Source organism: Vibrio sp. 10N.286.48.B8, assembly GCF_003050085.1.
GTDB classification, from domain to species: Bacteria; Pseudomonadota; Gammaproteobacteria; order Enterobacterales; family Vibrionaceae; genus Vibrio; species Vibrio crassostreae.
Window position 1 is genome coordinate 115,344 of record NZ_PIGD01000010.1, and the last position, 57,671, is coordinate 173,014.

At 44.8% G+C, this 57,671-nt stretch carries 50 protein-coding genes, 4 tRNA genes and 1 other annotated feature (2 of these 55 cut by a window edge); of the genes, 28 read left to right on the forward strand and 26 right to left on the reverse strand.

The features are described from left to right. A protein-coding gene (locus CWO08_RS13320; RefSeq protein ID WP_108020614.1) for a DUF1566 domain-containing protein crosses the window boundary here: on the forward strand, positions 1–614 show its end. 1,027 nt of this gene lie to the left of the window's left edge; the window shows 614 of its 1,641 coding nt (coding positions 1,028–1,641); its start codon lies beyond the left edge, outside the window; the stop codon is at positions 612–614. Then, positions 614–1,156, forward strand: a complete 543-nt coding sequence (locus CWO08_RS13325; RefSeq protein ID WP_102432891.1) for a DUF1566 domain-containing protein — start codon at positions 614–616, stop codon at positions 1,154–1,156. The genes CWO08_RS13320 and CWO08_RS13325 overlap by 1 nt, the downstream gene beginning before the upstream one ends. Positions 1,157–1,227: 71 nt before the next feature. On the opposite strand, the gene nspC is transcribed toward CWO08_RS13325, so the two are convergent. The 10 genes from nspC to uvrY all read right to left on the reverse strand — a co-directional run bounded on the left by nspC (position 1,228) and on the right by uvrY (position 11,440). Further along, positions 1,228–2,361 carry a carboxynorspermidine decarboxylase gene (gene nspC / locus CWO08_RS13330; protein ID WP_108020615.1) on the reverse strand — a complete coding sequence of 378 codons (1,134 nt, stop codon included), beginning with the start codon at positions 2,359–2,361 and terminating at the stop codon, positions 1,228–1,230. Between the two features lie 171 nt (positions 2,362–2,532). Then, on the reverse strand, positions 2,533–3,783 hold the full coding sequence (locus CWO08_RS13335; RefSeq protein ID WP_019820628.1) for a carboxynorspermidine synthase: 1,251 nt from the start codon (positions 3,781–3,783) through the stop codon (positions 2,533–2,535). Positions 3,784–3,791: 8 nt separating this feature from the next. Beyond that, positions 3,792–6,731: a pyridoxal phosphate-dependent class III aminotransferase gene (locus CWO08_RS13340; RefSeq protein ID WP_181360051.1), complete on the reverse strand. Its 2,940-nt coding sequence runs from the start codon at positions 6,729–6,731 to the stop codon at positions 3,792–3,794. A gap of 876 nt (positions 6,732–7,607) precedes the next feature. Beyond that, positions 7,608–7,683 (reverse strand) — tRNA-Gly (locus tag CWO08_RS13345). Positions 7,684–7,715: 32 nt separating this feature from the next. Beyond that, positions 7,716–7,802: transfer RNA gene (locus CWO08_RS13350), tRNA-Leu, on the reverse strand. A gap of 80 nt (positions 7,803–7,882) precedes the next feature. Next, positions 7,883–7,958, reverse strand: a tRNA-Gly gene (locus tag CWO08_RS13355). Between the two features lie 45 nt (positions 7,959–8,003). Further along, a tRNA-Cys gene (locus tag CWO08_RS13360) sits at positions 8,004–8,077 on the reverse strand. Between the two features lie 266 nt (positions 8,078–8,343). After that, on the reverse strand, positions 8,344–8,901 hold the full coding sequence (pgsA, locus tag CWO08_RS13365) for a CDP-diacylglycerol--glycerol-3-phosphate 3-phosphatidyltransferase (protein WP_048659595.1): 558 nt from the start codon (positions 8,899–8,901) through the stop codon (positions 8,344–8,346). Between the two features lie 46 nt (positions 8,902–8,947). Next, on the reverse strand, positions 8,948–10,780 hold the full coding sequence (uvrC, locus tag CWO08_RS13370) for an excinuclease ABC subunit UvrC (RefSeq protein ID WP_102432892.1): 1,833 nt from the start codon (positions 10,778–10,780) through the stop codon (positions 8,948–8,950). A 15-nt stretch (positions 10,781–10,795) separates the two neighbouring features. Then, complete coding sequence (uvrY, locus tag CWO08_RS13375; protein WP_004729778.1) at positions 10,796–11,440, reverse strand: UvrY/SirA/GacA family response regulator transcription factor; 645 nt, start codon at positions 11,438–11,440, stop codon at positions 10,796–10,798. A gap of 426 nt (positions 11,441–11,866) precedes the next feature. On the opposite strand from uvrY, the gene CWO08_RS13380 reads away from it, so the two are divergent. After that, a complete protein-coding gene (locus tag CWO08_RS13380; protein ID WP_108020616.1) occupies positions 11,867–14,230 on the forward strand; it encodes a DNA polymerase II in 2,364 nt (787 codons plus the stop codon). Between the two features lie 85 nt (positions 14,231–14,315). Here CWO08_RS13380 and CWO08_RS13385 read toward each other — a convergent pair whose 3' ends face one another. Then, a complete protein-coding gene (locus tag CWO08_RS13385) occupies positions 14,316–15,083 on the reverse strand; it encodes a nucleotidyltransferase (protein ID WP_048659598.1) in 768 nt (255 codons plus the stop codon). A 137-nt stretch (positions 15,084–15,220) separates the two neighbouring features. Here CWO08_RS13385 and yeiP point away from each other — a divergent pair, with 137 nt between their 5' ends. From yeiP to CWO08_RS13400, 3 genes are all read left to right on the forward strand, one after another. Next, a complete protein-coding gene (yeiP, locus tag CWO08_RS13390; protein WP_017055115.1) occupies positions 15,221–15,790 on the forward strand; it encodes an elongation factor P-like protein YeiP in 570 nt (189 codons plus the stop codon). A gap of 10 nt (positions 15,791–15,800) precedes the next feature. Beyond that, positions 15,801–16,130 (forward strand): HI1450 family dsDNA-mimic protein, encoded by a 330-nt coding sequence (locus CWO08_RS13395; protein ID WP_004741258.1) that lies wholly within the window; start codon positions 15,801–15,803, stop codon positions 16,128–16,130. A gap of 147 nt (positions 16,131–16,277) precedes the next feature. Next, complete coding sequence (locus tag CWO08_RS13400; protein WP_017629620.1) at positions 16,278–16,760, forward strand: RNA methyltransferase; 483 nt, start codon at positions 16,278–16,280, stop codon at positions 16,758–16,760. A gap of 210 nt (positions 16,761–16,970) precedes the next feature. On the opposite strand, the gene rluB is transcribed toward CWO08_RS13400, so the two are convergent. The 3 genes from rluB to CWO08_RS13415 form a co-directional block, all read right to left on the reverse strand. Then, a complete protein-coding gene (rluB, locus tag CWO08_RS13405) occupies positions 16,971–18,005 on the reverse strand; it encodes a 23S rRNA pseudouridine(2605) synthase RluB (RefSeq protein ID WP_017055112.1) in 1,035 nt (344 codons plus the stop codon). A gap of 159 nt (positions 18,006–18,164) precedes the next feature. Next, positions 18,165–18,785, reverse strand: coding sequence for an L-threonylcarbamoyladenylate synthase (locus tag CWO08_RS13410; protein WP_009848751.1), 621 nt, complete (start codon positions 18,783–18,785; stop codon positions 18,165–18,167). Between the two features lie 62 nt (positions 18,786–18,847). Next, positions 18,848–19,702, reverse strand: coding sequence for a PHP domain-containing protein (locus tag CWO08_RS13415; RefSeq protein WP_017061496.1), 855 nt, complete (start codon positions 19,700–19,702; stop codon positions 18,848–18,850). Positions 19,703–19,822: 120 nt separating this feature from the next. On the opposite strand from CWO08_RS13415, the gene CWO08_RS13420 reads away from it, so the two are divergent. From CWO08_RS13420 to trpA, 7 genes are all read left to right on the forward strand, one after another. Continuing rightward, on the forward strand, positions 19,823–19,948 hold the full coding sequence (locus CWO08_RS13420; protein ID WP_009848753.1) for a trp operon leader peptide: 126 nt from the start codon (positions 19,823–19,825) through the stop codon (positions 19,946–19,948). Beyond that, positions 19,895–20,009, forward strand: a sequence feature (Trp leader region). (Overlaps the previous gene by 54 nt.) Positions 20,010–20,134: 125 nt before the next feature. After that, entirely contained in the window at positions 20,135–21,724 is a 1,590-nt protein-coding gene (locus tag CWO08_RS13425) for an anthranilate synthase component 1 (RefSeq protein ID WP_048659602.1), read from the forward strand. A gap of 2 nt (positions 21,725–21,726) precedes the next feature. Then, positions 21,727–22,335 carry an aminodeoxychorismate/anthranilate synthase component II gene (locus tag CWO08_RS13430; RefSeq protein ID WP_048659603.1) on the forward strand — a complete coding sequence of 203 codons (609 nt, stop codon included), beginning with the start codon at positions 21,727–21,729 and terminating at the stop codon, positions 22,333–22,335. Between the two features lie 9 nt (positions 22,336–22,344). Continuing rightward, positions 22,345–23,340 carry an anthranilate phosphoribosyltransferase gene (gene trpD / locus CWO08_RS13435; protein WP_102480540.1) on the forward strand — a complete coding sequence of 332 codons (996 nt, stop codon included), beginning with the start codon at positions 22,345–22,347 and terminating at the stop codon, positions 23,338–23,340. A gap of 25 nt (positions 23,341–23,365) precedes the next feature. Further along, positions 23,366–24,805 (forward strand): bifunctional indole-3-glycerol-phosphate synthase TrpC/phosphoribosylanthranilate isomerase TrpF, encoded by a 1,440-nt coding sequence (trpCF, locus tag CWO08_RS13440; RefSeq protein WP_108020617.1) that lies wholly within the window; start codon positions 23,366–23,368, stop codon positions 24,803–24,805. A 115-nt stretch (positions 24,806–24,920) separates the two neighbouring features. Further along, complete coding sequence (gene trpB, locus CWO08_RS13445) at positions 24,921–26,111, forward strand: tryptophan synthase subunit beta (RefSeq protein WP_060982409.1); 1,191 nt, start codon at positions 24,921–24,923, stop codon at positions 26,109–26,111. Next, positions 26,111–26,917 carry a tryptophan synthase subunit alpha gene (gene trpA / locus CWO08_RS13450; RefSeq protein WP_108020618.1) on the forward strand — a complete coding sequence of 269 codons (807 nt, stop codon included), beginning with the start codon at positions 26,111–26,113 and terminating at the stop codon, positions 26,915–26,917. Before trpB ends, trpA begins: the two co-directional genes overlap by 1 nt. Before the next feature lie 84 nt (positions 26,918–27,001). Here trpA and CWO08_RS13455 read toward each other — a convergent pair whose 3' ends face one another. After that, complete coding sequence (locus CWO08_RS13455) at positions 27,002–27,799, reverse strand: slipin family protein (protein WP_048664711.1); 798 nt, start codon at positions 27,797–27,799, stop codon at positions 27,002–27,004. 82 nt (positions 27,800–27,881) lie between these two features. Continuing rightward, complete coding sequence (locus CWO08_RS13460) at positions 27,882–29,288, reverse strand: nodulation protein NfeD (RefSeq protein ID WP_107899576.1); 1,407 nt, start codon at positions 29,286–29,288, stop codon at positions 27,882–27,884. A 410-nt stretch (positions 29,289–29,698) separates the two neighbouring features. Here CWO08_RS13460 and CWO08_RS13465 point away from each other — a divergent pair, with 410 nt between their 5' ends. Continuing rightward, entirely contained in the window at positions 29,699–31,018 is a 1,320-nt protein-coding gene (locus CWO08_RS13465) for a dicarboxylate/amino acid:cation symporter (RefSeq protein WP_307862841.1), read from the forward strand. Positions 31,019–31,139: 121 nt separating this feature from the next. On the opposite strand, the gene CWO08_RS13470 is transcribed toward CWO08_RS13465, so the two are convergent. Together CWO08_RS13470 and hisC are read right to left on the reverse strand one after the other, a co-directional pair. After that, a complete protein-coding gene (locus tag CWO08_RS13470; RefSeq protein WP_048659769.1) occupies positions 31,140–31,913 on the reverse strand; it encodes an ABC transporter substrate-binding protein in 774 nt (257 codons plus the stop codon). A gap of 10 nt (positions 31,914–31,923) precedes the next feature. Further along, positions 31,924–33,066 (reverse strand): histidinol-phosphate transaminase, encoded by a 1,143-nt coding sequence (gene hisC, locus CWO08_RS13475; RefSeq protein WP_048659611.1) that lies wholly within the window; start codon positions 33,064–33,066, stop codon positions 31,924–31,926. A gap of 181 nt (positions 33,067–33,247) precedes the next feature. Here hisC and CWO08_RS13480 point away from each other — a divergent pair, with 181 nt between their 5' ends. The 6 genes from CWO08_RS13480 (at position 33,248) to CWO08_RS13505 (ending at position 36,943) form a co-directional block, all read left to right on the forward strand. Continuing rightward, on the forward strand, positions 33,248–34,135 hold the full coding sequence (locus tag CWO08_RS13480) for a LysR substrate-binding domain-containing protein (protein WP_108020619.1): 888 nt from the start codon (positions 33,248–33,250) through the stop codon (positions 34,133–34,135). Between the two features lie 287 nt (positions 34,136–34,422). Further along, a complete protein-coding gene (locus CWO08_RS13485; protein WP_017069991.1) occupies positions 34,423–34,671 on the forward strand; it encodes a hypothetical protein in 249 nt (82 codons plus the stop codon). A 133-nt stretch (positions 34,672–34,804) separates the two neighbouring features. Continuing rightward, positions 34,805–35,389 (forward strand): septation protein A, encoded by a 585-nt coding sequence (locus CWO08_RS13490; protein WP_048659613.1) that lies wholly within the window; start codon positions 34,805–34,807, stop codon positions 35,387–35,389. A 267-nt stretch (positions 35,390–35,656) separates the two neighbouring features. After that, a complete protein-coding gene (yciA, locus tag CWO08_RS13495) occupies positions 35,657–36,055 on the forward strand; it encodes an acyl-CoA thioester hydrolase YciA (RefSeq protein ID WP_009846426.1) in 399 nt (132 codons plus the stop codon). 194 nt (positions 36,056–36,249) lie between these two features. Continuing rightward, positions 36,250–36,546: a YciI family protein gene (locus tag CWO08_RS13500; RefSeq protein ID WP_017063533.1), complete on the forward strand. Its 297-nt coding sequence runs from the start codon at positions 36,250–36,252 to the stop codon at positions 36,544–36,546. A gap of 1 nt (position 36,547) precedes the next feature. Then, positions 36,548–36,943, forward strand: a complete 396-nt coding sequence (locus CWO08_RS13505; RefSeq protein ID WP_048659614.1) for a GspS/AspS pilotin family protein — start codon at positions 36,548–36,550, stop codon at positions 36,941–36,943. A 101-nt stretch (positions 36,944–37,044) separates the two neighbouring features. Here CWO08_RS13505 and metE read toward each other — a convergent pair whose 3' ends face one another. Further along, complete coding sequence (gene metE, locus CWO08_RS13510; protein ID WP_102432902.1) at positions 37,045–39,408, reverse strand: 5-methyltetrahydropteroyltriglutamate--homocysteine S-methyltransferase; 2,364 nt, start codon at positions 39,406–39,408, stop codon at positions 37,045–37,047. A 281-nt stretch (positions 39,409–39,689) separates the two neighbouring features. Between metE and CWO08_RS13515 the strand changes: the two genes are divergently transcribed. Continuing rightward, complete coding sequence (locus CWO08_RS13515) at positions 39,690–40,601, forward strand: LysR substrate-binding domain-containing protein (RefSeq protein ID WP_048664705.1); 912 nt, start codon at positions 39,690–39,692, stop codon at positions 40,599–40,601. Between the two features lie 139 nt (positions 40,602–40,740). Here the strand turns inward: CWO08_RS13515 and CWO08_RS13520 are convergent, their stop codons facing one another. After that, positions 40,741–40,941 (reverse strand): DUF4250 domain-containing protein, encoded by a 201-nt coding sequence (locus CWO08_RS13520; RefSeq protein WP_004741624.1) that lies wholly within the window; start codon positions 40,939–40,941, stop codon positions 40,741–40,743. Positions 40,942–41,054: 113 nt separating this feature from the next. Beyond that, the gene (locus tag CWO08_RS13525; RefSeq protein ID WP_048659617.1) at positions 41,055–41,735 is read right to left on the reverse strand and encodes a hypothetical protein; all 681 of its coding nucleotides are present in this window, start codon (positions 41,733–41,735) and stop codon (positions 41,055–41,057) included. 330 nt (positions 41,736–42,065) lie between these two features. Between CWO08_RS13525 and CWO08_RS13530 the strand changes: the two genes are divergently transcribed. Beyond that, the gene (locus tag CWO08_RS13530) at positions 42,066–44,375 is read left to right on the forward strand and encodes a YgiQ family radical SAM protein (protein WP_055319766.1); all 2,310 of its coding nucleotides are present in this window, start codon (positions 42,066–42,068) and stop codon (positions 44,373–44,375) included. A 102-nt stretch (positions 44,376–44,477) separates the two neighbouring features. Here CWO08_RS13530 and CWO08_RS13535 read toward each other — a convergent pair whose 3' ends face one another. Genes CWO08_RS13535 through CWO08_RS13545 form a run of 3 tightly spaced genes read right to left on the reverse strand, consistent with a single transcriptional unit; the run spans position 44,478 to position 47,444 of the window. Further along, positions 44,478–44,942: a GtrA family protein gene (locus CWO08_RS13535; protein WP_102432903.1), complete on the reverse strand. Its 465-nt coding sequence runs from the start codon at positions 44,940–44,942 to the stop codon at positions 44,478–44,480. Continuing rightward, positions 44,929–46,416 carry a glycosyltransferase family 39 protein gene (locus tag CWO08_RS13540; protein WP_108020632.1) on the reverse strand — a complete coding sequence of 496 codons (1,488 nt, stop codon included), beginning with the start codon at positions 46,414–46,416 and terminating at the stop codon, positions 44,929–44,931. Before CWO08_RS13540 ends, CWO08_RS13535 begins: the two co-directional genes overlap by 14 nt. A gap of 8 nt (positions 46,417–46,424) precedes the next feature. Continuing rightward, positions 46,425–47,444, reverse strand: coding sequence for a glycosyltransferase family 2 protein (locus CWO08_RS13545; RefSeq protein ID WP_108020620.1), 1,020 nt, complete (start codon positions 47,442–47,444; stop codon positions 46,425–46,427). 125 nt (positions 47,445–47,569) lie between these two features. Here CWO08_RS13545 and CWO08_RS13550 point away from each other — a divergent pair, with 125 nt between their 5' ends. The 5 genes from CWO08_RS13550 (at position 47,570) to CWO08_RS13570 (ending at position 52,601) form a co-directional block, all read left to right on the forward strand. After that, the gene (locus tag CWO08_RS13550) at positions 47,570–48,247 is read left to right on the forward strand and encodes a response regulator transcription factor (RefSeq protein ID WP_108020621.1); all 678 of its coding nucleotides are present in this window, start codon (positions 47,570–47,572) and stop codon (positions 48,245–48,247) included. Then, positions 48,244–49,542, forward strand: a complete 1,299-nt coding sequence (locus CWO08_RS13555; RefSeq protein WP_102530469.1) for a HAMP domain-containing sensor histidine kinase — start codon at positions 48,244–48,246, stop codon at positions 49,540–49,542. The genes CWO08_RS13550 and CWO08_RS13555 overlap by 4 nt, the downstream gene beginning before the upstream one ends. Positions 49,543–49,634: 92 nt before the next feature. Next, positions 49,635–50,564 carry a pyridoxal-phosphate dependent enzyme gene (locus CWO08_RS13560; protein WP_108020622.1) on the forward strand — a complete coding sequence of 310 codons (930 nt, stop codon included), beginning with the start codon at positions 49,635–49,637 and terminating at the stop codon, positions 50,562–50,564. Between the two features lie 217 nt (positions 50,565–50,781). Beyond that, on the forward strand, positions 50,782–51,519 hold the full coding sequence (locus tag CWO08_RS13565; protein ID WP_102432908.1) for a dienelactone hydrolase family protein: 738 nt from the start codon (positions 50,782–50,784) through the stop codon (positions 51,517–51,519). Positions 51,520–51,695: 176 nt separating this feature from the next. Next, positions 51,696–52,601, forward strand: a complete 906-nt coding sequence (locus CWO08_RS13570; protein ID WP_102432909.1) for a MalM family protein — start codon at positions 51,696–51,698, stop codon at positions 52,599–52,601. 88 nt (positions 52,602–52,689) lie between these two features. On the opposite strand, the gene CWO08_RS13575 is transcribed toward CWO08_RS13570, so the two are convergent. Then, complete coding sequence (locus CWO08_RS13575) at positions 52,690–55,503, reverse strand: glycoside hydrolase family 3 C-terminal domain-containing protein (protein WP_108020623.1); 2,814 nt, start codon at positions 55,501–55,503, stop codon at positions 52,690–52,692. 141 nt (positions 55,504–55,644) lie between these two features. On the opposite strand from CWO08_RS13575, the gene CWO08_RS13580 reads away from it, so the two are divergent. Beyond that, positions 55,645–56,538 (forward strand): helix-turn-helix domain-containing protein, encoded by an 894-nt coding sequence (locus CWO08_RS13580; protein ID WP_108020624.1) that lies wholly within the window; start codon positions 55,645–55,647, stop codon positions 56,536–56,538. Positions 56,539–56,802: 264 nt separating this feature from the next. On the opposite strand, the gene CWO08_RS13585 is transcribed toward CWO08_RS13580, so the two are convergent. Continuing rightward, on the reverse strand, positions 56,803–57,671 hold the 3' portion of the coding sequence (locus CWO08_RS13585; protein WP_102432912.1) for a carbohydrate porin. The gene runs 463 nt beyond the window's last position; the window shows 869 of its 1,332 coding nt (coding positions 464–1,332); its start codon lies off the right edge, out of view; the stop codon is at positions 56,803–56,805.

The window sequence follows — 57,671 nt, forward strand, 5'->3', positions numbered from 1 at the left end:
CTACTGATTGGCGCTGTGTTAAAGATGAGCATACCGGATTATATATTGAAGCAAAACAAGATCCGGTAGCACTGCCGAGTCAGTCCGCGGTCGATACCTGGGTTAAGAACCATAAAGACAACCCTGATGCCCACCCTTATCCATGGGACAGTCAATCAAGCTCATGGCGAAGCGCTTCGTACACATATACTTGGCACGACTCTGATAATACAACCAATGGTGGCTATGCCGGAGCACGCAATGATCTATTGTACAGCGTCGGCCCGATCTCTTCTCAATGTGCATACATTAACGATGGTTCAGGAAGTAACTACTGTAATACAAGTAGTTATATTAGTAGTCTAAACAGTCGCTCTATTTGCGGTATTACAGATTGGCGCTTACCTTCACCTGTTGAAGCTCGTTCATTTATCAACTTCAATGTCGGCACTGCACCAGTAGGAGCCATTGATTTCTTTCCTAATCTTGGAGACCGACTCTTCACGCACTCTAGCTCTGTTAAACAAGATGGTAGTGCTAGATGTATCGACTCTCAAAATGGAGAGCTTGAGCTTTGTAATAAAAACATCGCAGGCTCAACAGGAATTGTGGCTGTAAGTGGAGGTATTGAGTAATGAAACTAAAACTATGCTTAGGTGTAATTGCCTCTCTGTTAAGTGCAAATGCCATCGCGCAAACCTGCGTGCAAACTCAAACTCCCTCTCACCAAGACGGGCAATTTATTGACCGTAAAGATGGGACATTACTCGACGTAACGACTAATTTGCTTTGGTCAAAATGCAACCTAGGCGAAATCTACAATCAATCCAATGACACATGTGATGGTACCGCGATTAAATATCAAAATTGGCAGGATGCACTTATCGCAACTGAAGATTCGAATCTGACCACTATCGCAGGTCAGGTTGGTTTTAGGTTGCCTAATATCAAAGAGTTAAGTTCAATCGTTGACTATAGCTGTACTAGACCAGCAATCAACCTGACACACTTCCCGACTACAACCAACGAACCATATTGGACTAATACTCCTGACGCTCATAAAATCAACAGTGACTATGATGGTTTAATTATTGATTTTGAAGAAGCTTTAGAAGTCATTACAGACCCAGATGATATTCCACATCCTCTTGTTCGCTTAGTGAAAACATTTAATTAGGTTTATCACTGTACAGAACAAAAGAGCAGCTCATCGGCTGCTCTTTTTATTGCTCTGAATTTATGATTCAGTTACTTAACTGACCATTGTGATAATGAGCGTTTGAAGTCTTCATAGCCGAATTCATTTAGCTTCTGAACTTCACCACTGCTGCGTTCGCAGTAGATTGATGGCATTTTCAGACCATTGAACCAGTTCAGTTTCACCATGGTGTAACCTGCACTATCCAATAGGTGAAGCTTTTGACCTATTTTCAGCGGCTCGTCAAAGCTTGTTTCACAAAACTGATCGCCCGCCAGACATGAACACGAACCAATCACGTAGTCATGACTTCCGTTTTCAGACGCTTCCAATACCGATGCAGGCTCGTTGTAGATAAGCGTGTCAAGGCGGTGCGCCTCGGTAGCTGAATCCACAATCGCCGTTTTCTTCACGTTCTCAACAATATCAACCACTGTCACAACTAAATCTGTCGTTTTAGTGATGATAGCTTCACCCGGCTCAAGGTACATCTGCACGTCGTGTCTTTCAGAGAAGGCTTTTAACGCAAGACCAAGTTTCTCGATGTCGTAGCCCGGCCATGTGAAGAACACGCCGCCGCCCATGCTCACCCAATCTAACTTATCTAGGTGATCCCCAAACTGTTCTGAGATTGAATCAAGCAAACCAATAAAGGCATCGACGTCTTTGTTCTCACAGTTCATGTGGAACATCACGCCATTAATCTCATCAAAGATTTCAGGCTTGATATGGTCAGCTTGTACGCCCAAACGCGAGAATTGACGCGCAGGGTTTGCTAAGTCTTGTCCTGCGTAGCTTACGCCCGGATTTAGACGTAAACCCAGCGAGGCTTTACCTTCAACAATATGACGGTAAGCTTCGAATTGGCTTTGCGAGTTGAAGATCATCTTGTCGCAAATATCCGCAACTTCTCTCACGTCATCTTCGCTGTAACCCACACTGTAAGCGTGCGTTTCACCGCCAAAGGTTTCATGACCAAGTTTTACTTCGTACGGGCCAGAGCTTGTCGTGCCATCGAGGTAAGGCTTGATGATGTCAAACACACCCCATGTAGAGAAACACTTCAGTGCCAATACTAGCTTCACACCTGAAATCTCTTTCAGCTGCTTCGCTTTCTCTAGATTCGCAATCAACTTGTCTTCGTTGATCATGAAATAAGGCGTTTTTAGTTCGTTGTTTTGCATGTTAATACCTTGCGGCCCTCGAGTTCACGAAGGCACATGATAATCGAACAAAGCCGACGCTAATGCATCGGCTTGTAGTTATACGTTCTCGTCATTCATATGACTTTGAATTGAATTCGCAGAGCTTTGACCTTGTCGCTAGGGCAACGCAACGAGGGCAAAGAGCCAAAATTACTTCAAAGTATGGATTAGAGGTAGACCTTGCCCAGGTTCTAGCTCTTGAACGTGCCAGTCTAGACCGATTTCAGGCATGGTTGCTAGGAACGGGTCTGGGTTTAGCTGTTCCATGTTGAACACGCCTTTATCAGCCCATTCACCACGGAAGAACTGAAGTGCAGCAGTAATTGCTGGAACACCGGTTGTGTAAGAGATCGCTTGGTGTTCTACGTCTTCGTAAGCCACTTCGTGGTCTGCGTTATTGTAGATGAATACGCTGCGCTCTTTGCCATCTTTCTTACCTTGAACCCAAGTACCGATACACGTTAAACCTGTGTAACCCGGAGCCAAAGACGTTGGGTCTGGCAATAGAGCTTTAAGAACATGTAGAGGTTGAACAACAGTGCCATCGTGCAGTGTTAGCGGATCTGGGCTCAGAAGACCGATATCACGCATGCAGTTGAAGTAGTTCAGGTAAGCATCACCAAAGCCCATCCAGAATTCGATACGCTTAGCTGGGATGAATTCCTTCATTGAACGAACTTCATCGTGCGCCATTGAGTAAACTTTGTGAGAACCACAGTTAGGGAAATCAAACTCAAGCATACGAGAGTGGCAAGGTACTTGTTTCCACTCTTCATTTTCCCAGTAGAAAGAATCACCTTGGATCTCAAGCATGTTCGTTTCTGGGTCAAAGTTTGTCGCAAACTTCTTACCATGATCGCCTGCGTTTACGTCCATTACGTCGATCGTATCGATTTCATCGAACAAGTGCTTAACCGCGTGCGCTGCAAATACTGAAACCACACCTGGATCGAAACCCGCACCAAGAATACCTGTGATGCCTGCTTCAGCAAACTTCTCACGGTAACCCCACTGCCAATCGTAAGCTTGTGGTACTTGTTGGCCTTCAGAACATAGGTCAACCGCTACCGATGTATCTAGGTAAGATACTTTTGCTTGGTAACACGCTTCCATGATCGCCATGTTTACCCAAGGAGGACCAGCGTTGATTACTAGGTCTGGTTTCACTTCGTTAATCAGAGTAACAAGTGCATCAACATCGTCAGCGTTTACTGCGCGAGCTTCTAGTTTTTTAGTTGAATCTTTAAGGTTGTTTTTACCTTTAATCGATTCGATGATTTTTTCACACTTCGCGATTGTGCGAGAAGCGATTGTGATATCACCCAGTACTTCGTTATTTTGTGCTGCTTTGTGTGCAACAACCCAACCAACGCCGCCTGCACCAATTTGTAGAATAGCCATAGTATTAATTACCCTTGTTGTTCTGCTAGCTCAGTGGCTAGAGTTTGAATTTTGTTAATTAGAGATTTGAAATCTGATGTCTTTAGGCACGGATTCAAGATAGTGAATTTAAGCGCACTCTTACCATCCACGACCGTTTCACCCAATACTGCAACGCCACGAGTCAGCGCTTCCAGTCTTAGCGTTTGATTCAGTTTGTCTAAATCTAGCTCGCCGTTTGCTGACGGCTTAGATCGGAACAACACTGTTGATAGTGAAGGCTCCGCGAGTAGCTCTAAGTCAGCTTGGTTTTGAATCAGGTCTGCCACTTCTAGCGTTTGCTCAAGAAGATGGTCGTACATATCGCCCAACTGCTTTGGACCAACACTTTGCATAGTCATGAAGACTTTCAATGCATCAAAACGCTTGGTAGTCGCGATAGACTTATCGACTAAGTTCGGCAACTCATCGTGTTCGCGGTTTAGGTAATCTGCGTGATGCAGAAGGTACTTAAAGTTCGCTTTGTCTTTCAACAACACCGCACCACAGCTGACTGTTTGATAAAAAAGCTTATGGAAATCGACACTTACAGAGTCCGCTTTCTCGATGCCTTGTAAACGAGCTTTATGGCTGCTTAAGATAAGCGCGCCACCGTAAGCACTGTCGACATGGAACCAAAGACCTTGTTGGCTTGCGATGTCTGCAATCACATCAAGGTCGTCGATAGCACCGTGATCGGTTGTACCTGCTGTACCGACTACAGCAAAAGGAATCAGGCCTTGAGCTTTAAGTGCTTTGATTTCTGCGTCTAATAAATCCGGTTTGATAGTTCCGTTTGCGTATGTTTCAACGCAGCACACCGCGCTCTCGCCTAAACCAAGTAGTGAAGCGGACTTTTGAACCGTGAAGTGAGATTTGTTTGAGCACAAGATACGAAGCTTGCTCGCGTAATCTGGTAAACCCAGCTTTTGGATTGAGTGACCATCGTGTTTATCAGCAATCCAGTCTCTCGCTAGCAATAAGCCCATTAGGTTACTTTGCGTGCCGCCACTAGTGAAAACACCGTCCGCTTGGTCGCCAAGTTGGTACTTGTCACACATCCAATCCACCACTCGCTGCTCAACATAAGTCGCAGCAGACGCTTGGTCCCATGAATCCATTGATTGATTCAACGCCGCGATGATTGATTCCGCCGCTACCGAAGCCATAAGAGGAGGAGTGTGGAGGTGTGCAATACAGTCTGGGTGTTGCACGAAGATGGAGTTTGCAGCGACAAGGTCTGCAGTGCTATCTACAACATCAACCAAAGCGTGTTGATTGTTATCGAGGTCGACAGCTTTGATAGCGGCCTCTAGTACTTTAGGTTCTAGACCTGAGTATGGCGTTTCAACTTGCTCAAAAACCGCTTTCATCGCTTGAGTGGTTTGGTTCATCACGTTAGCGAATTCGTCGCTACCGCCTAAACCTGTCTGGATGAAATGCTTGTTCCATTCTTGGTTTGCTTGTTCGCTTGAAGCTGGGTCTTTTTGTAAACCACCACCTGCTGCGATGATCGCTTCTTCCATGACGCGCAATGCAAAGTCAATCTGCTCAAAAGAGATAATCATCGGTGGTAGGAAGCGAATCACAGAACCATCACGACCGCCCTTCTCGACCATCAAACCACGCTCTAGTGCTGCGCGTTGAATCGCTAGGGTGAGTTCACCGTCTGATTTCGGTTCACCAAATTTGTTAAGTTCGCCGCTTGGTTGCTTGATCTCAGTGCCAAGCATTAGACCTTTACCACGAACTTCAGCAATACAGTTAACGCGAGATTGAATCTTCTCAAGCCCATGACGTAAGTATTGGCCTGCGATGTTCGCGTGCTCAACCAACCCATCACGTTCGATGATTTCCAACGCCTTAGCGCCAGACACCATTGCTAATTGGTTACCACGGAAAGTACCAGTGTGCTCACCCGCTTTCCAAGTATCGATGCTCTTATCGAATACAAGCAGCGACATTGGTAGTCCACCGCCAATCGCTTTAGACAAACATAAGATATCAGGGTTAACGCCTGACTCTTCAAACGCGAATCGATGACCTGTTTTGCCGACACCACACTGGATTTCATCAAAAATCAGTAGGATTCCGTGTTCATCACAGATGCGTCGTAAACCTTGTAGCCAAGACGCCGGAGCCGGAATCACACCGCCCTCTCCTTGCACAGGCTCAACGATCATCGCAGCCGGCTTCATGATGCCAGACTCGTCGTCGTTCAACATACGTTCGATATAACGAATGCTCGCGTTAGCCCCCGCTTCACCACCAATGCCAAACGGGCAACGAAGGTTGTATGGGAAAGGCATGAAATGTACGTCAGACATCAAACCGCTACGACGTTCTTTAGTACCTAGGTTACCCATCATACCCATGGTGCCGTTAGTCATGCCATGGTAAGCACCACGGAACGCAAACATGGTGTTACGACCTGTGGTTTGCTTAGCGAGCTTGATCGCCGCTTCCACAGCATCAGCACCAGATGGGCCACAGAATTGAAGAACTGAGTTATTTGAAAAGTCTTGAGGGAGAAAAGCTTTAACTCGCTTGATAAACGTCTCTTTTGCTTGAGTCGTGATATCAAGTGTTTGGTATGGCAAACAAGAATCGAGCTGGTCTTTAAGTGCTTGGTTAATCTCAGGGTGGTTGTAACCCAAAGAAAGTGTACCTGCACCGGCTAAGCAATCGAGAAACAGTTGGCCACGAGTATCTTCAACTAAAGCGCCACATGCTCGTTTAATAGCAATCGGCAGGCGTCTTGGGTAAGAGCGAACATCCGACTCATGCTGTTCTTGCTCTAGCAAAATAGCGTCAGGTGTTAGGTCGTACGTTCCCTCTAAGATAGGAACCATAGTTGAAAATGAATTTGCGATAGTATTGATATCGACTTCAAAGGCGGTAGTCATAAAAGTCCCCTTGAATGTGTTCATACTCACCTCCATCAGACGCAATTACCCACCAACTCTCGTTAAATTTGGAGATAGTTCATAGTGAAGCACGCGTATTGTCTAGAAATGAGATATAGCTGTACGCTCGCATAAGTCAAATGACGAATACGAAATTAAGCCGTCTTAAGACAGCGATAAATTGTTAGCGTGAGCTCAAGGTTCAGTAATGCTACTGTTTTGAAGAATTGGACATTTTTGCAGGATCGGGCAGCTATGAGGAGCTGAGCCCTTTGGAAATGCAGAGCTGATTAGCAATGTTGTAATTAGTGTGTTCAATGTTGGGTTTCCCATTAACATGGCGAACTGCGCCATAAGTATCCCGTCTATCAGCTAAAGGACTAGCCAATACCTACCCTACGTAATGTCCCAATCAGCAAGAATGGTCACTACGCGTATCCCCCAGAAGCAATCGTTGCTCTTCTTGAACATTGTTCATTCCGAGATTGCGCAGGAAAGTAACATAAAGTGAAATGAACGATCAATAGTTTTTAATAATAGCCTGATAAATAGCAGTGGTGGCTAAGCAATTGCTGAAAATATCGTCAGCAATATCGTTTAAGAAAGAGATCTCCGGTTCATTCGTTCCTCATGCCCGAGGGTGACGACACAGGTATATAGGCGGTGTTAGTGATGGCTTGAGGCTGTGCCGCCTTTACATCATTCCCTGGTACGAGGAACGAGTTCATAGGGGATCTCGCTTTTAAAAACTAACTGTTCTAAACGAACTTAATTGCGAAATTTTGAAATAAAAATAGAAGTGAATTTTGAGTATGGATTCAAACAACAAAAGTACAGATATGGAAACGCTGAACGCCAGAAACCAAAAAGCCCGAACATTTCTGTTCGGGCTTTTTAATTTGGAGCGATACATCGGGTTCGAACCGATGACCTCAACCTTGGCAAGGTTGCGCTCTACCAACTGAGCTAGTATCGCATTTGCTTTATCAAGATAAAGACTTTAATAGATGGTGCCCCGGGCCGGACTTGAACCGGCACAACGCGAACGTCGAGGGATTTTAAATCCCTTGTGTCTACCAATTCCACCACCAGGGCACGCAATTCTTTATTGCGATGCCGATTACTGAAAAGTAAAACACCATCTTAATGTCAAAATGAATCAACATTACAAAATTTGGAGCGATACATCGGGTTCGAACCGATGACCTCAACCTTGGCAAGGTTGCGCTCTACCAACTGAGCTAGTATCGCATTTCATTCTTAATATCTCTTAACTTATCAAACTAAGAGAAAGAATGGAGGCGCCTCCCGGAGTCGAACCGAGGTCCACGGATTTGCAATCCGCTGCATAGCCACTCTGCCAAGGCGCCTTAGTAACTCCAATCGAATCGCTTATTGCCATCCTCTTGGGTACGGGATGCATTCTACGGATTCAGACGATTGAGTCAATATTATTTTTGTATTTTTAATTCGTTTGAATAGATTTCATACGAAACAGGCCAAATAGCTGACTTTATGTTCAAAACACACTGTGAGCGGGTTATTCAAAGGAGATCTATATCACATTAGATATCCGCTATTGATGGCTTAACCTTAGGTTAAAGATCAAAAAAGCGAGCCTCAGCTCGCTTCTTCATCAATGATGTTTTTCGTCTAACAAATCGTCTTTAGCGGCCATCAAGTATTGCGCCATTGACCAGTAAGTAAGAACGGTTGCGACATAGAGTGCAATGTATCCTACCCAAACCATCCAGTCGTCATAGCGCCAGATAAGCACCCAAAGGGCGAACATCTGAGAAACGGTTTTGACTTTACCAACCCAAGATACCGCAACACTTGCACGTTTACCGATTTCAGCCATCCATTCACGAAGTGCTGAAATGATGATCTCACGAGCAATCATGGTCACCGCTGGAATCGTCACCCAGATTGAGTGATAATGCTCAGTAATCAGGATAAGTGCCGTAGCAACCAACACTTTGTCAGCCACTGGGTCAATGAATGCGCCAAAACGAGACGTTTGCCCTAACTTGCGAGCCAGCATACCATCTAGCCAATCAGTAAAGCCTGCCACCCAAAACACCATCGCAGCAGCAAAAGGAGCCCATTGATAAGGTAGATAAAAAACGACAACGAATACTGGGATCAAAAATAGTCTCAGTAAGGACAAAATGTTAGGTATATTCAAACGCATATTATTGGGCTCTTATTAATTGCGCTTTAATGGTGCGGGATTTTTACTATTGTTTCAATGCTTGATAAATGTTTTCTGCCAAAGAATGACTAATGCCCGGCACTTTGGCTATTTCTTCGACAGTTGCACGCTTAAGTTCTTGTAAGCCACCCATATATTTCAGCAACGCTTGACGACGTTTAGGCCCTACCCCTTCAATTCCTTCCAAAGCACTGGTTCTACGTGTTTTGCCACGTTTAGCTCTATGCCCTGCAATCGCATGATTATGGCTTTCATCACGGATGTGCTGGATAAGGTGTAGTGCTGGCGCATCACTGGGTAAATTGAACTCTTCCCCTTCTAGGGTCACTAGAGTCTCTAAACCAGGTTTACGAGTCACGCCTTTCGCAATACCCATCATTCTTGGTCTAAACGGCCAATCCCCCCAATATTGAGAAATGATCTCATGAGCGCGGTTTAGTTGACCTTTGCCACCATCGATAAAGATAATGTCTGGGATCTTGTCGACATCGAGTTGCTTCGAATAACGCCTCTCAAGCGCCTGAGCCATCGCAGCGTAGTCATCACCACCGGTAATGCCGGTGATGTTGTAACGACGGTACTCCGGTTTAACCGGGCCTTCTTGATTAAATACCACACAAGAAGCTATCGTACTTTCACCCATGGTATGACTGATATCGAAACATTCCATTCGCTTGATAGCATCCATCGACAGCACTTCTTGAAGCTCTTTGAAGCGCTGATTAATCGTCATCTTGTGATTAATCTTGGTAGTAATAGCCGTCAATGCATTGGTGTTCGACAACTTAAGGTAACGACCTCGAGTCCCTGAAGGGTTGGTATTGAAGTGGATCTTACGACCCGCAACTTCACACAAAGCTTCTTGAATCGGTGTCACATCTTCCATCAAATCGGCATTGAGAATCAGACGAGTTGGGATGGTTCTCGCTTCATTATGCGCAAGATAGTATTGGCTTAGAAAACTCGAAAAGACCTCTTCTCGCACCGTATTGTTTGGAATTTTAGGGAAATGGCTTCTACTGCCTAAAACCTTGCCTTGGCGAATCATCAAGATATGAATACACGCTACGCCATTCTCTTGAGCAAAGCCCAACACGTCCATATCTTCCATTGAATCGTCAGATACATACTGTTGTTCTTGCACGCGTCGAATCGCTTGGATTTGATCACGGAAAGCGGCAGCTTGCTCAAAGCGAAGCTCTCGGCTTGCTGTGTCCATCTTTTCGATGAGCGTCTCAAGGACTAATTTATCCTTTCCTTGCAGGAACAGACGAACATAGTCGATAAGCTCGCTGTACTCTTCGTCAGAGATAATCGAGCTGACACATGGCGCAGCACAACGGCCAATCTGATACATCAAACATGGACGTGTTCTGTTGGCATAAACCGTATCTTCACACTGGCGGGCAGGAAAGATTTTTTGTATTAGGTGCAGCGTCTCACGCACAGCGCCGGAATCAGGATAAGGACCAAAATATTCACCCTTTTTCTTTTTAGCACCACGGTGCATCGACAAACGAGGATGCTTGTGACCGCTAATAAAAATATAAGGGTACGACTTATCATCACGCAGAAGTACGTTGTATTTAGGTAGGTACTGCTTGATGTAGTTATGCTCAAGAATAAGAGCTTCGGTTTCCGTGTGCGTTACAGTGACATCGATCTTGTCAATATTGCTGACTAGAGCGCGTGTTTTTTCACTGTCGACTTTTTTACGAAAATAACTAGAAAGGCGTTTTTTGAGGTTCTTAGCTTTACCGACGTAGATAACGACAGCCTCAGCGTTATACATTCGATAAACGCCGGGCTGCTCTGTTACTGTCTTGAGGAATGAGACTGAGTCAAACAAGTTGGTCACTATACGATCTCAGTGTTAAAGGGTCTCAGTGTCTAACATTCCATGTCTAATCGCTAAATGCGTCAGCTCTACATCGCCACTGATATCCAGCTTGCTGAACAAACGGTAGCGGTAACTGTTGACTGTTTTAGGACTTAGATTGAGTTGTTCTGAAATATCCGTCACTTTCTGACCTTTGGTAATCATCATCATGATTTGAAGTTCACGTTCAGATAAGTCTGCGAATGGATTTTCAGACGCAGGAGAGAATTGGCTCAAAGCCATCTGCTGCGCAATTTCTGGTGAAATGTATCGTTGGCCACTGTTAACCACTCGAATTGCATTTACCATTTCATCCGGACCTGCCCCTTTAGTAAGGTAACCAGCAGCTCCAGCTTGCATCACTTTAGTTGGAAACGGATTTTCCGTATGAACAGTTAAAACGATGATTTTAACATCAGGGTTGAAACGCAAGATTTTCTTGGTTGCCTCTAAGCCACCAATACCAGGCATATTCATATCCATCAAAATAACGTCAGTATTGTTAGTACGACACCATTTTGCAGCATCTTCACCGCTTTCAGCTTCCCCTGCTACGTTCATTCCACGGACGTCTTCAATAATACGTCGTATCCCTGTGCGAACCAGCTCGTGATCATCTACAAGGAAAACATTTATCAAACTTGTATCTCCACACTATTAATTGGCTCTGCAACCACTGTGTCGTTTCATCTGTTTGAAACAATTGAACAAAGGAACAGTGGATCGCAGCATTGAGTACATCTTAACTTAATTACTAAAAAAAAGCTCTGTTGAATATGTGCTGAAACACGAACTTTAGCAAGTACTTATTAACAAATAAGCTAACTAAAACAACAAGCTTTTTCTAAAAATCAACCAGTTAAAACAACACCCAATAAAATTACACAAGATAAAGATATTTTCAATACCATTGAATAACCATTCGCGACAATTTCACTTATTTGCTTATAGAGTCCCGTTATTTGCCTCTGTTAACTAGAATTTAGTTAGTATTTTTGCTGCCTGTTGTGCGCTAAGGGTCGCTAAGTGGTAGTATTCGATTCCCAATTTCAATAGGTTACTACATTGGATATTCAGCAAGGCTTTGTACTTACAAGACAAGCGAGAGATTTTTCAGGGCGCACGCAAATCGACTTGTGGTTAAGCACCCCTCAAGGCCCTACTCTGCTGACCATTCCAAATGAAAAACCTGTATTTTTTGTCGCTCAATCTGATTTAGAAGCATGTCAGACAATCGCAGCGAAAGAGTCGATTGATTGCCAATTTAAGCCTCTAGAACTAGCCACATTCGAGCAAACACCTCTCGCCGCGTGTTACACCTCGCTGTCGAGAAGTAGCTTTGGTTTAGCGCAAGCCTTTCACAGCGAAGACATCCAAACCTTTGAAAGCGATATTCGACTCGCCGATCGATTCTTAATGGAACGCTTTATCAAAGGAAGTATTGAGTTCACGGGTACCGCGGTACAAAAGAACCAGCATCGCAAAGTATCAAATGCGAAATGCCGAGCGGGCGACTACTTACCTAATCTATCTGTCGTCTCGCTTGATATTGAATGTTCAGAAAAAGGCGTGCTTTATTCGATTGGTCTAGACAGCCCAATGGATAGCCGAGTGATCATGGTCGGCGCCCCTCAAGAAGCCGGCACTAATATCCAGTGGGTTGCCAACGAAAAAGCTCTTCTTGAAGCCATGATTATGTGGTTCTCTGAATTTGACCCTGACATCATCATTGGTTGGAATGTTATCGACTTCGACTTTAGGCTGCTGCACAAACGTTCAGAATGGAACGAAGTAAAGCTAAATATCGGTAGAGACAATCAACCAAGCTTTTTCCGTAGCTCTGCACAGAATCAGCAGGGGTTTATCACTATCCCAGGGCGCGTTGTCTTGGATGGTATCGATATGCTTAAAACGGCAACCTACCACTTCCGGTCTTGGTCACTAGAGTCGGTATCGCAAGAGTTACTTGGTGAAGGCAAAGACATCCACAACGTTCATGACCGCATGGATGAGATTAACCGGATGTTTAAATTCGATAAGCCTTCACTCGCTAAGTACAACCTTCAAGACTGTGTGTTGGTAAACCGAATCTTCGAACATACCCACCTACTCGATTTTGCGATTGAGCGTTCGCGACTGACTGGTGTCGAGCTTGATCGTGTTGGCGGTTCTGTTGCTGCTTTTACTAATTTGTACCTACCACAGATACACAGAGCGGGTTATGTCGCACCTAACTTAGAGCCTGAGAACTGGATTGCTAGCCCCGGTGGTTATGTGATGGATTCAATTCCCAACCTGTACGACTCTGTATTGGTGCTCGACTTCAAGAGCCTATACCCATCAATCATCCGCTCGTTCCTGATTGACCCTATGGGGTTAATCGAAGGATTGAAGCTGGAACTAGGCCCTGAAGAAAACCAAGCGGTCGAGGGTTTTAGAGGCGGTCAATTCCACCGTTCAAAGCACTTTCTGCCAGAGATGATCGAAAACCTATGGGCTGCACGTGATGTGGCAAAGAAGAACAACGAGAAAGCGTTCTCTCAGGCGATTAAGATCATCATGAACTCATTCTATGGTGTGTTAGGTTCGTCCGGTTGTCGTTTCTTCGATACCCGGTTAGCGTCTTCGATTACCATGCGTGGACATGAGATCATGAAGCAAACTAAGGTTCTGATCGAAGACAAAGGCTATCAAGTAATTTACGGCGATACCGACTCAACCTTCGTGTCTCTGAACGGCAGTTATGACCAGCAAAAAGCAGACGAGATAGGGAATGAACTGGTCGCTTACATCAACGATTGGTGGACGAATCACTTAAAAGAGACCCACAACTTAACCTCAATACTTGAACTGGAATACGAAACTCACTATCGCAAGTTTCTAATGCCGACCATTAGAGGTTCAGAAACCGGCTCAAAGAAACGTTATGCCGGCCTAATCACTCAAGGCGACAAAGAGAAGATCATCTTTAAAGGCCTTGAAAGTGCTCGAACCGATTGGACACCTCTAGCACAGCAGTTTCAACAAACCCTATATGAGATGGTGTTTCATGACCAAGACCCTACCGACTATGTCAGACAGTTTGTAGATGAGACTTCAGCGGGTAAACATGACGATTTACTGGTTTACCAGAAGCGTCTGCGTCGTAAGCTACATGAATACCAAAAGAACATTCCGCCGCAGGTTCGTGCAGCTCGTATGGCCGATGAAATCAATGCTCAGTTAGGGCGCCCTCTTCAATACCAAAACAAAGGACGTATTGAATATTTGATTACTCTGAGCGGCCCTGAGCCTAAAGAGTATTTAAAGAGTGGTATTGATTATCAGCATTACATCGACAAACAGATTAAACCCGTCGCTGAAGCTATCTTACCCTTCATCGGGTTAGATTTTGAGAGAGTCAGTGGACAGCAATTAGGTTTATTCTAAGATTATTGTCGAGGTTTCATCAAAACAAAAAAGCAGAGGAATGTTCAATTCGCTCTGCTTTTTTATATCGATAGATTAAGAAGCTCTATCCGATTCTAAACTCGGTTTTCTGATATTGCTTAACTAACCACTCACCAAAGCCATCAAGAATACCGATCACCGAACGTTTCGGGATCGGTCTACCTGAGAGTAAAATGCCCAGCCTTTGAATTTCGACTTCTCTATCTGGGTGATACTTCAAGAACTGTTGACCACACTCTACAGGATCATCGAACCAATACTTATCGCGATACATCACCAAAGAGTAGCTTGCTCTTAGCAACTTCTTGGCAATGATCACTTGCGCGGCCACTTGTTGTTCTGGCGTTGTAGCTCGGGCAATCTTGTTGCGATACACCGCTAACCAGTTTTCCGCATCCATATTCCAATGCTTGGCAATTTCCCAACTCGTCTCAAAATCACCATAGCAATCTGACAAGTCTTCACCATGCACACACACGGCCAAATGCTTAAGCATAAAGCCCCAGGTGAAGATGTTGTCGAAATCGACTATCTCGCTCACCAAGGTGGTTTTAATCGCCACTTGAGTCACCTGTGGGAAGCTTTTTTGGAAGCGCCATTTAATGGTATTCAACAGCGTGGTTCGCTGGTCAGGAAACGGGCGGTGTGTCACCACAACCACATCAAGATTTGAGCGACCGACGACGGCTTGCTTGCGAGCAACACTGCCATAAATATAGACACTGTGTAGATTAGAACCTAATCCACCTTTTAAGAAGGTAATCAGATCGTTAACCACAGGTTGGAATTCAGGTTGAAAAGGCTGTGTTGGGTCAATAACAGGTAGCTGCATAGGTCGTTTCGGTAAATAAAATCATGATTTAACAGTAACTCTATGATCGCCTAGGTGACTTTATGATTCAAGCTATTCCTATTTATAGCATCTCCGAGATATAATCAGCGGATAGACCCACTAAGGACAAACACAAAATGCCTAGAGCAAGTGAAATTAAAAAAGGTTTTGCTATCACAGTAGAAAGCAAAACAGTGATCGTTAAAGATATCGAAGTAACAACACCAGGCGGCCGTGGCGGCCAAAAGATTTACCGCTTCCGTGGTAACGATGTAGCAACTGGCGTTAAAACTGAAGTTCGCCACAAGGCTGACGAAATTGTTGAAACTATTGACGTAACTAAGCGTGCAGTAATGTTCTCTTACGTTGATGGCAACGAGTATATCTTCATGGACAACGAAGATTACACACAATTCATCTTCAACGGTGAAACAATCGAAGACGAACTGCTGTTCATCAACGAAGAAACTCAAGGCATGTACGCGATTCTTATCGATGGCAACGCTGCAACGCTTGAGCTTCCAACATCTGTTGAGCTAGTTATCGAAGAGACTGATCCTTCAATCAAAGGTGCATCAGCGTCTGCTCGTACTAAGCCTGCTCGTCTTTCTACAGGTCTTACTATTCAAGTACCTGAATACATCGCGACTGGCGACAAAGTAGTAGTAAACACTGCTGAACGTAAATACATGAACCGCGCAAGCTAAGATACTTATTATGACCGAAGCTAACGACCTAATGTCTTATGACGACGCAATTGACACTGCATACGACATCTTCCTAGAGATGGCACCTGACAACCTAGAACCTGCAGACGTGATTCTTTTCACAGCTCAGTTTGAAGATCGTGGCGCAGCAGAGCTTGTTGAAACTGGCGATGATTGGGTTGAACATGTTGGCTTTGAAGTCGACAAAGAGATCTACGCTGAAGTGCGCATTGGTCTTGTGAATGAAGCTGATGACGTTCTAGACGACGTATTTGCTCGCATGCTAATCAGCCGTGATCCAGAGCATAAGTTCTGTCACATGCTGTGGAAGCGCGACTAGTACCGCTATTGACACTCATCTGCATGAGTAAACAAGTATTCATGTACGCGAGTTAAAAGTTAGCCGAGCCCATTGCTCGGCTATTTTTATCACGCTGTTTCTCATCATGACTACCTACTTTCATCATCAACGTTAGATTCACTGATTATGACCAAAGCAAAAACGGACACACAATCGAAAGGCTATGCCTGCATTGGCCTAGTTAACCCAAAGACGCCGGAAAACGTAGGCTCTGTAATGCGAGCAGCTGGCTGCTATGGCGCCAACTCTGTGTTTTACACGGGCACACGCTACGACCACGCGCGAAAATTCCATACCGACACCAAAGAGAAGCACCTAGCGTTGCCTCTAATTGGTGTTGAAGATCTGAAAGACATTATTCCTGTAGGCTGCGTACCTGTAGCTGTTGATCTGATTGAAGGTGCTAAGCCGCTACCTGATTACAAGCACCCACCACGCGCGTTTTACATTTTTGGCCCTGAAGACGGCACGCTAAAGAAAGAGATCACAGACTTCTGTCGTGAGACGATTTACGTTCCGACCAACGGCTGTATGAATCTAGCAGCATCAGTGAATGTTGTGCTTTACGACCGACTGGCGAAAGGCGATAACTTCTCGAATCATAAGTAAAAGATTCGAAAAAATTTGTAGATGTGCGTAAACGAGATAAGAGATGCGAGAGCACACTTACTGTCGATTATAGCAGTATGTTTTCGCCACTCAATTACTCACATCCCTCATCTTCTATTGCTTCAGACGTAAAAAAACCTGCTCAATGAGCAGGTTTTTTAGTATTCAGTGCTTTCAGCTAATGAAGCTTACGCGTAAGAACTTACGTAATTACTGACGTGTTCTTGGCTTAGCTGGTTTAGCCGGACGACCGTTGTTCAGTTTAGGCTTACTTTTGTTAGCCTGAGGTTTGCCTTTGTTTGCAGCTGGAGCGCTACGACCTGAATCAGGTGTTGTTGTACCGCGAGTTGCAGGCTTCTTGCGTTTAGTTTGGTTACTGCGGCCTTTTGGTGCGTTAGCACGCTCTTCGTGACGCTTAACAGCACGACGAATTTTTTGGCTACGAGAACGCTCACGCTTACGAGAAGTGTTTGAAGGATCAAGATCCAACAAAGTCTCTTTCTCTGGCTTAAGCTCAACAAGTTCACGCAAGTAGTTAACTTCTTGAAGATCTAGCTCTTTCCAACCACCACGAGGCAGTTTCTTATCAAGGTAGATATCACCGTAACGTACACGTTTCAGGCGGCTTACTGTTGTTTCTTGAGATTCCCAAAGACGACGAACCTCACGGTTACGACCTTCGTTAATCGCTACGTAGAAAGTATGGTTCATACCTTCACCACCAGCGTAAACCACATCTTCAAAACGAGCCATGCCGTCTTCTAGTTGTACGCCACGAGTAACGTTTTTAACTTTTTGCTCAGTCACTTCACCGAATACACGTACTAGGTACTCACGCTCAACCTGACGGCTTGGGTGCATTAGACGGTTTGCAAGCTCACCATCAGTAGTGAAAAGCAAAAGACCCGATGTGTTTGCATCAAGACGACCAACTGAAATCCAACGAGAACCACGGATCTTAGGTAGACGATCGAAAACAGTGCGGCGGCCTTCAGGATCGTGACGAGTACAAAGCTCACCTTCAGGTTTGTAGTAAGCAAGTACACGACAAACCACTTCTTCAGAAGCCTTGCCTGAAACAGTATGGCCATCGATACGGATCACTGAGTTCTCGTCTTCAAGACGCTCACCCAGTTTCGCAACTTGACCGTTAACACTTACACGACCAGATTTGATTAAACCTTCTAGTTCACGACGAGAACCGTGACCAGCTCGCGCTAAAACCTTCTGTAATTTTTCGCTCATTTACTCTTTTCTACCTAATTGTCGTCTTCACAGACGTCGAATGAATTTTTCGCGACCAAATCGCGGTCGCGTATTATCGCAAATAACCTGCCAAAAAGCACTTGTTATTTACTGTGGCAGGTTTACTGTATCGTTACAGACTGTTAATCAGTAAAGCGATTATTCAAACGGCGCAGGATCGCCCGCACCACGACGCAGAACTACGGCATCATCGTCACTGAAGTCAATAACCGTCGTCGGTTGCTCACCTAAGTAACCGCCATTCAAAATGACGTCAACTGCATGCTCTAGGCTGTCACGAATTTCTTCTGGATCCGACTCAGTCGTCTCGTTACCCGGAAGAATCAGAGACGTCGACATCAGTGGTTCGCCCATCGCTTCCAACAGGTCGAGTGCAATCTTGTTGTCTGGGACACGAATACCAATCGTTTTACGCTTGGCGTTCATCAAACGCTTTGGCACTTCTTTGGTTGCTTTAAAGATAAACGTGTAAGCACCTGGCGTGTGTGCTTTCAGCAGACGGAAAGCCACGTTATCAACGCGTGCATACAGTGATAATTCAGAAAGATCACGGCATAACAACGTGAAATTATGCTTGTCATCGATGCGACGAATTTTACAGATACGTTCAAGTGCTTGTTTGTTTTCAAGCTGACAGCCCAGCGCATAACCGGAATCTGTTGGATAAACCACAACACCGCCATTGCGAATAATCGCAACCGCTTGAGTAATTAAGCGTGCTTGTGGGTTATCTGGGTGTACATAAAAAAACTGGCTCATTATTGATCCTCGTTATCGAATCTCTCGACTCTATCATCAGAAGGAGCTGGTTCACCTAAAGACTATTCAGATGGTGAAACCGTTTGAAACTCCCAATCTTTCCATACTTCTTCGACCCCAGAAGGTAGCCAGAGATTACGTCCAAGTTCCATCCACGGAGATGGGTAATGGAAATCACTGCCTTGGGAGGCTAATAGTTTGTATTGTATAGCATAATCCGCGAGTGTGCGTCTTTCTTGTTGCGCTTGCTGAGGTTGAGCGACTTCCATCGCATCCCCTTTCGCTTCAACAAATGCAGCTAGCAGGCGCTTAACCCACTTGGCTGTAAGGCCATATCGCCCGGGGTGAGCAAGTACAGCTTGACCACCAGCGGCATGAATAGCCGTGACAGCATCACTCATTGAACACCAAGTTGGCGGCACATAACCTGGGTTATTACGAGTAAGAAACTTTTTAAACACCTGCTGCATAGTTTTCGCATAGCCATTGTCGACTAGCCACTTAGCAAAGTGAGCGCGAGTGATTGGTGCATCGCCAGCAATCAATTTAACTTCTTCTAACACCCCTTCACGAGTCGCTTTCTCAAGACGGTGAGCGATCATCTCAGCACGCCCAATACGGTGTTGCTTCTGTTGTTCAATGAGCGCTTTGAGTTCTGGTGACTCAGGATCAACGTTTAACCCAACAATATGGATATCTTTGTTTTGCCAAACAGTCGAAATCTCAATGCCGTTGATCAACTGAATCGGAAGGTTGTTATCAGCAATATAGCTGCGTGCTTCAGCAAGCCCATCAGTCGTATCATGATCTGTAATCGCTAGCGCTTCGATGTTAAAGCCAAGCGCTCGGTCAATTAGCTCAGGTGGAGTAAGTCGGCCATCTGAGGCTGTTGTATGACTATGTAGATCAATTCTCATATATTCTTTTTCATTGTTTTCAATTTTTATCGTTATATTTGTGTCAACACACTTGACCCGCAAGCGGAAAACTAGTTAACTAGTACACAAATACGAAGTATCACATTTGATAGGTTCACCATGTTACAAGAATTTAACCAAAACCATAAAGATAAAGTTTTAGAACTTTCTTCAGTAGAAGCAAGTTCAGAGCTTAATTGGTGGCGCACTTGGACAAGTTCTTGGTGGGCTAACGTGTACTTCTAGTTAAACAGTTTGTTTATAAAAAAGTTATCACTAAGCCCGCTTTCATAGCGGGCTTTTTAATTTGTCGAACATCTCACATTCAACTGACTAACAAATCATCGAATTGACCATATTCTAGATTGGGTGAAAGGTATCTTTATGCGACTATGTACGGCAGGAAATTTAAAGAATCATAAAGGAGGTCTTGTGAACAAGGCCATTGAAATCAAAAAGCTGGGAACCATTGAGGTCATCAATTCATCAGTTCCTTACTCGCAAGATCCAACCAGCGTTTTCCATACTCTGTGTGAAAACAAAACAGACAGTTTGCTGTTGGAATCGGCTGAGATTGAATCTAAACAGAACCTGACAAGCCTACTCCTTATCGACTCTGCTGTTCGCATCGTATGTCGCGGACATGAAGTAACCTTTCAAGCATTGACTGAAAACGGTCAAGCGCTAATTGAACACCTTACTCAAAACGTTAAAGCAGAAATTAAATCTGACCTGACTGATAACGTTTTGACGCTGACTTTTGTCGAGCCAAGCAATGAATTAGATGAAGACTCACGTTTAAGAGAAGCCTCTTCATTCGACGCACTGCGTTTAGTTCAGCACAGCTTTGAGCAAGACGCGGATAATAAACACGCGTTATTCATGGCGGGCTTATTCGCTTACGACATCGTGGCAAACTTTGAACCACTCGGTGATGCTGAAGCAACCAACAATTGTCCTGACTTTGTATTCTACGTTGCGGAAACACTGTTGCGTTTCGACCACCAAGAGAACGAAGGCCTACTTCATGCGAGCTTGTTCGCTCAAGATGAAAGCATCAAAGCGCAATTAACTGAGCGCTTAGCCGATATTCAAACTCAGTGTCAGTCACTAAAAGCCATCACAGAAGTAACGCCGCTAGACAATGTTGAAGCGGTACCAAGCGTTTCAGATGAAGACTTCTGCCAAACGGTTCGTGATTTAAAAGAATACGTAGTTAAAGGCGATGTGTTCCAAGTGGTACCTTCACGCCGCTTTACTCTACCTTGCCCTGCTCCATTGGCAGCTTATAAAGAACTGAAACAAAGTAACCCAAGCCCTTACATGTTCTACATGCAAGACGAGCTATTTACTCTGTTTGGTGCATCTCCAGAAAGTGCGCTTAAGTACGAGACCGAAACCAACCAAATCGAGATCTACCCAATTGCTGGTACTCGCCGTCGTGGTAAGCGCCCAAATGGCCAAATCGATTTCGACCTAGACAGCCGTATCGAACTTGAATTGCGTACCGACAAGAAAGAAAACGCCGAGCACATGATGCTAGTAGACCTAGCGCGTAACGATGTTGCACGTATTGCAGAAGCAGGCACACGCCACGTGGCAGACTTGCTGAAGGTTGATCGCTACAGCCATGTGATGCACTTAGTTTCTCGTGTGGTTGGTCAACTACGTGAAGACTTAGACGCACTGCACGCTTACCAAGCTTGTATGAACATGGGCACACTAACGGGCGCACCAAAAATCCGCGCAATGCAGCTTATTCGTGACGTAGAAAAAACACGTCGTGGTAGCTATGGCGGTGCAGTCGGTTATCTAACCGGTGAAGGAACTCTGGATACTTGTATCGTAATTCGCTCTGCTTACGTTGAAGATGGCGTGGCACAAGTACAAGCTGGCGCTGGTGTGGTGTTCGACTCAGACCCACAAGCAGAAGCCGATGAAACTCGCGGCAAAGCACAAGCAGTCATCTCAGCGATTCAAGCTGCACATACTAAAACCATTTCTAACAAGAAGGAGTCGTAATCATGGCTGATATTGTATTCATCGATAACTTCGACTCGTTCACTTACAACCTGGTAGACCAGTTTCGTTCATTAGGTCACAACGTAAAGATTTACCGTAACAACATTCCGGCAAAGGTTGTTGAAGCGGCGATCAACGAACTAGACAACCCGGTTGCACTGCTTTCACCAGGCCCCGGCGCTCCAGCTGATGCGGGCTGCATGCCAGAGCTGATTCAGCTGCTAAAAGGTAAAGTACCAATGATTGGTATTTGCTTAGGCCACCAAGCGATTGTTGAAGCCTACGGCGGCACCGTTGCAGGCGCTGGCGAAATCATTCATGGTAAGGTGTCGCTGATGGAACACCAAAATCATGCGACTTACCAAGGCTTACCTTCTCCACTGGCTATCGCTCGCTACCACTCTTTGGTAGCAACGCATGTATCTGACAGCCTAACCGTGACAGCTGAAGTTGATGACTTGGTGATGTCTGTGGTTCAAGAACAAGACAAGGTTTGTGGATTCCAATTCCACCCTGAATCAATCATGACGACCTACGGTGCAACGCTTCTTGCGAACGCTATCGAATGGGCTCTTGAGAAACCTCTTCGTCTCGAAAAGACTGGAAAATAGGAAACGATCATGGAACAGATTAATAAACTTTACGAACAGCAGTCTCTTACTCAAGAAGAAAGCCAACAATTGTTTGATGTGATCATCAAGGGTGAACTTGACCCAATCTTGATGGCTTCTGCGCTGACTGCACTAAAAATCAAAGGCGAAACGCCCGATGAGATCGCTGGTGCGGCGAAAGCACTGCTTGCGAATGCAAACCCGTTCCCTCGCCCTGATTACGATTTCGCAGACATCGTAGGTACAGGTGGCGACGGTCACAACACCATTAATATCTCAACGACTTCTGCGTTCGTTGCCGCAGCGTGTGGCTTAAAAGTCGCGAAACACGGTAACCGCAGTGTATCGAGCAAATCGGGTTCTTCTGACCTACTGGATTCATTCGGTATCAACCTAGCGATGACAGCAGAGGACACACGTACGGCTGTTGATGAACTTGGCGTAGCATTCCTATTTGCTCCGCAGTATCACGTCGGTGTACGTCACGCGATGCCTGTTCGTCAAACAATGAAAACACGCACTATCTTCAACATCCTTGGTCCACTGATTAACCCTGCTCGCCCTAACATCGAGCTAATGGGTGTTTACAGTAAAGAGCTGGTGCGCCCTATCGCTGAAACCATGCTGCAAATGGGCATGAAGCGTGCAGCGGTTGTTCACGGTAGCGGCCTAGATGAAGTGGCGATTCATGGCGAGACCATCGTTGTTGAAATTAAAGATGGCGAGATTCACGAGTACACAGTGACTCCAGCTGACTTTGGTTTGAACACTCACCCTCTTGAAGCTATCAAGGGCGGCGAGCCAGAAGAGAACAAAGCCATCACAACCGATATCCTGACGGGTAAAGGCACTGAAGCCCAAGTTGGCGCAGTAGCGGTGAACGTTGCTCTATTGATGCGTCTATTTGGTCACGAAGACCTAAAAGCCAACGCGCAACAAGCCATTGATGCGATGAACTCTGGCAAAGCATACGAGCTTGTACAAAAGCTTGCTGCGCACGCCTAACGAACGACGAGTTGAGACAAAGAACATGACACAGACTACCGATAAACTGTCGACCCACGTTTCAGTCAAAGAAGCTGAAATGGCGGAAGTACTAGCAAAAATCGTTCGTGATAAATACCAATGGGTTGAAGCGCGTAAGCAAACTCAACCATTGGACGAGTTTAAAGCAGCGTTAACCGCAACAGACCGCAGCTTTTATGATGCACTGAGCGGCGAACAGACGGTTTTCATTACTGAATGTAAGAAAGCCTCTCCGTCAAAAGGTTTGATCCGTGACGAGTTTGACCTGGACTACATTGCATCGGTTTACAACAACCACGCTAATGCGATTTCAGTTCTGACCGACGAGAAATACTTCCAAGGTGACTTTGAGTTTTTACCTAAGGTTCGCAGCATTGCTAAGCAACCAATCCTGTGTAAAGACTTCATGGTTGATACCTACCAAGTTTACTTAGCTCGTCACTATTCAGCTGATGCTATCTTGTTGATGCTATCGGTATTAGATGATGAAGAGTACAAAGCACTTGCTGAGGTTGCTCACTCACTCAGCATGGGTGTGCTTACTGAAGTCAGCAATGAAGAAGAGCTTCACCGCGCTGTGGCTCTAAACGCTAAGGTGATCGGCATTAACAACCGTAACCTACGTGACCTGTCGACGGATTTGAACCGTACCAAAGAGTTGGCTCCACTGATTCGCGAGCTGGCTCCAAACGCCATCGTGATTTCAGAGTCTGGTATCTACACCCACCAACAAGTGCGTGACCTTTCAACATTTGCAGATGGCTTCCTAATCGGCAGCTCTCTTATGGCTGAAAAGAACCTTGAACTTGCCGTTCGTAAAGTAACGCTGGGCGAAAACAAGGTGTGTGGTTTAACTCACTCTGACGATGCTGCCAAAGCGTATCAAGCGGGTGCGGTATTCGGTGGTCTGATTTTCGTTGAAGCGTCTAAGCGTCATTTGGATATCGAAGCGGCTCGTTTGACTATGAGCGGTGCACCGCTGAACTACGTGGGTGTGTTCCAAAACCACAGCGTGGCAGATGTGACTAACACGGTTTCTGAGCTCGGTTTGTTTGCTGTACAACTGCACGGTGATGAGTCTCAAGCGTATGTCGATGAGCTAAAACAATCACTGCCTGAAGGCGTTGAGATTTGGAAAGCTTACGGTGTGGCTTCGGGCGCTGAGAGCGCGTTACCAGAATTACTGGAAAGCAACGTGACTCGTCACCTGCTAGATACTAAAGTGGGTTCGCAAACGGGTGGTACAGGCCAAGCGTTCGATTGGAGCCTGATCAACAACCAAAGCGCAATCATGTTGGCTGGTGGTCTAAACCCAAAAAATGCTAACCAAGCCGCTAAGTTGGGCTGCTTAGGATTAGACCTAAACTCTGGTGTTGAATCCGCTCCTGGTAAAAAAGACGCAGACAAACTGCAACGTGCTTTTGCAGCGATTCGTAATTACTAGTCTGGCTTTAAACGCAGAAACTAAAACATATTTGTGAGCTTTGCCTGAGCGAGGCTCAAACAAGACTAAACGACTTGGTGTGAAGACACGCCAATAGAATTGAAGGAATAAGATAATGGCTAAACTCGATGCCTACTTCGGTGAATACGGTGGTCAATACGTACCGCAGATCCTAGTGCCAGCACTAGACCAACTTGAACAAGCATTTATCGATGCACAAGCCGATCCTGAGTTCCGCAGTGAATTCATGACGCTTCTTCAAGAGTACGCGGGTCGTCCTACGGCACTAACGCTGACTCGCAACCTAACGAAAGGTACAAAAACTAAACTGTACCTTAAGCGTGAAGACCTACTTCACGGTGGCGCACACAAGACCAACCAAGTACTGGGTCAAGCGCTTCTTGCTAAACGTATGGGTAAACAAGAAATCATCGCTGAAACTGGCGCTGGTCAACACGGTGTTGCGACGGCTCTAGCATGTGCTCTATTAGGTCTTAAGTGTCGTGTTTACATGGGTGCGAAAGACGTTGAACGTCAAAGCCCGAACGTGTTCCGTATGAAGCTAATGGGCGCAGAGGTTATCCCTGTTCATTCTGGCTCTTCAACGCTAAAAGATGCATGTAACGAAGCGCTACGTGACTGGTCTGCAACTTATGAAGACGCGCACTACCTACTAGGTACGGCTGCGGGTCCTCACCCATTCCCGACGATTGTTCGTGATTTCCAGCGCATGATTGGTGAAGAAACGAAGAACCAAATTCTAGCTCGTGAAGGTCGCCTTCCTGATGCAGTTATTGCTTGTGTCGGCGGTGGTTCTAACGCTATCGGTATGTTCGCGGATTTCATTGAAGAAGAATCTGTACGCCTAATCGGTGTAGAGCCTGCTGGTAAAGGTATTGATACCGACCAACACGGCGCGCCGCTTAAACACGGTAAAACCGGTATCTTCTTCGGTATGAAAGCACCACTGATGCAAGATGAGAACGGTCAAGTAGAAGAGTCTTACTCTGTGTCTGCCGGTCTAGATTTCCCATCAGTTGGTCCTCAACACGCCCACCTAAACGCAATTGGCCGTGCTGAATACGACAACGTGACCGATGACGAAGCACTAGAAGCGTTCCAAGCTATCGCACGTAACGAAGGTATTATCGCAGCGCTAGAGTCATCTCATGCTTTAGCTCATGCAATCAAAATGGCTCACGACGACCCAGAGAAAGAACAGCTATTAGTCGTTAACTTATCTGGCCGTGGTGACAAAGACATTTTCTCTGTACACGACATCCTTAAAGAGAAAGGAGCATTATAATGGATCGCTATCAATCACTATTCACTCGCTTAGCTGAAAAAAATCAGGGTGCATTTGTACCATTCGTAACAGTTGGCGATCCTAACCCTGAACAGTCTCTTAAGATCATGGAAACTTTGGTTGAAGCAGGTGCTGATGCGCTTGAACTTGGTATTCCGTTCTCAGATCCGCTTGCAGATGGCCCAACAATCCAAGGTGCAAACATTCGCGCGTTAGATTCCAAAGTAACGCCAGATGTGTGCTTCGATCTTATCGGTCAAATTCGTGCTAAGTACCCAGAGCTACCAATTGGCCTACTGATGTACGCGAATTTGGTTTACGCACGTGGTATCGATAACTTTTACGAGCGTTGTGCTAATGCGGGTATCGACTCGGTACTGATTGCCGACGTACCAACCAACGAAAGTGGTGAGTTTGTTGCGGCAGCGAAGAAGTTTGGCGTTCATCCAATCTTTATTGCTCCACCAACAGCGAGCGATGAAACACTTCAGTCAGTATCTGAACTTGGTGGTGGTTACACTTACCTACTTTCTCGTGCTGGCGTAACGGGTGCAGAAACAAAAGCAAACATGCCAGTAGCCGCACTGCTTGATCGTTTGAACAAGTTCGATGCGCCACCAGCACTGCTTGGTTTCGGTATCTCTGCTCCTGAGCAAGTAAAAGAAGCGATTCAAGCTGGCGCTGCCGGTGCTATCTCAGGCTCAGCGGTTGTAAAAATCATTGAGAACAACGTTGAACAGCCAGAAGCAATGCTTAAAGCATTAGCTGAATTTGTAACGCCAATGAAAGCTGCAACACAGAAGTAATCTTTAGCATTCGCTAAACACGACTGTAGATTCTAAAAGGCACCACAGATGTGGTGCCTTTTTTATTGTTGTCAGAAAAAGTCGCTAATCATCAACTTTCATCGCCTTCTTGATTGCAGCCTCATTGAGTGTCGCTTTAATGGGATCAGTGATTTTATCCACTAAATCGACAGGCATTGGGAATACGATGGTCGTAGTGCGTTCATTCGCGACCTCGGTTAATGTCTGCATATAACGTAACTGAATGGCGTTAGGCGCTTTGTTCAGTACTTCTGCGGCTTCTCTTAGCTTAGTGGATGCCTCTAGCTCACCTGTTGCATGTATCACCTTAGCTCGACGAGAACGCTCTGCCTCTGCTTGTTTCGCAAGAGCTCGCACCATACTGTCATCAAGATCAACATGCTTAATCTCGACATTGGCAATCTTAATCCCCCAGTTATCGGTGTGCTGATCAAGAATTGATTGTAAATCTCTGTTGAGCTCTTCTCGCTCAGACAACAGCTCATCCAATTCATGCTGACCTAGAACAGACCGCAACGTGGTTTGTGAGAGTTGGCTAGTGGCTTCGAGATAGTTCTCCACGTTGTTGATTGCCATCTTAGGATCAAGCACTCGGAAATAGACCACAGCGTTAACCTTAACCGACACATTATCTCTGGTGATCAAATCTTGTGTTGGTACATCTAAAACGATGGTTCGCAAGTCGACTCGCACGATTTGTTGAATGAAGGGAATGATGATAATTAACCCTGGCCCTTTCACACCGTAAAAGCGCCCTAAGAAGAACACTACTGCACGCTCGTACTCGCGCAGAACTCTGAACATACTAGCTATCAACAAGATAACAAGCACGATAACAATACCTATAGTGTGTATAAACATAACCGCCCCCTAATGGTAACGATGGTTAAGCAATAAATAATTCAATCAAGTTTGTCCTAGCATTCCGCGCTAACAGCCCGTGCTAACCAGAGTTCGATGGTGTCTCATCGGGCAGCGCTTCAACATCCAAAGAAAGCCCGGTGAGCTTGGTGACTCTGATACTCTGTCCTGCTTTCAGTTCATTGACGCATTTAGCTTGCCAGATTTCACCTTCAACCAGCACTCGACCCGCGCCAGGAAAACCGCTTACAACTTTACCCGTCTCGCCAACCACCGCTTCCATCCCAGTCGTCACTGGCTTATTTCTGACTCGGACTAGCATTGATATTGTTACGACAATAAACGCTACAGAGAGCAAACTGATTCCGATAATTAACGGCAATGCGATTTGGTAACCCGGTACTTCAGTGTCCATCAGCATGATTGAGCCCAATGTAAATGCAGCAACGCCACCCAAACCGAAAATACCAAAGCTCGGACTAAAGGCTTCCGCAACCATTAAAGCTATACCCAACAAGATCAAAGCAAGACCCGCGTAACTCACAGGCAGCATTTGTAACGAGTACATCGCCAATAACAGACAGATACCGCCCAATACACCTGGTAAGCCGACCCCTGGGTTATAAAACTCCAGCAACAAACCATAGATACCGATGAGCATGAGGATGTAAGCGACATTTGGATTCGTAATCACCGAAAGCAAACTAAAGCGCCAGTCTTGTTCTCGCTCGACAAAAGCAACATCACTAAGTTGGACTTCCTGACTGACCCCGTTGATGGTGATGATGCGTCCGTTGATCAGTTCAACCAATTGCTGAAGGTCGCTGGCAATAAAATCAATCACGTTAAGCGAAAGTGCATTCTCTGAGTCCAAACTCGCCGCTTCTCTTACCGCTTTTTCTGCCCATTCTTCGTTACGTTTGTGCAGCTTAGCCAAACTGACAATGTAAGCCGCTGCATCATTGATGACTTTCTTTTCCATCGCAGTGGTGGCTTTTACCTGATCTGAGTTCTCTTGTTTCGTTGCGTCTTGTTCACTCGCAGAAGTGTTGTCGTCTTTATTGGTATCGTCTTGAGGCGACAAGGGATTAGTCGGCGCTTTGCCACCACCAAGAGACACTGGCGTGGCTGCGCCTAAATTGGTTCCGGGCGCCATGGAAGCAACGTGGCTGGCAAGTAAAATATAGGTACCGGCGCTCGCTGCTCGTGAACCCGCAGGCCCAACCCAAGTAGCGACTGGAATCGGTGAGGTGGTGATGGATCGAATAATGTCACGCATCGATGAGTCTAACCCGCCAGGCGTGTTCATTTTCAAAATAATGAGCTTTGCTTGCTCATCGTGAGCTTGTTCTATTTCTCTAGTGAGGTAATCACTGGTCGCCGGACCTATCCCTCCGTTCACCTCAATCACCCAGACATCATCGGCCTGAGCAAACACTGAGCTGAGCAACAGAAGAAACGCAAACAAGTACTTTAATATAAAAGTCATAGCCCCTCTCCTTACAACTGAGATGCTAGATAGACGTTTTATTTAAAGCGCAGAGGTAACATCTTGGTAATAAATAGATACCTTAAGCATAGTTCAGGCTAAATTTCACACAACACGTACTTGTGGATTTACCCCAACACAAACGCTCAAAAAACACTCGCGAATGAAATCAAAATGTTAATGGGACGTTTTCAACACCAACGATTGTAAATCATTCACAAAACCTCCAGCGAAAAAGCTTTTATAAATTCAACAAATAACATCGCTATAAAAAACCAAGGCAAACGATTGCATTGTTGTGCAAAATCAACAAATGACATTAGACCACTTGTTTTTCAGAGACTTTCACCTCTGCTCATATTGATAAATGTAAAGGATACGTGTAAAACTCGTCGCGAAATATTAATCCAATGGTACATCGTACATTGGTGAGTAGTTCTGGGATTTTTATATTTAGTAGCACAGAGGTTATGGAAGTGTTAAAAGAAAAGAGTTTACTAAGCAACATCGGCGTTCAAGTCGTTATTGCAATGATCGTCGGTACTGTAGTTGGTGCGATGATGGGTGACAGCGCAACTATGTTCGCTCCACTGGGTGCTATCTTCATCAACTTGATCAAGATGTTGGTTATCCCTCTAGTCGCAGTTGCACTGATTTCAGGTGCTGCTGGTTTAGGCAACAGTTCATCTGCAGGTAAAGTCGGCGTAACTACATTGGGTTACTTTGCACTAACGTCTGCACTTGCTGTAGCGCTAGCGCTAGTAATGGGTGAAGTATTCGAACCGGGTCGTGGTATCGATGTTTCTGGCGTAGAAGGCATGTTCTCTTCTGAATACGCTGCGAAAGGCGAACTTCCAACGTTCTGGGCAACCATCACTGGCATGATCCCTACCAACGTTTTCCAATCATTGAATGAAGCAAACATTCTGCAAATTCTCGTTTTCTGCTTATTCTTCGGTATTGCGATTTCTAAACAAGCGAAAGAAAAACGTGATCCTATCATCAATGGCGTAAACGCGATTGTTGACGCTATGGTTTGGATGATCAACAAGGTTATGATCATTGCACCACTTGGCGTATTCGGCCTAATGGCAGAAGCAGTTGGTACATTCGGTTTTGGCGCACTTATGGTTGTGTTCAAACTGTTCGTTGTTTACATCGCTGCGATCCTGATCTTCGGTTTTGTTGCTTACCCACTGATGATTCAGATCTTCACTAAGACTTCAGCTAAGAAGTTCCTAGTGGCAATGAAGAAGCCTCAAGCGGTTGCACTATCAACAGCCTCTTCAATGGCGACACTGCCAGTAACAATGGAAACGGTAGAGAAAGAACTTGGCGTTCGTAACTCTACGGCTTCATTCGTTCTACCACTTGGTGCGACGATCAACATGTCTGGTAATGCAATTTACTACGGCCTAGTTGCTATCTTCTTTGCACAGCTGTTCAACATCGACCTGTCTATGGGTGCTTACGTTGCTATCATCGTAACCTCTACGCTAGGCGCAGTTGGTCAAGCAGGTGTTCCAGGTCCTTCTTTCCTAGTGGTTGCGGTTCTTCTAGCAGCTGGTATCCCTATCGAAGGTCTACCTCTGTTGTTCGCTCTAGACCGTATCTTCGACATGATTCGTACTGCTCTGAACATCACTGGTGATGCAGCATGTGCAGTAATCGTTGATTCTCTAATCAAAGACGAAGCGAAAGAAGCTGAGCTACAAAAACAGCAAGCGTAATCAATAAACGCTAAGTTGGTGGTGATTGAATTGATACCACCAGCTTAAACTAAAAAATCCGAGAGCCTCACAGCCCTCGGATTTTTTGTTTTTGGTGTTCTAGTTATAAGCGTTACGCGAATTACAAATCAGCGCCATAGATATCAAACGTGAAGTACTTAGAAGCAATCTTGTCGTAAGTACCATTTGCTCTGATCTCTTCAATCGCGGCATTGAATTGTTTCGCCAGTTTTGAATCCTGTTTTCTTAGTGCTAAAGCCGTACCTTCACCAATGTAGGCTTTGTCAGTTACTGCTTTGCCTTTAAATTCAAAACCCTCACCTTCTTTCTTATCTAAAAAAGCGAGCGACAGTTGATCGGAATTGCCGAAGGTAAGATCTAAACGGCCATTTTGCAGATCCAGATACACTTCATCTTGCCCGGTATAACGTTTAATGTTTGCCACATCACCAAACTTATCTGTTACGTAGCGATCGTGAATCGTGCCTTGTTGAACACCGATGGTTTTGCCCGCTAAGCCGGCCTCATCGACGCTGAATTCCGCGCTTTTAGCAGCAACAAACACGGCTGGAGTTTGGTAGTACTTATCAGTAAACAAGATCTTACGCTTACGCTCTTCGGTAATACGCATTGAAGCCATAATCACATCTGACTTTCTTGCCAACAAACTTGGAATTAGCGAGTCCCAACTTTGTGAAACCCAAGTACAATCGAGTTTGGCTTGCTCACACAAGGCATCAGCTATCTCAATATCAAACCCAACAGGCACACCGTCACTGTTTTTATAGTTGAATGGCGGATACGTAAAGTCTGACGCCAAACGGATTTCTTTCGCCTGTACCGTTGTACCAAGTAAAGCGGCCGCACAAGCGAGTCCTAGTATTATCTTTTTCATCATTGCCATCCTAGATATGATCTTTATCGAGTTGAGATTGAGTTTCTTTATGTTGAGATTGTTGAATTTGTCTGCCTTGTTGATTCTTTTCTAATTCGGTTTGGTAGCGTGTTAGTGACGTTATCACTTCTAGCATGCTCTCTTGGCTACCAATACTGATTCGAACACAGTTACGCAAAGCAGGTTCATGGTTTTGATTCCTTGTCACAATGCCATCCTTCGCCAATACACTGAACACTTGATGCCCAGGTTTTTGACGCAGCAAAATAAAGTTCGTCGATGAAGGGTAAACAGACTCGATGAAATCAAACTGCGTTAACTCACAAGCAAACCAGTTGCGTAGTTCGACCAGCTTTTGTGTAGCACCTTGCATCACTGAGACTCGTTCATCAGACAAAGCGTCTAGCACGATTTGCGATGAGCAATCTGGCATTGGATACGGTGGAATTAATTTAGCGACATACTGCATCACATTTTGACTCGCTAAGATAAAGCCACAGCGCACCGCAGCAAGTCCAAACGCCTTAGATAAAGTGCGAATCACAACCAAGTGCGGATAACGCTCAATAAGGCTAACGGCTGACGTTTGTGGTTCAAATTCGATATACGCTTCATCAACCACCACTAGAGATTTCCCGATAGTCCCTTCCAGTACCTGAATCAAATCCGATCTGGGAATCACATTACCCGTTGGATTGTTTGGTGAACAAAGGAAAACGATATTGACCAACTCAGCTTTATTCAGAATGTCAGCAACATCTAAGCTGAAATCTTCCTGCAAAGGAGAGTCGAGCGTTTCAATCGCTAATGCATCAGCGCAAAACTCATACATGGCATACGTTGGTGAACAAATCAGGATATTGTCACTCGCGGGCTTACAGAATGTTCTGATCAGCAAGTCAATCGCTTCATCAGCGCCACGAACAGCAACAGTTGCAGCGTCAGTTCCGCAATACGCTTGGTAAGCCTTGGCAATATCTTGTGGTAAAAAGTCTGGGTAACGATTATGGCTGGCTTCTCCTTGAAACAGCGAGCTTTCCAATTCGTTCGCGTTTAGCCATACACGTCCATCACCACCAATTCTTCTTGCCGATTGATAAGGTATTAATTTTTTTACAGCCTGAGGCACTAAGCTATCAATAAAAGATGTCAAGAAGCTATCCCTTTCACAAAATCACAATGTCTTCACCACTGCCTTCATATTCAAAAAATGTGAACCATGCACATATTGAATCACAAATGATGACTAAGTATTTACATTCAAACAGAACACTATTGATAAATGAATCGAAATAATCACATAATAGCCATGATAAAAAGTCATAGGTAAAGATATGAATAGCACACTTTCTTCAACCAAAACCTTGCTCGCATTTTTATCGACGGCAAGGCACCTTAACTTTACGCGCGCGGCACATGAGCTCAATGTCACGCAAGGTGCAGTGAGTCGTCAGGTACTCTCGTTTGAAGAAAGCCTTGGCTGCGACCTCTTCTATCGCCATGCTCGAGGATTGTCTTTAACGCCGAAAGGAGAAGAGCTGGTTCCCTTGATACAAGGAACGATTCATCAACTGCAATCGGCTCTGAATCAAGTGGCTAGCTCTCCCTCTAAGATCAAACTCAATGCTCCGAGTTGTATTACCTCTTGGCTCTTACCCAAGTTGATGTCATTTCAACAGGCCTATCCTGATATTGATGTCGAGCTCACTTCGACCATCAAGCACGTTTTTGAGCCAAGCTTTGATCCCTTCGATGCGGTGATTACTTATGGCAAGAAACCAAGCCAACACTCAATTGTTAGCCAACTACTGTTCAACGAGCAACTAGCTCCTGTCTGCCAAACACAGAGTATTGTTCCAAGTCACCTGATAGATAGCACTTCAACTGTCATCAAGCCACACAAGCTTGCTCAGTACACTTGGTTGCACGCTAACAATGAGCAGAGTGACTGGCGACTATGGTTAGAGCACATAGGAAGCCATGACCTTTCAAGCAAGAACAACCAACAATTCGCGACACTCGACCAAGCGATGAATGCCGCGATTCAGGGCTTTGGTATAGCAATCGGTGACATCACGCTTGCTAAGCAAGATATTGATTTGGGCAGATTGGTGAAAGTGAGTGAAGGCAGTGTCTTCTCTGGAAATGGTTACTTCCTATTACAACCCAAGAACCGTCAGAATGCCTCGCTATCAACCTTAGTCGATTGGCTAGTCGATTAACGGTTATCAAATTGCCAATTCAGGAGCCTTAAAGCTTCAGTAGATCGTCATAATGAGAATTTTACCATTCTCAAAATAAAACTATTTTTCGTCAGCTCCGTATTGGTGTTTAGAGAATAGAACTTACGTTCCTTTAACTAATTGAAAAGAAATTCAATTCTATTTGGTAGGAAAGTGGTTCTGTTCAATTGGAAAAAATGGCATTCGAATTGCTTTGTCATAGATAACCCAACCAATATACAGCAGGTTGCATCATTTGAACTGCAGCTTGTCACGGAGGATAGGCTATGACCTTACAAAGACATACGTATTACGGCTTAATTCACCATGGAATTAAAACCTTATTAATGGACAGAATTGGTCACTTCACAGAACGTGAATATCACGAGTATCTCGACTTAACGACCGGTAAATCGACATGTTTTGCCATGAGTGAGCAAGAACTCGAAAACACCTTAGACAGTTTGAAAAGCGAAGGTTATCTTGAAGACATCAAGAAGCTGATACCTCGCTACCAAACCTCGTCAATGCGATAACCTGTCTAAACTCGTTAAACACGATGAAGGGTTAGATGGAATTAAATGGCACCCAATTGTCTCGGGCTATTTAGCATCGAGACAGTTTTCGTTAGACTGTCTGCAACTCAACTAACTGGATAGTCAGTGCCACATGAAGCAAATCCTTGATTTCATTCCTCTCATTATTTTCTTTGCGCTGTACAAGATGTATGACATCTATACCGCGACTGGTGCTTTGATCGTTGCATCTGCAGTTCAAATTGTTTTGACGTATTTCATCTACAAGAAAGTAGAAAAAATGCAGATCATCACGTTTCTGATGGTTGCCGTATTTGGCGGCATGACCATCTTCTTGCACGACGACAACTTCATTAAGTGGAAAGTGACCATCGTTTACGCGCTGTTTGCTATCGGCCTGACAGTCAGTCACATCATGGGCAAGTCAGCTATTAAAGGAATGTTGGGCAAAGAGATTTCACTTCCTGAGTCAGTGTGGGCCAAGATCAACTGGGCATGGACTCTGTTCTTTACTCTATGCGCTATTCTCAACGTTTACGTTGCTTTCAACCTACCGTTGGATGTTTGGGTGAACTTCAAGGTGTTTGGCTTACTCATCGCTACCCTGCTCTTCACCTTACTGACGGGTGTATATATTTATAAGCATTTACCAAAAGATCAGCACCTACAAAAAGACCAACAGCAAGAACTAACAGACAAAAATACCGACGAGAAGTAACCCTAAGGGATGAGTCCTCATTCCCTTTTTGATACAATTCTTATCAATATGCTATTTAACAGTGGCCAATGATACTCGTGATCATTGGCCACTGGCTTTTTTGTGTTGCAGAAACTGGTCAAAATAAAGCCTATTATTTACTGACAATCTCACTAAATTAGCGGCAATCTGGTTTCTTGTTGTTCAATGCACTCATTTGCCAATGTGCTTAACCAGTCAACACATCTGTTTTTATTTAAGATAATCAATACCATCAAGAGTACAACAATGACTATTCAATCAACTTTGAACCCGATTGGTTCTTTACTTCTTCGCACATTAGCGATGCCTTCTGATACAAATGCAGCAGGCCAGATTTTCGGTGGTTGGATAATGTCTCAGCTCGACCTAGCTGGCGGTATCTTGGCGAAAGAGATCTCTAACGGCAAAATAGTCACAGTTTCAGTATCAAGTATCGAGTTCAAACAACCAGTCTCTGTGGGTGATGTGGTATGTGTTTATGGTGATTGCACTAAGATTGGTCGCAGCTCGATGAATATCGACCTAGAAGTATGGGTTAAGCCGGTACTTGACCACGGCATCGGTGACCGTTACAAGGTTTGTGGCGCGACATTCAACTACGTCGCGGTTGATGAAAGTGGTAAGCCTCGCTCTATCAATAAATAGGACTTTTCACTCCGTCGTTTACGTAAATGGTCTTTAGTTCGAGTCAATGAAATAGCTAAAGACCATAGAGCTCTCTCGCACCAATTCACAATTTCTTATCATTAGCTCTTCCAATACCAATTAGTTCGCGTAAATTAGCAAGATAGCGAATTTAAACGCCCCAATTTAGTGAAGTAAAATAAGGATATCTCAATATGTGGTACGTGATTTTTTCTCAAGACGTCGAAAATTCATTAGAAAAGCGCCTAAGTGTTCGCCCACAACATCTAGAACGCCTACAAACACTTCACGATGAAGGCCGACTGTTAACAGCAGGCCCAATGCCAGCCATTGACTCAGATAACCCTGGTGAAGCTGGCTTCACAGGTTCGACTGTGATTGCTGAGTTTAATTCTTTAGAAGATGCACAGACATGGGCAGACGCAGACCCGTACATCGCTGCTGGTGTCTACCAAAATGTTATTGTTAAACCATTCAAGAAAGTATTTTAACGTGAAAAAATGGATTATTGGCTCACTGACTTTAGCTCTGCTCGCAGGCTGTTCATCAAGTGAGCATGACGAACAAAGACAGCTAGAGATGATGGCGCAGCACCGTGCTGGCGTTTTATCTGCTGGCCTGCCGATTGAGTACGGCCCGCTGTCGGTCATGCGCGTATTAGCAAAAAACACGGTTATCGAAATCATGATGATCTACAACCAAGATGCAAAAGGTGCTAAGCCTTTAAACCAAGTTGTAGACATGAGTGTGAATAGCTACTGCACTAACTCAGAAGTAAGAGCAAACCTTGACATGGGCTTGGCTTACAACATCAAGATTCGTAACACACGCGGACAATTGATGGTTGAGAAGCTGATCAGCAAAAATACCTGTCAGAGCAGCAGTTAGATTCGAGATTTAAACAAGCATAAAACCAGAAGGCCTAGCATTTGCGAGGCCTTTTTTGTGGTTCATCGTGGATTAGCGGGTCAATCAAATCTTAGGCCGAACTATGCCTCAGCTGATTCCCACTCTTTACGCAGTGTCTTCGTCGCCGATACAAGGTTGGCCAAGGCGGCTTCTGTCTCAGCCCAGTTACGCGTCTTCAGTCCGCAGTCAGGGTTTGCCCATAAACGTTCAACCGGAATTCTCTTTGCCGCTTTCTTAAGTAAATCAATAATCCACTCTTCTGAAGGGATGTTTGGCGAGTGAATATCGTAAACACCCGGGCCTATCGCATTCGGATAGTTAAACTCTTCAAACGCTTTCAATAGTTCCATATTTGAACGAGAGGTTTCAATGGTAATCACATCGGCGTCTAATGCGGCCACTGAATCAATGATTTCGTTGAACTCGCTGTAGCACATGTGAGTATGAATTTGCGTCTCTGGTTTAGCACTCGCGGCCGAGATCTTAAAGGCATCGACGGCCCATTCTAAATATTCTGCGTGGTCACGTTTTTTCAATGGTAAACCTTCACGAATCGCTGGTTCATCAATCTGAATAATATTGATTCCTGCATCTTGTAGGTCAGACACTTCATCACGCAGCGCAAATGCCAATTGATTAGTGATCTCTTTGCGTGAGATGTCTTCACGTGGGAACGTCCAGCACAAGATAGTGACAGGGCCAGTTAACATCCCTTTCATTTGTTTAGAAGTTAGAGATTGGGCATAGGTAGACCACTCCACCGTCATCGGTTTCTCACGCTCGATATCCGCGACTACAATAGCTGGTTTCACGCAGCGAGAACCGTAGCTTTGCACCCAACCAAATTTAGTGGTTTGAAAGCCCGCTAGATTTTCTGCAAAGTACTCCACCATATCATTACGTTCCGCTTCACCATGAACCAACACATCCAAATCTAGCGCTTCTTGGCGTTTCACCGCATCCGCAATATGGCCTTTCAATGCGGTTGTGTATTCCGCTTCACTCAGTTTGCCGGTTCGGTAAGCACTACGCTGAATTCGGATCTCCCCTGTTTGTGGGAACGAACCAATGGTTGTGGTTGGCAATAGTGGTAAACCCAGCACCTCAGACTGATGAACCGCACGTTCTGCATAAGGAGCACTACGCTCTGCTAATGCTTTGGTAATCGTGCTAAGACGAGCCTGTACTTGAGGCTTGTTCACATGAGTCGAGCTCTTACGTGCAACAATAGGTTGGCTATAAGTCTCACACGCTAATATGGCATTTTGATCGCCGTCAAGCGCAGCACCCAATAAGCTAACTTCCGTGACTTTCTGTTTCGCGAAAGCAAACCAGCTTTTCACTTCATCGCTAAGTGAATCTTCTAACTCTAAGTCAACTGGGCTGTGCAGCAGCGAACATGAACTTGCGACCCAAAGCTTATCGTCTAACTTCTCTTTCACTGGTTGCAGTTTCGCTAGCTGAGTAGCCAAGTCTGCTCGCCAAACATTGCGCCCGTTGATGACACCTGCAGACAGCACCCACTCTTCAGGTAGTTTACTCACGACTTCATCGAGTTGTTGTGGCGCAGCAGCCAAATCGATGTGTAAACCATTGACGGGCAGTTCTATGATTTTATCTAACGTGTCAGTCACCGAATCAAAGTAAGTGGTAAGCAGCAGTTTTACATCACCTTGAATCACTTGATAAGCCAACTTGAATGAATCAGCCCAACGTTTTTCAAGTTCCAGAGAAAGGATAGGCTCATCGATTTGCACCCACTCAACACCTAACTTGGAAAGTTTAGCCAAAATCGCTTGGTAGGCAGTAAGCAGGCGTGGAAGCAAGCTTAGGCGATCAAAGCCCTCTTCCACTTCTTTGCCTAGGTACAAGTAAGACAGCGGGCCAAGAAGGACTGGCTTAACCTTATGCCCAGCTTGAATAGCTTCATTCACTTCATCAAACAGTTGCGGCCAGCTCACGTCAAACGAATCATCTTTACTGAATTCGGGCACAATGTAGTGGTAGTTAGTGTTGAACCACTTGGTCATGTCAGATGCAGCTGCACCGTCTTGAGCACTTTCTGAACCATGTTTCCCGCCACAACAAGTTGGCTGCTTTTGAGATTGTATTTGAGTTTGTGATTGCCCGCGACCAACACGGAACAAGGTATCTAAGTCTGGGAAGGCTTTCTCTTCTTCAGAGCCACCAGCGTGACGCTTTGGCACATGACCCAAAAGCAAAGTCGTTGTTAACACATGGTCGTACCATGCGAAGTCACCCGCAGTTGCAAAGCTTAGATTCGCGTCGGCTTGTACATTCCAGTTACGATTTCTCAGTTCGCTGCCGAGCTGCTTAAGCTCTGACTGGCCAATCTCGCCGCGCCAGTACTTCTCTAATGTAAATTTCAGTTCGCGTTTTTCACCGATGCGTGGGTAGCCAAGAATATGCGTTGTCGTAGTCATGAGCCTGTTCCTTATTCAATAATTGTTAGTATCTTTTCAGACCACCTATTGAAGATTACGCTTTATCAAAAAGGCGTCTGGATGGCTAAACTATCCACCCAATCTGAATAATGAACAACGTCCAAATATTCATCTTGTTTATTAAAAATATTCATCTTGAATAAACCAAAGATGAGGAACTCAAAACCATCTAGACATCTAGACGTTTACAAATGATAAAAAACCCCGTAGGGTGATTATTAAGAAATATTGAATTGGCTTAGGGAATATGAGGAATACTCATGATAGAGCTTAAACACCTTCGAACATTGACTACCTTGAGAGACAGCGGCTCACTGACAGCAACTGCAACCTCTCTTCATCTGACGCAGTCGGCGCTTTCTCATCAATTGAAAGACCTTGAGGCGCGTATTGGCGGTCAGCTTTTCCTTCGTAAAACTAGGCCAGTTAAATTCACCTCTGAAGGTGAGATTTTGCTTAAGCTCGCCGATGAGATACAGCCAAGAATCGCTAAAGCAGAGAACGAACTCGCAAGCCTGAAAGAGGATGTGAATGGCCGTTTGCACATGGCGATCGAGTGTCACTCATGCTTCCAATGGTTAATGCCCGCTTTGAAGGAATACCAAGTTGCTTGGCCAAGCGTAACCCTAGATTTCTCGTCAGGCTTTGGTTTTGAGCCGCTGCCCGCATTAATGGCTGGTGAATTAGATTTGGTGATCACCTCTGATATACAGCCGCGTTCAGAGGTTCATTATGAGCCACTCTTTGATTTCGAGATGCGTTTGATCACTGCAATAAACTCGCCTTTGGCTGAAAAGCCAAGCATTGAACCGCAAGATCTTAGCGATCTCACGATGCTCTCCTATCCAGTTCAAAAACAGCGTTTAGATGTCGTGAAGCACTTTTTGCAACCTGCAGGTGTAGAACCTAAGAAGTGGAAGCAGGCAGACAACACCTTGATGTTGGTGCAAATGGTATCGGCAGGATTAGGTGTCGCGGCATTACCAAACTGGGCAATCAGTGAGTTCTCAAGGCAAGGCTTGATAGCCAGCAAGCCGTTAGGTAAAGGGCTTTCGAGAAGACTGTTTGCTGCAGTAAGAAACTCAGAAAAAGACAAGCGTTACCTACAGGCTTTCTTTAGTACGGCAAGGCAACAGAGTAAGAGTCACCTTGATGGTATTGAGGTCGTTTAACAATAACCATCATCAACTAACTCCGCTTACACCAAGCACAAGAAACAAATGCCAGAAACAAAAAAAGTCACAGATAATCTGTGACTTTTTAGTTTCAGTACCGATGATTTTCGATACCTGTTGATTCGCGAAAAATAGACTATCTTGCGTAAGATTTAAACTGGTTAGTCAGTGGGTCGTATTGATAGCCAAGCATATCAAGCTTACCGACGACACTTTCTATATCCATCTCATACATGCTAATGAGCTCTTCAAAACTGTCGCACTCTAAGCGCAGTTTTTCGTTCACTATTCCCAGCAAGATAATGCTATCCAGGCTTTTGACGTTGCTTAAATCCATCTCGTACTCCTTACGAACACACTGACTAGAGTTAAGTTTAGAACGCTTACCAAGGTCACGCTAAAAAACAGATCACACTTCTTAAATCATATACGTGGTTACAATGCCCGAAGTTACAATGCCCAAACTGGCGTTAAACCAACAGCAGCCGCTAATAACATCAACAATGAAACCGTAAGTTGAAGCTTTTCAGGTGTCTTAACGAACAGTAGATGCCAACACCACACCACGATAGAAGAGATCAACAAAGCGAAGCTAAATAGTAACGTGGAAATTACTGGCTCTAACTGAGCTTCAGAGAGTGAGTAAACATTCACGACTGTTGCCAGTACCACCAACATACCCGCCAATACACCCACCACTGGCAAAACACGGTGGAAAGCTTGCAAACGCGTTCTTGCGATCGTCAGCAGTAAATGACCAAACGCAGCACCTAACAATACGACCAACAGCAGAGTCGTAATGATGCCGACTGTGGTTGCTTGCTCCGTCGCTTGAATAGCAACGTAAGATAACGCCAAACCACACGCCAAATACATAACCCAGATAGGGCCAGAATCACGAGTCTTCTTAGTTTGAACTTGAGAATAGAAATAAAAAATTGCGAACACGACCAGAAAGGCTTCAATTTTTACTGAGGCAACCGCCAGCCAAAGCACGCCAATTGCAGGTAACATCTTGTGAATACGGCCACGTTGTCCCGGGCAAATATCCCCTTTCACCAAGATGAGGGTTAAGATCAGTTGGGCTCCTAAAAGCATCGGAGCAAATTGTACTAATAACGTTTCGACCATTGTGGATCTACTTCTTCAGACTTATTTTCGCGAATAATATCAAAAACTGCTGCGAACACTAATCAAAATCACAAATTAGCGACGTTATTCAAGGCTTCAACTATGCTGTTGTATGGCTCTTTTGATGCTTTTAAAAGCGATATAGCGAAAGACACCAGAACTAACAGGGGCATGTTCTACTGGCTAGTCTAGTCTCATGCCGCTATAATTCCCGCCTCAAAAATCAGAGGTTGAAATATGTACAGCGATATCACTCCTATTCACGAACACAAAAAATACTGGGCCGAGTGCTACGGAACTGCACCCTTTTTGCCTACCAGTAGAAAGGAGATGGATGCTCTTGGATGGGATAGCTGTGACATTATTATTGTAACTGGTGATGCGTATGTCGATCACCCGAGCTTTGGTATGGCTATCATCGGCCGTCTGCTTGAAGCTCAAGGTTTCCGCGTAGGCATTATTGCTCAACCAAAGTGGGACAATAAAGATGCCTTCATGAAGCTAGGTAAACCTAACCTATTTTTCGGCATCACAGCGGGTAACATGGACTCCATGATCAACCGCTACACCTCTGATCGCAAATTACGTCACGATGATGCTTACACACCAAACAATGAAGGTGGCAAGCGTCCTGACCGTGCAACTCTGGTTTATTCTCAACGCTGTCGTGAAGCTTACAAAGGCACGCCAATCGTTCTTGGTGGTATTGAAGCAAGCTTGCGCCGTGTTGCGCACTACGACTACTGGTCGGATAAAGTTCGTCGCTCTGTATTGTTTGATGCAAAAGCCGACATTCTTCTTTTTGGTAACGCTGAACGTGCACTGGTTGAAGTGGCACATCGCATTGCCGACGGCGAAGACATGTCTACGCTAACCAATATCCGCGGTACTGCTATCAATCTTCCAGCAGCGCCTGAAGGCTTCAAAATCATTGACTCTTCTCGTATCGAAAAGCCGAACAAAGCGTATGTTCCCGTTAACCCATACGAAGTTGAAACCCAGTGTGATACCAAGAAAGACGAAAAAGAAGAAGTAAAAGCGCAGCCTATTACTATTCGCCCTTCTCGTCACGATGCAAAAACTACAGCAGTTCGTATCCCAGGTTACGAAAAGCTAAACAATGACCGTATTCTTTACGCTCACGCTAGCCGTATTCTACACCTTGAGACAAACCCGTACTCGGGTCGTGCTCTGATTCAACGTCACGGTGATCGTGAGCTCTGGGTTAACCAAGCGCCAATTCCACTGACTACAGAAGAGATGGATTACGTGTTTGGCCTTGCTTACAAGCGTGTTCCTCACCCGATGTACGGTAAAGCGAAAATCCCAGCATACGACATGATCAAAACCTCGGTTAATATCATGCGTGGTTGTTTTGGTGGTTGTTCTTTCTGTTCAATCACAGAGCACGAAGGTCGTATCATTCAAAACCGTTCGAAAGAATCTATCTTGGATGAGATCGAAGACATTAAAGATAAAGTACCGGGCTTTACCGGTACTATTTCTGACTTAGGTGGTCCAACGGCGAACATGTACCGTTTAGGTTGTTCAGATCCAAAAGCAGAAATTAACTGCCGTCGTCCATCATGTGTGTTCCCGAAAATCTGTGAAAAGCTAAACACAGACCATCAACACACCATCGACCTGTACCGCTCAGCAAGAAAAGTACCGGGCGTTAAGAAGATCATGATTGCTTCTGGTGTTCGTTACGACCTAGCGATTGAGTCTCCAGAATACGTTCGTGAGCTTGTGACTCACCACGTTGGTGGTTACTTGAAGATTGCTCCAGAGCATACTGAAAAAGGCCCGTTGGACCTGATGATGAAACCGGGCATGGGCACTTACGATCGTTTCAAAGAGATGTTCGAGAAGTACAGCGCTGAAGCCGGTAAGAAACAGTACCTGATTCCTTACTTCATCTCTGCTCATCCGGGCACAGAAGACGAAGATATGCTTAACCTTGCAATGTGGCTGAAAAAGCATAACTACGAATGTGACCAAGTACAGAACTTCTACCCATCGCCAATGTGTAATGCAACATCGATGTACTACTCAGAGACCAACCCTCTGAAACGCGTGAAATATAAGAAGCGTGAAGATGTTCCTGTACCTAAAGGTGATCGTCAACGTCGTCTCCATAAAGCACTGCTACGTTACCACGATCCTGAAAACTGGAAGATCATCCGTGAAGCGCTGATCAGTATGGGCAAACAGCACTTGATCGGCGACAAAGTAAACTGCCTAGTACCAGCAGAAGACTTTGATGCTCAAACGCCAGCACAACGTCGTAAGTCTGGTCGTCACGGTTCACAACGTTTTGCGACTAAACACAGCAAATCTCAACCGGGTTTAGGCGGCGAGAAGCCACGTAATCACTCTAAATCTGGTGGCAAGAAGCCTACTGGTAACGGTAGCCAAGGCAATGCTAACCAAGGTAACGGAAAGCAAAACGCTGGTGGTAGTAACAACGGTAACGGTCGTAAACCAGCGACAGGCTTCATTAAGAAAGGTCCTGGTAGTCAGCAATCACAAGGTAATGGCAGCGGAAACGGCAAACCAAACCGCAATAAAGGCGGTAATGGTCAAGGTGGCAAACCTGCAAGTAACGGCAAGAACCGCCAGCGCGCAGCACAACGCTAATATCGCAAGCCAATTTATTCTGTTATCGTAAAAACACAAAGCGCAGCTATTTAGCTGCGCTTTTTTGTTTTTGCCAACTCATCAAAAATCTCACTGAGTTGTCTAACGAGTAAATACCCAATACTGACTAAACAAATAGTTGGTGACCATACCCACTAAGATACCAACCGCCATTGCGATAAACACGGCCCCAGTAAATGCAGGCAACAGTTCCGTCACCAACTTAAAGCACAACAAATTAGGAATCGCCGATATCGATGCGGAAAACATGAATTTCTGCCACTGGATCAACTTTTCGGACCAACTCCCCTGACCTTTGAATCCAAAAGTCAGCACGCGATTACCAAACCACGTTGTCGTTGCAGCAGCAATGAACGAGCCTATTCTCGCCGTCATTAAAGGCAAACCAGCAATGTAATGCAGAAAGGCAAATACCGCACAATCAACAACAAATCCACCAGCACCAACCACAGCAAATCGAACCATCCTGTGATGGGATTGGAGCTTTTGACTGTGTGCCTGAAGCTTATTATTGAACATTTGCAGCCCTGAGTTAATGCTGAACATCACTTTCACTTCGAATGTGGCTCAACGACAAATTTGGTTTGATGTTTTGGCTATGGCAGCTGAACAAAGCACGCTTTATTTTCACCGTTGGTTCCAAAATACAAGTTAACGCGTTGTCTTTAATCTTGGTTTCCACTTCAGATCTTTTACCAATCAGATAGAACTTATCAATGCCCACTATCTGCTCGATATCGAGAAGTCTTTTCGCTTGACCATGACTGTAAAATTGCCCAGAGAATGGTCGTTTACCCACGTAAAAGCTTGGCGCAGAATCCGTAATCTGTTCGAAAATAATACGGTCACTTTTCTCGTTCGCCTTGCCGAGATTCAGGTAGACCATCGCAATCATTAGCAACACAGGCAGAACCAAAGCCACGCTCGAGAACCACTTCTTATCTTTTTCCACTACGAGTATAGCAATCAACAAGCCAAGAGCCGGAATACCTGGTAGGACGTAAGCTGGGAGAATATTGCCCGCCATAGTGAAAAGAATCAGAGGTGAAATCAACCAACAGACAAGAAATGAAAACAGCCCACTATTCTCAGTGTTAATTTCTGCAATTTTCTTACGGCGAACAAACGCCAATATAGGCAAAACAATTGACCAAGGCGCAGCGGCTTGAATCCAGAATACCCAGATCATACCTCGTGCTTGGTCATGAGCAGAACCGTACAGATCACCTTCCCAGCCACTCACAACAAAACGCTTAAAGTGTTCGCCAACAATAAAGTAGTCGATGAAGCCCGGCGTTGCCATTTCAGCCATGATGTACCAAGGTAGAGCAATCGCTAACATCACACCTAAACCAGACAACAATGGGAAACGTTGCCAAAGCGCTTTGAAAGCACCAAAGAAGCCGTGTTGTAATACCAACCAAGGGAAAACTGCGATACCCATGATCACAATCGCTACTGGCCCTTTTGCAAGCAAGCCTAGTGCTAAACCAATGAAACCAACATAACCCCAAGATCGATTAGTCTTCGCACTCCCTTCACCCTTCCCCGCTTCTCCTCCTAGCCAACATAGGTAGAAACCCAGCATGGCAATAGTCATCGCTAAGGTTAACGCGATGTCTGTCATCACAGCACCTGCCGCAATAGAGAAAATACCACATGTCGCCAACACTACCGCGGCAACCAACGCACTTTGCCCTGTTCGTTTCGCCATGTAAGCGGTCAACAAAATCGTTGCTACACCCGCTAACCAATGTGGTGCGCGAACGGCAAACTCACTCAGGCCGAACAACTCAATACCGGCAGCGCTCATCCATGTAAACAACGGTGGCTTACCCCAGAAAGGAATACCGTAATCAAACTGAGGCGTTAACCAATTCCCAGTTTCCACCATCAGACGTGCCATTTCGCCATAGCGCGCTTCTGTGGTATCCATTAATGGATAGGTTGCCAAAGATAAAAGCCTTAAAACCAATGCAAAAGCCAACAAGTACCATAGGTGCGTTCGGTTCAGGTTCAGGTTCAGGCTCATGCTGACTCCTCTAATTTAAAATGTGTTTTTAATGCCGGTGTATCGACCACCGATTGGATCAGATACAAAGGACGATTCTTGGTTTCAATGAAAATACGACCTATGTACTCTCCCATTAAACCAACACACAACAGTTGGATACCGCCAAGGGCAAGCTGTACGACCATCATTGACGGATAGCCCGTGATGGGCTCACCAAACATCATGGTTTTGAACACGATGAAGACGCCATACACGAAAGCAGTAAGTGCCACTAAGCCACCAACGGCCGTCGCAATACGCAGTGGGCGGATAGAGAATGAAGTGATGCCATCCATCGCCAAGCCAACCAGCTTCAAGTAGTTCCACTTGGTCTCACCACAAAAGCGCGCGTCGCGCTTAAACTGAATCGTTGCTTGCCTAAAACCCGGCCATGAGAAAATACCTTTCATGTAGCGATTACGTTCAGGAAGTTGATTGATATGGTCGACGACTTCACGGCTCAACAGTCTGAAATCACCGACATTTTCAGGAACATCGATTTTCGCAGCCACATTCATGACTTTGTAAAAGCTCGCCGCTGAAAACTTCTTAAACCACGTTTCACCATCACGCTGGCTGCGCTGCATATTCACAACGTCATAGCCTTCGCGCCACTTGGCAACCATTTGTGGGATCAGCTCCGGCGGATCTTGCAGGTCTGCGTCTAACAAGATCACCGCTTGTCCTCGGCAATGCTCAAGACCAGCACTCATGGCTGACTCTTTACCAAAGTTACGGCTTAAACCAATCACCGAGATTGAGCTGTTGATTGAAGTGAATGAACTCACCAAGTCCAAGCTGTTGTCTTTGCTGCCATCGTCGACATAAACAATCTCACTCGTGATCGGTAAGCTATCAAGCACCTTGGTAAGGCGAGAGTGGAACTCTTCCAATACCTCTTGTTCATCGTAAAAAGGCACAATGATAGACAAAGAGACCGCAGGATTGATCTGCGATGTAGATATCTTAGGGCGGCTAATATGAAGTTCAGACATAATACGTTCTTCTATTTTTTAATCTGAAGCCAATCTACCCTCCCATAAGTGAAAGTTATGTTATTGACATATTTTTCACGCTCACTCAGGATAATGTTACTGTCTATTTCTGTATGAGAATCAAAATGAAACGAGTTCTATTAGTCGAAGATAACCGTGAAATTGCAGGTGTCTTGTTTGATTATTTTGAGTGTATTGGCATGGAACTCGATTACGCAGACAACGGTGAACTTGGCCTACAACTCGCGTTGGAACACTCATTTGATATCATCATATTGGATCTAATGTTACCGAGAATGGACGGCCTAACGGTTTGTAATAAACTGCGAGACCAAGGTAACGCGACACCTATTTTGATGCTGACCGCCTTAGATAGCCGAGAAGATATGCTGAAAGGCTTTGAACACGGTGCCGATGATTACCTCACCAAGCCTTTTGATTTGGATATTCTAGAAGCAAGAATGAACGCGTTAGTCCGTCGTTACCGCGGAAAAGTCGCCTCTTCAAAACTTCAGTTCGATGAACTCACCATCGACCAAAAAACCCGTAAAGCTTACCGCCAAGATAAACTACTAGCGCTCAATCCAACCACTTACACCATACTTGAGATGCTGTGCCAAAGCGCACCTGAAGTAGTCACTCGTGAAACTATTTCCTACAAGTTATGGGAAGAAAACGAGCCCAACAATGATGTGTTGCGCAGTCACATTTATCAGTTACGTAATCAACTCGACAAGCCTTTTGACACTCAGATGTTAATTACGGTGCCTAAAGTTGGCTTCCGATTGGAGCCATCGAATTGATTTCAAATGTTCTTACAAGCACAAAAACCCTAACGGGCCGCTTAGCGGTTTTCTTTGGGTTAATGGCCGTAATTGTGTCGGCATTTGTCTATGTGGTATTTATCACAGCCCTGTACTTGTCGGAAGACCGCGTGGGTGAAAGACGCATCCTAATTGACCGCAACTATGCAGTCGGGTTATTCCAGTCAGGCGAAAGTGGAGAGCTTCGTATTGATGACCTGACTATCGCTTACAACGATCTTTCCTATCTACCGAAAAAGTATTTAAAGTATATTGAAGGCAAAGAAAATTTCATTGGTGAGGTCGGTGAAGATCCAGAATCTCGCATGGTCTATGTAGGCGAGTATACTCATGAAGGTAGAACTCACCCTATTGTTCTGCTTTCTGAAATAGACCGTGTCGAGCTTAGTGTCTTTGAGCTCGTTTATGCCACCACATTTGTATTAGCCCTTCTCTCTATTCTAATATTCAGCTTCGGAGCTCTGCTCTATCGGTTGTCTAAACGGCTGATTGAGCCCTTCAACTCCCTGTCTGAACAGCTTGAATCCAATAAGCTCAATCTAAACGAAGAATTTGGAGTGAATGACGATGCGGCGGTGGAGTTTCGTCAGTTGACGGATCAACTCAATCAATACAGAAGAGAAATCAATTCTCTAGTAAAACGCGAGCAAGCTTTCGCACGCTACTCAAGTCATGAACTAAGAACTCCGTTGACTGTTGCTCGTGGTGCCAACAAACTGTTACTGAGAAGCGAAACAACCGAATTTCAATCTCGTCAGGTTGAACGTATTGATGAAGCCATTGTTCAAATGTCTGAAATGGTCGATGCACTGCTTGGTCTCGTTCGCTATGAAAGAAACAGTGACGATGCACCTCTACGTTTATTCAGCCAGCAAGAGCTAGAGACTATCGTTTCTAAAAATTCGTTGCAGGCTGACGAGAAGGAAGTCGCGATAACCTTACAAGTTCAATCAGAACCAACCATTCAAGCCACCAGCGCGATCATGAATATGTTGGTCGGTAACTTGTTAAGAAACGCGATTGCAGCAACTAATAGCGGTACAGTAACTATCACCCTTTCTCAAGACAGTCTTATTATTGAAGATCAAGGCGAAGGCCTGCAGGAGCAATACAACCCGAATGGACATGGGCTAGGTTTGTTGATTGTCGATGACTTGTGTCAGCGTTTTCATTGGGACTTTGAATTGTTCAATCGCAGCTGTAGTGGATGCACAGCCAAGATCACCTTTCAAGCCGATTCATCCGAGTCAATATCGAACGAAAACTTGATTTAGTTGGTTTACAGCCGCCTCTGGCTACTAGATACTCGTCCGTCCTATTTGATTTAAAAATGCTGGCTCTTTAGTCAGCATTTTGTTTAAGTGCGATGAAACTAAATAATAGCCCTGTAACTCAGCATCAATTTAACGACCACGCCTTTTTCTTAAAGCGTGACGATCAACTTCACTCACACTTTTGCGGTAACAAAGCCCGCAAGTTCATGAAGCTGCTGGAAGACGAGCACCCAGAGACCACAACCTTGATCAGCTATGGTTCTGCGCAGGCTAACTCTCTGTTCTCACTCGCGGCACTGGCAAAGATCAAAGGTTGGACGCTTGAGTTCTACGTCGATCATCTTCCCGAGTGGCTACTAGAACGCCCAATAGGTAATTACCGTGGTGCAGTAGACCTTGGCGCTAAGGTGATTTCAGTCAAAGAGACAGGCTCTGAGCTTCATCCACAAGCGTATATTGAGCAAGTAAGACAACCTGACTCCCACTGCATTGTATTACCAGAGGGTGGACGCTCTCAGCTTGCTGAGTATGGTGTTAAGCAATTGGCAATGGAAATACTGAGCTGGACTCGCTTCGAAAACCAACACGATTTTGTGGTCGCACTCCCCGCAGGGACAGGCAGCACTGCTCTCTATCTTCATAAGCATTTAAAACTGCACAACATCCCGGTCTTAACCTGTGCTTGTGTCGGTGGTAGCGACTATTTAACGCAGCAATTTAATGAGCTAGGTGAAACCGAACATCCACAGATCTTATCGCTCGAAACCAAACACCACTTTGGAAAATTGTATCAACAGGATTATCAAACTTGGTTGGATCTACAAGAGCAAACCGACATCGAGTTTGACCTGCTTTACGACCCATTGATGTGGCAATGCTTAGAACAATGGCAAGAAGATAACCCAACTAAAACCATTATCTACATTCACCAAGGCGGTATCTTAGGTAACGAATCGATGCTGCCACGCTATCAGCGAAAATATCCAGATATGTGCCGTAGCACGACTAACGCTTCCTGGTAATTGCCCCGTCACACCGAGCTCTGGATATTCGAATTTCCGTAATCTGAGAACACCGTCATACAGCCATCACACTTGATCGTGATGGCTGTTTTAGCGTTTCACTTTCATATTTTACCTCTACTCTTACACTTCAAATTAAAGACAGTAATCTGGCGAGAATCATCGCGTTATCTATACTTTCGATTGGAACGGCAATTGTCATCGAAAGGAATAACGTATGCGAAAACTCACTATGCTCGGCTGCTTGTCAGTTTTACTGCCCATCTCAGCGATTTCAGGAGAAAACGTCACTTACCAAGTGGATGGAGTGGATTACGAAGGCTATTGGAGTGAAGCCAGCGACCAAGCACCTTTAGTGCTATTAGTACACGATTGGGATGGCTTAACCGATTACGAGAAGAAACGTTCTGAGATGCTCAATGAGCTTGGGTACAACGTGTTCGCCATCGACCTGTTTGGTAAAGGCATTCGTCCAACAGAAGTGAAAGACAAAAAGCAACACACCGGCGAACTGTATAAAGACAGAGCAAAAATACGTACGCTACTTAATGCGGGAGCAATGGAAGCCGAAAGGCTTGGAGGTAACTTAGATAATAACGTGATGATGGGTTACTGTTTTGGCGGCGCTGCCGTTTTAGAAGCGGCTCGTGCAGGTATCCCTTCGAAAGCTTATGTTACCTTCCACGGTGGTTTATCGACACCGAAAGGACAAGATTACTCGCAAACCAAAGCCCCAGTTGTCGTATTCCATGGCACAGCAGACGCCATGATCTCAATGCACGACTTTGGAAGCCTCGCCGCTCAACTTGAATCAACCAAAGTTCCGCATGAGATGATCACTTATAGTGGTGCGCCACACGCCTTCACAGTATTCGGATCGAATAACTATCAACATGAAGCTGACCAAAAATCATGGCAACGCTTTACTCAGTTGTTAAGTTCGGTATCTCGTTAACTTTCAATCTAGGTAACAGCCCAACGGCAGCCTGTTACCTAATTCGTACTAATTATTAGCGAGTATTTCTTTAAATTTGGTGTTCGTCACTCAAAAAGAAAGCGCTTTCTTGTAGTGTGTCTCTATTATCAATCAGGCACTCTGAATCAGATATGCTTTTTTAACTGTGAGAAATTATGAAATATTTAGCAATTCTACCAGCGGTATTCGCACTAAGCGCCTGTTCAACAGTGACAGAGTCACCGGTTAGCTACCACAAAACTTCTCCGGGGCTAGAGTCACTACAGAACAACGAAAACTGCTGTGAAAACCTGAGTACAATTCAATATCAAAGCGTTACGAACCCAGAAGAAACATCTGTTTCGATCACCACAGCAAGCCCTAAGATCGAGTTCAAATCGGGCCGATCCTTTGCTGGAGGGCTAAAGCTTCCTACAACACTAGATGCTATTCGTTTTTCAGTGACTTCAAATGCTAGTTATTCAGCATTCGTTCCGTCACTTTTAGTCTTAGACAAAAATTACCAGCCGCTAGATGTCATTGGCAATGAAAGTATTAAGTACCAACCACTTAGCCTGCTTGATGGTGCACAATATGGCGCGCAAATCGAACTGCAAGAACGTTACTTAAACGGCGAGGCTCCTGCTTACTTGGTCGTATTCACAACCAGCGAAGCACTCGCGGAAACAACTCCTGTCGAAAAACCAAGTGATATGGCGATACGTTCTGGTGATATCCAGGCAAACATCGCTCATAACACGGACTACGCCATCCCTCATTCTGCAATCGGGAAAGTCTTCTTTGATTTTAAATTCACAGCGGTAACCACCGTTGTTGAAGAACAAAACCGTCAAAAGCGAGTTCAACAAATTATTCCAGAATCAACCGTAGCCCAATCAGATTTATTAACGGAAAATACACTGAATAAGAAAGAGGTTTATCAAACTCTTATAGAAAACTCGGTTTCATCTGGAGATTTTAGTGCAGCACTGACTTACGTTGAAGAATCTGAGCGATTAGGAATCGAAGGGATGCGAAACTCCTTTGTTGACGCGATGAAGCAATATCAAAAAGCACAATAACTCAGCCTCAAAGTAGTCGTTTATTTTCTCTCACTTTACCTCTTTTTTGAGCAACGAGAGTTAAATAAACGACTGTTATCCCTTAGCCCTATTCAGGCATAAACGAAAATACTAATTGCTCCAATTCTAAGCCTAATTTGATGAATTCAATATCCAAAGAATAAAAGCCTTTATCAAGCTTAACGGAGAGCCCCTCAACTGAAACTGTCTCGCCATTAGTACCATTCACTGATAGAGACATCGCATACACGTTATTGAGACTTAAACTACACGCAGATTGAGCCAAAGTGCCGCTATCATAGTTAACAATACCTGCACATCGATACACACCAGCCTGTTTAACTTCCAAAACAATGCTACGGTTTTCTCTGATATTAAGTGGTAATACTATTGCATGTTGCTCTGCCGTCAGAGAGCAAAAGTCTCCATCAGTTTTACTCTGTTGTTTATTAAGATTTTGGGTCGCCTCAAAGCTCTTAACTGGATCAAAAGCGACTAATGGGCGACCCATTGCTGGAGAGTCCATAATAAAACGACAAATATTCATCACGCTTCGTTGCAACTCCCCTAAGCTCAACGTTCCGTTTTCAAGCGCCTGTAACGTATCGTCATTCGACACGTTATTTTCCGCACCATCATGCTCAACAACCATATAAAGATCATTTTGAGAGCGAAGCATAAAGGATGTGTAACTTCGACTTTCAGAGCCACCTTTGATTGGGTCATTCATTTTTGCCCACCAATCCGTCATCACTATCCCTTTATAACCCCACTCCCCACGAAGAATCGTAGTATTGAGGTCGTAATTGGATGCAGCCCAGTGACCATTAATAGGATTGTAGGAGGTCATAACACTCGAAGCTCCTCCTTGTTTTACCGCTATTTCAAAAGGCTTCAGATGAATCTCACGAAGTGCTCTTTGAGATACAACACTATCAACATCAAACCGTGACGTTTCTTGATCATTCGCCACCAAATGCTTGATTGTGCCAGATACTCCTGCAGCTTTAAGACCAAGAGTTTGAGATGCTGCCATTACCCCTGAGAGAAATGGATCTTCTGAGAAATACTCAAAATTTCGACCATTCAAAGGGTGGCGGTGAATGTTAATCCCAGGACCAAGCAACGTATCAATATGATTGGCTTGCATCTCTTTCCCCACTAAATGAAATAGTTTCTCATTCAGTTCCGGGTTCCATGTACAGCCTAATAATGTACCAATTGGGACTTGAGATGCTTTATGTCCGCTGTCCATTCGGATACCAGACGGACCATCAGCAGCTGCAACGACAGGGATGCCTAAATCAAACAGGCTCGGCGAAACACCCCCAAAAGCAGCAGCAGTACCTGGCGTCACCCTAGGGCTACACATACCTTCCCCACGAACAATTGTCGCTAACTGCTTTACGGTCATTTGCGAGATAAATTCGTCAATGTTCGCTCGCCCCTGCTTAACATCCAGTAAACGAATGCCCGTATCTTCACCAAGAGGAATAGAGCTTGGAAGCTCACTCAGAATACGTTTACTCAAATCAATAGTTCGCAGCGGCACAGATTCGTAGTCGCAACTGTAAACACCATTTTCCTCGTTGCCTTTTGGGATCAACCTACTAAATCCGGTGACAGGAGCAAGTGCTTCCGTTAATTGCTCAACAACTATTAGCTCATCCACTTTTATGCTTTCGTCAACTAGCCTTGCTTGTCGAACGCTGCCTCCTAAATAAAACTGATATTCCCCAGCTTCAAGCACATAGCTATTTGGGTAACCTGTCTTACCACTATCATCAAATGAAGCTAACGAAGATAGAAGAAATGAAACCTTCACACGTGCTGTTTCGTTTGGATCCAAAGTGGGTGTTTTTGCAAAGCCTGTAAGTGCTCTAGATGGCTTACCCAGTTGACCTTGAGGTGATTCAACATACAGTTGAACAACATCCTTACCACTGTATTTCTCGCCTATGTTTTTAACTTCAATATCGAAGACCAACTCTTGTTCAGAGCCGGAACCAAGAATCGTCAATGCATTTAATTTATTGGAAAAGCGGGTGTAGGACAGCCCAAAACCAAATTCAAATTGAACAGCTTTAGGATTGAAAGTTTCAAAATACCGATACCCGACATAGATATCTTCTTGATATAAATTCCGGTCTTTGCTTCCAAAATTCGAGCTCGAAGGGTAATCAGATAAAGAGTGCGCAATCGTGTCGGTCAAACGTCCACTTGGGCTAACATCACCAGATAAGACATCCGCAAGAGCATGCCCACCTTCCATACCTGCAGCCCAGTTATATAAAATCGCCTTGAGCGAACTTGTATCTTTTAGTGAGCTTACCCATGACATATCAATAATGTTGGTCACGTTCAGTATCACAATGACATCATCAAAATGTTCGGTCACTTTCTCCAACATTTGCATTTCGAGCACGGTTAAATTGTAACTGCCTTGCTGCTGTGCATTATCTTGATCCTCACCCGCCGTTCGACCGATAAAGATAATGGCTTTGTTAGATTTGGCGGCGGCATCCATCGCAACAGAAGTTGAAAGAGGCATTTCATCTTGAAACCAAGGTTCAGCTGCCCAACCACCACCGCCGTCATTGAACGGGTTGTCCTTGATCCAACGTTGGTATACCTCCACCAAACTGAGATTAAGATTGATGTTTGGATTTTCATACAAGCCCTGTAATGCATTTACGGAATAAGGGACATTCACCGCTCCACCAGATCCACTGCCACTTCGGTAGGTATCAATCTGACAACGACCAAAAAGAGACACCGTATCATTAGCCTGCAATGGCAATATTGAATCACTATTTTTTAGTAGCACAATGCCCTCAGCAGCCGCTTGTCGACTTATGGGTGCAAGCTGCTTCTGTGCTTCGAGAATTTCCACAGTATTCATTTTGAGTCCTACTATTTTTTACTTAGAGCAAAAGTTTTGCCTCTCGCTCTAAAAGTTAATATTGTCTTTGTTCAAAAAATAGTAATCTTAACTACGGCGTGTAACTACCAAATAAGCGACAGAAGTAGGTAAAATAGCGACATGAAAACCAAGTTTAGACTCCAAAGTCATCAGAGATATCCTCAGATAAAATTTGCCTATGTCGATGGTCATCACGATTTCGACTTTGACGTACATAGCCATGACTTTTCTGAACTTTTCTTAGTTGTGAGCGGTAGTGGAAAGCATACGGTAGCTAGCCACACCTACCCTTTAAGTACAGGAGATGTATTTGTTATTAATGGGGATATTGAACATGGATTTTGCGAAGTAAATAAACTGAAGATTGTAAACTTGATGTTTGATACGGCATTGCCTTTTTTTGAGGTCTCTTCAATGCGTCAAATGCCAGGCTATCAAGCGCTTTTCAAGGTAGAACCAATTGCTCGACAAGCATCTGAATATCAAGCAAAGCTTACGTTATCACTTTCTCAGTTGAAACGAATTAATGGACTTCTACAACAAATCAAATCGGAATACGACAACGCAGAACAGGGGTTTGAAATCATATTGACGAGCACAATGCAGCAACTTGCGATAGAACTTTCTCGGCGATATCAAGAACAGACCCATAGCTTACCAAAAACAACCTTGGCATTGAGCCGTGCTCTCGCACATATTGACCGTCATTACAAAGACGTGGGATTGGATACAGAAGCTATCGCGCAAGCGGCTTATATTAGTAAACGACAACTAGAAAGGCTATTTAGGCAATTTTTAAATACATCCCCAAATCAATACCTCAAAGGCCTTCAAATTAGACATTCGGCAACCTTATTATTAAACGACAACAAAAGCATCCAACACATTGCTGAGTCTTGCGGCTTTTCTGACAGCAACTATTTTTCCAAGTGCTTTAAACTTCAAAATGGATGCAGCCCTCGAGAATTTAGAAATCAACATGCTTGCCATAACTCACAATCCTTTCCCCCTTAAGCCTTAAAAGATTAGATATACCACACATAAAAAAACCGCTTCTTTCGAAGCGGTCGATGAGTATCTTTGGCAAGAACACACTTGAAACGACATTCAAATATGGAAGACTCATAGCAATAAAAATGAAACTCTTTGTGCTGCTAGGAAAGAGCTCAACTATTGCAATAAATAGGGATATCGGGAGCCTTGCCCGCCCTAAAGGCAAGGCCGTCATACCACTCCCCCGGTATGCTCGATATCACTTAAGACCCGAAGGTAAAAATTCTACCACCACATGTCAGCTTGAATACCTACAACAAAGTCACCCTCTTTACCCGTGCCGTCTTGCATTTCACCATCAAGGTAAGATGCCATGAAGCGAATTTCTGGAGATGGACCGAAGCCAGAGTGCACAACTAGAGTCGGTGCTACTGTTAGCTTGTAATCATAAGAATTCTTTGACTCACCATTACGGTCTTCGTAGTTGTACATATAACCAGCTTCGGTAGCGATAAAGAAGTTTTCTGAAATTGGGAACGTTGGTCGCACCATTGCTGATACCCAGCCGTCTGTGTCACCATTGTCAAAATCGTTGTACTGGGTTTGAAGAGAGTGGAAAATATTCACACCATTTTCAAAAAAGTACCCACCCCATGCTAAAGCACGTAGTGATACATCGTTTTCATCAACAGCCTTCAAACAAGACGTACCACAACCCGTGCCTGTCGTTAACCAACTTTGATAGTCACTACCAGGCTTGTACGTGTTGTAAGTCGTAAGAGTACCGCCTAAAAGGTTACCCGAACCTAAGCCTTTACCAGCCTGCGCGATGTATTTTGTAAAACCTTTATCTGACAACCCAAAGACAGACTCAGTGTGAACAATTGCCGTCATTTCATAGCCATTCTCAGCGAATGCTTCTGGGCCATTACCAAAACCTAAATCGACCATATTGTCTGGCATATACTTAGCCATAGCGTGAAGCTCAACACTGCCAAAGTTCACGCCAGCATGAAGTGCATGCATGATGTTGTTGCTGTCACCCCAGAAACTTGTATCGCCAGAGTCATCGCTTGCAATATAAGCAAAGTCCCACTTATTGCCACCTAGCTCAACACCTTCAATACCAACACCAGTACCTGACATATCCGTGT

Excerpts from the sequence above, each read along its gene's own strand:
- CWO08_RS13325 (WP_102432891.1), top strand. The coding sequence starts at position 614 with ATGAAACTAAAACTATGCTTAGGTGTAATTGCCTCTCTGTTAAGTGCA.
- nspC (WP_108020615.1), bottom strand. The coding sequence starts at position 2,361 with ATGCAAAACAACGAACTAAAAACGCCTTATTTCATGATCAACGAAGAC.
- CWO08_RS13335 (WP_019820628.1), bottom strand. The coding sequence starts at position 3,783 with ATGGCTATTCTACAAATTGGTGCAGGCGGCGTTGGTTGGGTTGTTGCA.
- CWO08_RS13340 (WP_181360051.1), bottom strand. The coding sequence starts at position 6,731 with ATGAACACATTCAAGGGGACTTTTATGACTACCGCCTTTGAAGTCGAT.
- pgsA (WP_048659595.1), bottom strand. The coding sequence starts at position 8,901 with ATGCGTTTGAATATACCTAACATTTTGTCCTTACTGAGACTATTTTTG.
- CWO08_RS13385 (WP_048659598.1), bottom strand. The coding sequence starts at position 15,083 with ATGCAGCTACCTGTTATTGACCCAACACAGCCTTTTCAACCTGAATTC.
- yeiP (WP_017055115.1), top strand. The coding sequence starts at position 15,221 with ATGCCTAGAGCAAGTGAAATTAAAAAAGGTTTTGCTATCACAGTAGAA.
- CWO08_RS13395 (WP_004741258.1), top strand. The coding sequence starts at position 15,801 with ATGACCGAAGCTAACGACCTAATGTCTTATGACGACGCAATTGACACT.
- CWO08_RS13400 (WP_017629620.1), top strand. The coding sequence starts at position 16,278 with ATGACCAAAGCAAAAACGGACACACAATCGAAAGGCTATGCCTGCATT.
- rluB (WP_017055112.1), bottom strand. The coding sequence starts at position 18,005 with ATGAGCGAAAAATTACAGAAGGTTTTAGCGCGAGCTGGTCACGGTTCT.
- CWO08_RS13410 (WP_009848751.1), bottom strand. The coding sequence starts at position 18,785 with ATGAGCCAGTTTTTTTATGTACACCCAGATAACCCACAAGCACGCTTA.
- CWO08_RS13415 (WP_017061496.1), bottom strand. The coding sequence starts at position 19,702 with ATGAGAATTGATCTACATAGTCATACAACAGCCTCAGATGGCCGACTT.
- CWO08_RS13420 (WP_009848753.1), top strand. The coding sequence starts at position 19,823 with ATGTTACAAGAATTTAACCAAAACCATAAAGATAAAGTTTTAGAACTT.
- CWO08_RS13430 (WP_048659603.1), top strand. The coding sequence starts at position 21,727 with ATGGCTGATATTGTATTCATCGATAACTTCGACTCGTTCACTTACAAC.
- trpD (WP_102480540.1), top strand. The coding sequence starts at position 22,345 with ATGGAACAGATTAATAAACTTTACGAACAGCAGTCTCTTACTCAAGAA.
- trpCF (WP_108020617.1), top strand. The coding sequence starts at position 23,366 with ATGACACAGACTACCGATAAACTGTCGACCCACGTTTCAGTCAAAGAA.
- trpB (WP_060982409.1), top strand. The coding sequence starts at position 24,921 with ATGGCTAAACTCGATGCCTACTTCGGTGAATACGGTGGTCAATACGTA.
- trpA (WP_108020618.1), top strand. The coding sequence starts at position 26,111 with ATGGATCGCTATCAATCACTATTCACTCGCTTAGCTGAAAAAAATCAG.
- CWO08_RS13455 (WP_048664711.1), bottom strand. The coding sequence starts at position 27,799 with ATGTTTATACACACTATAGGTATTGTTATCGTGCTTGTTATCTTGTTG.
- CWO08_RS13460 (WP_107899576.1), bottom strand. The coding sequence starts at position 29,288 with ATGACTTTTATATTAAAGTACTTGTTTGCGTTTCTTCTGTTGCTCAGC.
- CWO08_RS13465 (WP_307862841.1), top strand. The coding sequence starts at position 29,699 with ATGGTACATCGTACATTGGTGAGTAGTTCTGGGATTTTTATATTTAGT.
- CWO08_RS13470 (WP_048659769.1), bottom strand. The coding sequence starts at position 31,913 with ATGAAAAAGATAATACTAGGACTCGCTTGTGCGGCCGCTTTACTTGGT.
- CWO08_RS13480 (WP_108020619.1), top strand. The coding sequence starts at position 33,248 with ATGAATAGCACACTTTCTTCAACCAAAACCTTGCTCGCATTTTTATCG.
- CWO08_RS13485 (WP_017069991.1), top strand. The coding sequence starts at position 34,423 with ATGACCTTACAAAGACATACGTATTACGGCTTAATTCACCATGGAATT.
- CWO08_RS13490 (WP_048659613.1), top strand. The coding sequence starts at position 34,805 with ATGAAGCAAATCCTTGATTTCATTCCTCTCATTATTTTCTTTGCGCTG.
- yciA (WP_009846426.1), top strand. The coding sequence starts at position 35,657 with ATGACTATTCAATCAACTTTGAACCCGATTGGTTCTTTACTTCTTCGC.
- CWO08_RS13500 (WP_017063533.1), top strand. The coding sequence starts at position 36,250 with ATGTGGTACGTGATTTTTTCTCAAGACGTCGAAAATTCATTAGAAAAG.
- metE (WP_102432902.1), bottom strand. The coding sequence starts at position 39,408 with ATGACTACGACAACGCATATTCTTGGCTACCCACGCATCGGTGAAAAA.
- CWO08_RS13515 (WP_048664705.1), top strand. The coding sequence starts at position 39,690 with ATGATAGAGCTTAAACACCTTCGAACATTGACTACCTTGAGAGACAGC.
- CWO08_RS13520 (WP_004741624.1), bottom strand. The coding sequence starts at position 40,941 with ATGGATTTAAGCAACGTCAAAAGCCTGGATAGCATTATCTTGCTGGGA.
- CWO08_RS13525 (WP_048659617.1), bottom strand. The coding sequence starts at position 41,735 with ATGGTCGAAACGTTATTAGTACAATTTGCTCCGATGCTTTTAGGAGCC.
- CWO08_RS13530 (WP_055319766.1), top strand. The coding sequence starts at position 42,066 with ATGGATGCTCTTGGATGGGATAGCTGTGACATTATTATTGTAACTGGT.
- CWO08_RS13535 (WP_102432903.1), bottom strand. The coding sequence starts at position 44,942 with ATGTTCAGCATTAACTCAGGGCTGCAAATGTTCAATAATAAGCTTCAG.
- CWO08_RS13545 (WP_108020620.1), bottom strand. The coding sequence starts at position 47,444 with ATGTCTGAACTTCATATTAGCCGCCCTAAGATATCTACATCGCAGATC.
- CWO08_RS13550 (WP_108020621.1), top strand. The coding sequence starts at position 47,570 with ATGAAACGAGTTCTATTAGTCGAAGATAACCGTGAAATTGCAGGTGTC.
- CWO08_RS13560 (WP_108020622.1), top strand. The coding sequence starts at position 49,635 with ATGAAACTAAATAATAGCCCTGTAACTCAGCATCAATTTAACGACCAC.
- CWO08_RS13565 (WP_102432908.1), top strand. The coding sequence starts at position 50,782 with ATGCGAAAACTCACTATGCTCGGCTGCTTGTCAGTTTTACTGCCCATC.
- CWO08_RS13570 (WP_102432909.1), top strand. The coding sequence starts at position 51,696 with ATGAAATATTTAGCAATTCTACCAGCGGTATTCGCACTAAGCGCCTGT.
- CWO08_RS13575 (WP_108020623.1), bottom strand. The coding sequence starts at position 55,503 with ATGAATACTGTGGAAATTCTCGAAGCACAGAAGCAGCTTGCACCCATA.
- CWO08_RS13580 (WP_108020624.1), top strand. The coding sequence starts at position 55,645 with ATGAAAACCAAGTTTAGACTCCAAAGTCATCAGAGATATCCTCAGATA.